Source organism: Prolixibacteraceae bacterium, assembly GCA_019720755.1.
Taxonomy (GTDB): domain Bacteria; phylum Bacteroidota; class Bacteroidia; order Bacteroidales; family Prolixibacteraceae; genus Halosquirtibacter; species Halosquirtibacter laminarini.
Map to the genome: position 1 here is coordinate 576,715 of CP081303.1, position 57,671 is coordinate 634,385.

General features: G+C 35.8%; 47 protein-coding genes, 3 tRNA genes, 1 pseudogene and 1 riboswitch (1 of these 52 running past the window's edge). Of the genes and pseudogenes, 29 read left to right on the top strand and 22 right to left on the bottom strand.

The genetic code is table 11. The features are described 5' to 3' along the window. The 4 genes in view from K4L44_02335 to K4L44_02350 are tightly spaced (at most 43 nt apart) and all read left to right on the top strand, a layout consistent with a single transcriptional unit that may run on beyond the window. Window positions 1-534, top strand: partial view of a GH92 family glycosyl hydrolase gene (locus K4L44_02335; protein QZE14720.1) — the 3' end only. 1,686 nt of this gene lie to the left of the window's left edge; the window shows 534 of its 2,220 coding nt (coding positions 1,687-2,220); its start codon lies off the left edge, out of view; the stop codon is at window positions 532-534. Between the two features lie 43 nt (window positions 535-577). Then, window positions 578-1,705, top strand: a complete 1,128-nt coding sequence (locus tag K4L44_02340; GenBank protein QZE14721.1) for a carbohydrate-binding family 9-like protein — start codon at window positions 578-580, stop codon at window positions 1,703-1,705. A gap of 15 nt (window positions 1,706-1,720) precedes the next feature. Next, window positions 1,721-4,390, top strand: coding sequence for a redoxin domain-containing protein (locus tag K4L44_02345; protein QZE14722.1), 2,670 nt, complete (start codon window positions 1,721-1,723; stop codon window positions 4,388-4,390). Window position 4,391: 1 nt separating this feature from the next. Next, a complete protein-coding gene (locus K4L44_02350) occupies window positions 4,392-5,621 on the top strand; it encodes a hypothetical protein (protein ID QZE14723.1) in 1,230 nt (409 codons plus the stop codon). Between the two features lie 62 nt (window positions 5,622-5,683). On the opposite strand, the gene K4L44_02355 is transcribed toward K4L44_02350, so the two are convergent. Further along, window positions 5,684-6,346, bottom strand: a complete 663-nt coding sequence (locus tag K4L44_02355) for a potassium channel family protein (protein QZE14724.1) — start codon at window positions 6,344-6,346, stop codon at window positions 5,684-5,686. A 108-nt stretch (window positions 6,347-6,454) separates the two neighbouring features. On the opposite strand from K4L44_02355, the gene K4L44_02360 reads away from it, so the two are divergent. The 14 genes from K4L44_02360 to K4L44_02425 all read left to right on the top strand — a co-directional run bounded on the left by K4L44_02360 (window position 6,455) and on the right by K4L44_02425 (window position 26,465). Next, the gene (locus K4L44_02360) at window positions 6,455-7,738 is read left to right on the top strand and encodes a cysteate synthase (protein QZE14725.1); all 1,284 of its coding nucleotides are present in this window, start codon (window positions 6,455-6,457) and stop codon (window positions 7,736-7,738) included. Window positions 7,739-7,908: 170 nt separating this feature from the next. Further along, window positions 7,909-7,982, top strand: a tRNA-Arg gene (locus K4L44_02365). Between the two features lie 24 nt (window positions 7,983-8,006). Beyond that, window positions 8,007-8,080, top strand: a tRNA-Arg gene (locus K4L44_02370). A 24-nt stretch (window positions 8,081-8,104) separates the two neighbouring features. Next, window positions 8,105-8,178, top strand: a tRNA-Arg gene (locus K4L44_02375). Between the two features lie 695 nt (window positions 8,179-8,873). Beyond that, window positions 8,874-10,055: an outer membrane protein assembly factor gene (locus K4L44_02380; protein QZE14726.1), complete on the top strand. Its 1,182-nt coding sequence runs from the start codon at window positions 8,874-8,876 to the stop codon at window positions 10,053-10,055. A 514-nt stretch (window positions 10,056-10,569) separates the two neighbouring features. Next, entirely contained in the window at window positions 10,570-13,695 is a 3,126-nt protein-coding gene (locus K4L44_02385) for a SusC/RagA family TonB-linked outer membrane protein (protein QZE14727.1), read from the top strand. A gap of 7 nt (window positions 13,696-13,702) precedes the next feature. Next, the gene (locus K4L44_02390; GenBank protein QZE14728.1) at window positions 13,703-15,682 is read left to right on the top strand and encodes a SusD/RagB family nutrient-binding outer membrane lipoprotein; all 1,980 of its coding nucleotides are present in this window, start codon (window positions 13,703-13,705) and stop codon (window positions 15,680-15,682) included. Between the two features lie 1,022 nt (window positions 15,683-16,704). Beyond that, window positions 16,705-16,909, top strand: a riboswitch (cobalamin riboswitch). Window positions 16,910-16,976: 67 nt separating this feature from the next. Further along, window positions 16,977-17,684 carry a precorrin-2 C(20)-methyltransferase gene (gene cobI / locus K4L44_02395; protein ID QZE14729.1) on the top strand — a complete coding sequence of 236 codons (708 nt, stop codon included), beginning with the start codon at window positions 16,977-16,979 and terminating at the stop codon, window positions 17,682-17,684. Continuing rightward, a complete protein-coding gene (gene cobJ, locus K4L44_02400) occupies window positions 17,685-19,094 on the top strand; it encodes a precorrin-3B C(17)-methyltransferase (GenBank protein QZE14730.1) in 1,410 nt (469 codons plus the stop codon). Between the two features lie 10 nt (window positions 19,095-19,104). Continuing rightward, window positions 19,105-20,298 carry a precorrin-6y C5,15-methyltransferase (decarboxylating) subunit CbiE gene (cbiE, locus tag K4L44_02405; protein QZE14731.1) on the top strand — a complete coding sequence of 398 codons (1,194 nt, stop codon included), beginning with the start codon at window positions 19,105-19,107 and terminating at the stop codon, window positions 20,296-20,298. 1 nt (window position 20,299) lies between these two features. Next, a complete protein-coding gene (gene cobM, locus K4L44_02410) occupies window positions 20,300-22,108 on the top strand; it encodes a precorrin-4 C(11)-methyltransferase (GenBank protein ID QZE14732.1) in 1,809 nt (602 codons plus the stop codon). Window positions 22,109-22,113: 5 nt separating this feature from the next. Then, window positions 22,114-22,884, top strand: coding sequence for a precorrin-6A/cobalt-precorrin-6A reductase (locus tag K4L44_02415; GenBank protein QZE14733.1), 771 nt, complete (start codon window positions 22,114-22,116; stop codon window positions 22,882-22,884). Further along, window positions 22,865-23,938, top strand: a complete 1,074-nt coding sequence (gene cbiD, locus K4L44_02420; GenBank protein ID QZE14734.1) for a cobalt-precorrin-5B (C(1))-methyltransferase CbiD — start codon at window positions 22,865-22,867, stop codon at window positions 23,936-23,938. The genes K4L44_02415 and cbiD overlap by 20 nt, the downstream gene beginning before the upstream one ends. Before the next feature lie 100 nt (window positions 23,939-24,038). Further along, complete coding sequence (locus tag K4L44_02425) at window positions 24,039-26,465, top strand: SLBB domain-containing protein (protein QZE14735.1); 2,427 nt, start codon at window positions 24,039-24,041, stop codon at window positions 26,463-26,465. Between the two features lie 90 nt (window positions 26,466-26,555). On the opposite strand, the gene K4L44_02430 is transcribed toward K4L44_02425, so the two are convergent. The 5 genes from K4L44_02430 to K4L44_02450 all read right to left on the bottom strand — a co-directional run bounded on the left by K4L44_02430 (window position 26,556) and on the right by K4L44_02450 (window position 31,157). Then, window positions 26,556-27,380, bottom strand: coding sequence for a glycosyltransferase family 2 protein (locus K4L44_02430; GenBank protein ID QZE14736.1), 825 nt, complete (start codon window positions 27,378-27,380; stop codon window positions 26,556-26,558). A 174-nt stretch (window positions 27,381-27,554) separates the two neighbouring features. Then, a complete protein-coding gene (locus K4L44_02435) occupies window positions 27,555-28,628 on the bottom strand; it encodes a mannose-1-phosphate guanylyltransferase (GenBank protein QZE14737.1) in 1,074 nt (357 codons plus the stop codon). Between the two features lie 189 nt (window positions 28,629-28,817). Next, window positions 28,818-30,374, bottom strand: a complete 1,557-nt coding sequence (gene rny / locus K4L44_02440; protein QZE14738.1) for a ribonuclease Y — start codon at window positions 30,372-30,374, stop codon at window positions 28,818-28,820. 167 nt (window positions 30,375-30,541) lie between these two features. Further along, entirely contained in the window at window positions 30,542-30,841 is a 300-nt protein-coding gene (locus tag K4L44_02445) for a cell division protein ZapA (GenBank protein QZE14739.1), read from the bottom strand. Between the two features lie 22 nt (window positions 30,842-30,863). Next, window positions 30,864-31,157 carry a hypothetical protein gene (locus K4L44_02450; protein QZE14740.1) on the bottom strand — a complete coding sequence of 98 codons (294 nt, stop codon included), beginning with the start codon at window positions 31,155-31,157 and terminating at the stop codon, window positions 30,864-30,866. Window positions 31,158-31,285: 128 nt separating this feature from the next. Between K4L44_02450 and K4L44_02455 the strand changes: the two genes are divergently transcribed. The 3 genes from K4L44_02455 to rplS all read left to right on the top strand — a co-directional run bounded on the left by K4L44_02455 (window position 31,286) and on the right by rplS (window position 35,366). Beyond that, window positions 31,286-33,139: a M23 family metallopeptidase gene (locus K4L44_02455; protein ID QZE14741.1), complete on the top strand. Its 1,854-nt coding sequence runs from the start codon at window positions 31,286-31,288 to the stop codon at window positions 33,137-33,139. Between the two features lie 78 nt (window positions 33,140-33,217). Next, window positions 33,218-34,888, top strand: coding sequence for a C69 family dipeptidase (locus K4L44_02460; protein ID QZE14742.1), 1,671 nt, complete (start codon window positions 33,218-33,220; stop codon window positions 34,886-34,888). 127 nt (window positions 34,889-35,015) lie between these two features. Beyond that, window positions 35,016-35,366, top strand: a complete 351-nt coding sequence (gene rplS / locus K4L44_02465) for a 50S ribosomal protein L19 (protein QZE14743.1) — start codon at window positions 35,016-35,018, stop codon at window positions 35,364-35,366. Window positions 35,367-35,425: 59 nt separating this feature from the next. On the opposite strand, the gene K4L44_02470 is transcribed toward rplS, so the two are convergent. Genes K4L44_02470 through K4L44_02515 form a run of 10 tightly spaced genes read right to left on the bottom strand, consistent with a single transcriptional unit; the run spans window position 35,426 to window position 43,648 of the window. Then, window positions 35,426-35,914: an NAD(P)H-dependent oxidoreductase subunit E gene (locus K4L44_02470; GenBank protein QZE14744.1), complete on the bottom strand. Its 489-nt coding sequence runs from the start codon at window positions 35,912-35,914 to the stop codon at window positions 35,426-35,428. A gap of 29 nt (window positions 35,915-35,943) precedes the next feature. Continuing rightward, a complete protein-coding gene (locus K4L44_02475; GenBank protein QZE14745.1) occupies window positions 35,944-37,725 on the bottom strand; it encodes a [FeFe] hydrogenase, group A in 1,782 nt (593 codons plus the stop codon). Further along, window positions 37,722-39,512 (bottom strand): NADH-quinone oxidoreductase subunit NuoF, encoded by a 1,791-nt coding sequence (locus K4L44_02480; GenBank protein QZE14746.1) that lies wholly within the window; start codon window positions 39,510-39,512, stop codon window positions 37,722-37,724. Before K4L44_02480 ends, K4L44_02475 begins: the two co-directional genes overlap by 4 nt. Window positions 39,513-39,523: 11 nt before the next feature. Next, a complete protein-coding gene (locus K4L44_02485) occupies window positions 39,524-39,913 on the bottom strand; it encodes a (2Fe-2S) ferredoxin domain-containing protein (protein ID QZE14747.1) in 390 nt (129 codons plus the stop codon). Between the two features lie 18 nt (window positions 39,914-39,931). Beyond that, the gene (locus K4L44_02490; protein ID QZE14748.1) at window positions 39,932-40,459 is read right to left on the bottom strand and encodes an ATP-binding protein; all 528 of its coding nucleotides are present in this window, start codon (window positions 40,457-40,459) and stop codon (window positions 39,932-39,934) included. Beyond that, window positions 40,456-41,160 (bottom strand): PHP domain-containing protein, encoded by a 705-nt coding sequence (locus K4L44_02495; GenBank protein QZE14749.1) that lies wholly within the window; start codon window positions 41,158-41,160, stop codon window positions 40,456-40,458. Before K4L44_02495 ends, K4L44_02490 begins: the two co-directional genes overlap by 4 nt. Continuing rightward, window positions 41,157-41,504, bottom strand: coding sequence for a hypothetical protein (locus K4L44_02500; GenBank protein ID QZE14750.1), 348 nt, complete (start codon window positions 41,502-41,504; stop codon window positions 41,157-41,159). Before K4L44_02500 ends, K4L44_02495 begins: the two co-directional genes overlap by 4 nt. Then, a complete protein-coding gene (locus tag K4L44_02505) occupies window positions 41,455-42,792 on the bottom strand; it encodes a 4Fe-4S binding protein (protein ID QZE14751.1) in 1,338 nt (445 codons plus the stop codon). Before K4L44_02505 ends, K4L44_02500 begins: the two co-directional genes overlap by 50 nt. 31 nt (window positions 42,793-42,823) lie before the next feature. Beyond that, complete coding sequence (locus K4L44_02510; protein QZE14752.1) at window positions 42,824-43,237, bottom strand: ATP-binding protein; 414 nt, start codon at window positions 43,235-43,237, stop codon at window positions 42,824-42,826. A gap of 12 nt (window positions 43,238-43,249) precedes the next feature. Then, window positions 43,250-43,648, bottom strand: a complete 399-nt coding sequence (locus tag K4L44_02515; GenBank protein QZE14753.1) for a hypothetical protein — start codon at window positions 43,646-43,648, stop codon at window positions 43,250-43,252. Between the two features lie 520 nt (window positions 43,649-44,168). Here K4L44_02515 and K4L44_02520 point away from each other — a divergent pair. The 8 genes from K4L44_02520 (at window position 44,169) to K4L44_02555 (ending at window position 51,441) form a co-directional block, all read left to right on the top strand. Next, window positions 44,169-45,743 carry a peptide chain release factor 3 gene (locus K4L44_02520; GenBank protein ID QZE14754.1) on the top strand — a complete coding sequence of 525 codons (1,575 nt, stop codon included), beginning with the start codon at window positions 44,169-44,171 and terminating at the stop codon, window positions 45,741-45,743. Window positions 45,744-45,843: 100 nt separating this feature from the next. Next, a complete protein-coding gene (locus tag K4L44_02525; protein QZE14755.1) occupies window positions 45,844-47,154 on the top strand; it encodes an MFS transporter in 1,311 nt (436 codons plus the stop codon). A 1,087-nt stretch (window positions 47,155-48,241) separates the two neighbouring features. Beyond that, entirely contained in the window at window positions 48,242-48,613 is a 372-nt protein-coding gene (locus tag K4L44_02530) for a PadR family transcriptional regulator (GenBank protein ID QZE14756.1), read from the top strand. A 13-nt stretch (window positions 48,614-48,626) separates the two neighbouring features. Continuing rightward, window positions 48,627-49,010, top strand: a complete 384-nt coding sequence (locus K4L44_02535) for a hypothetical protein (GenBank protein QZE14757.1) — start codon at window positions 48,627-48,629, stop codon at window positions 49,008-49,010. 261 nt (window positions 49,011-49,271) lie between these two features. Continuing rightward, window positions 49,272-49,709: a hypothetical protein gene (locus K4L44_02540; GenBank protein QZE14758.1), complete on the top strand. Its 438-nt coding sequence runs from the start codon at window positions 49,272-49,274 to the stop codon at window positions 49,707-49,709. Further along, window positions 49,652-50,263, top strand: coding sequence for an IS630 family transposase (locus K4L44_02545; protein QZE15939.1), 612 nt, complete (start codon window positions 49,652-49,654; stop codon window positions 50,261-50,263). Before K4L44_02540 ends, K4L44_02545 begins: the two co-directional genes overlap by 58 nt. Window positions 50,264-50,341: 78 nt before the next feature. After that, a complete protein-coding gene (locus K4L44_02550; GenBank protein ID QZE14759.1) occupies window positions 50,342-50,686 on the top strand; it encodes a DUF2141 domain-containing protein in 345 nt (114 codons plus the stop codon). A gap of 194 nt (window positions 50,687-50,880) precedes the next feature. Next, complete coding sequence (locus K4L44_02555) at window positions 50,881-51,441, top strand: UbiX family flavin prenyltransferase (protein ID QZE14760.1); 561 nt, start codon at window positions 50,881-50,883, stop codon at window positions 51,439-51,441. A gap of 140 nt (window positions 51,442-51,581) precedes the next feature. Here the strand turns inward: K4L44_02555 and K4L44_02560 are convergent, their stop codons facing one another. The 6 genes and pseudogenes from K4L44_02560 to K4L44_02585 all read right to left on the bottom strand — a co-directional run bounded on the left by K4L44_02560 (window position 51,582) and on the right by K4L44_02585 (window position 57,391). Then, complete coding sequence (locus K4L44_02560) at window positions 51,582-52,196, bottom strand: hypothetical protein (protein QZE14761.1); 615 nt, start codon at window positions 52,194-52,196, stop codon at window positions 51,582-51,584. A gap of 255 nt (window positions 52,197-52,451) precedes the next feature. Continuing rightward, window positions 52,452-53,333: pseudogene (locus K4L44_02565) on the bottom strand (transposase). Between the two features lie 109 nt (window positions 53,334-53,442). Then, window positions 53,443-53,625 (bottom strand): hypothetical protein, encoded by a 183-nt coding sequence (locus K4L44_02570; protein ID QZE14762.1) that lies wholly within the window; start codon window positions 53,623-53,625, stop codon window positions 53,443-53,445. 233 nt (window positions 53,626-53,858) lie between these two features. Further along, window positions 53,859-54,398 carry a hypothetical protein gene (locus K4L44_02575; protein ID QZE14763.1) on the bottom strand — a complete coding sequence of 180 codons (540 nt, stop codon included), beginning with the start codon at window positions 54,396-54,398 and terminating at the stop codon, window positions 53,859-53,861. Window positions 54,399-54,827: 429 nt separating this feature from the next. Beyond that, window positions 54,828-55,964: an ISAs1 family transposase gene (locus K4L44_02580; protein QZE14764.1), complete on the bottom strand. Its 1,137-nt coding sequence runs from the start codon at window positions 55,962-55,964 to the stop codon at window positions 54,828-54,830. A 200-nt stretch (window positions 55,965-56,164) separates the two neighbouring features. Beyond that, the gene (locus K4L44_02585) at window positions 56,165-57,391 is read right to left on the bottom strand and encodes an S-adenosylmethionine:tRNA ribosyltransferase-isomerase (GenBank protein ID QZE14765.1); all 1,227 of its coding nucleotides are present in this window, start codon (window positions 57,389-57,391) and stop codon (window positions 56,165-56,167) included. Between the last annotated feature and the right edge of the window lie 280 nt (window positions 57,392-57,671).

The following is a 57,671-nucleotide window of genomic DNA, read 5'->3' on the forward strand; positions in this document are numbered from 1 at the left end:
GAACCATTTGTTTGTAAATTAGATTCCATGTTTTCTTTTTACCCTACAAAAGACGATAAATTGCCTATTTTCTCGACTGGAATGATTGGACAGTATGCTCATGGAAATGAGCCAAGTCATCATGTTGCTTATTTATATAACTATGTTGGAGAGCCTTGGAAGACTCAAGCTCTAACCCGTAGGATTATTGAATCACAATATTTTGATAAACCTGATGGTTATTGTGGTAATGAAGATTGTGGACAGATGTCTGCATGGTTGATGATGAGTGCAATGGGGATATATCCTGTCAATCCTGCAGATGGTAACTACGCAATCACCTCCCCTTGGATGTCTCATTTTGAGATAACTTTACCAAAGGGAAAAAAATTGGTAATTGATGCCCCTGAAGTTAGCGATTCGAATATTTATATTCAAAGCGTAATGTGGAATGGTGTCCTGTTAACTAAACCTTTTATTTCTCATAATAAAATTATGGATGGAGGGGTTTTACACTTTGAGATGGGGCCTGAACCGAATAAAGAGTGGAAATAATATTGAAATTAAGTAAATACACAACTATAAAATAATTGAGCTTATGAAACTAATTAAGCAGACACTATGTGTTGCTTCCTTAGCATTACTCTTTTCTTGTGTCACTAAAGAGGAAGGTTCAAATGAACCGTCTTTGAATGATGTAAAAGAGAGTCACTATGTGCCTGAGAAATATGTTGCTTTAAAAGCAACTTCTTCAATCCGAATTGATGGTGATTTGAAAGATGCTGCATGGGAGAGTGCTCCTTGGACAAACCTTTTTGTGGATATTGAGGGGGATAAACAACCTAAACCGATTTATCCAACCAAAGCTAAAATGCTTTGGGATGACCAATATTTTTACTTTGCATTTGAGTTAGAGGAGTCAGATATTTGGGCAACATTAAAGCATCGAGATGCGGTGATATTCAAAGATAATGATATTGAGATTTTTATTGATCCTGATGGAGATACACATCATTATTATGAATATGAGATGAATGCACTTAATACCCAGTGGGACCTGATGTTGACTAAGCCTTATAGAGATCCAGGAAATTTAGTTCTTGATACATGGACTATTCGCGGGATTAAAAGTGCTGTTAAGGTTTATGGAACCCTTAATAATTCTAAAGACACTGATAAAAAGTGGACTGTAGAGGTTGCTTTGCCATGGAGTGATTTGGAGGAAGCAAATATACATAATGGTATTCCTAAGATTGATGAGATATGGAAAGTGAATTTCTCTAGAGTGAATTGGGATGTCGACAAGAATAAAGATGGTTCGTATTCTAAATCAATTAATCCTCAAACGGAAAAAACTTTCCCTGAACATAATTGGGTTTGGTCTGCACAAGGCGTGATTGCGATGCATCAACCAGAGACATGGGGGTTAGTTCAATTCTCAAATAAAACCTCCGGTTCAGTTGTTTTTAAAGATAATGGAGTCGATCAGGTTAAATGGATGATGAGACAGGTGTACTATCAGCAAAAAAAGTATATCAATAAATTTGGTAAACCTGCTACTAGTGCAAAGTCTTTAGGTCTTGGAACTACTTTTAATGATGACCAATTAGCTAAAATTGAGATTATATCGAATGGTAAGAACCGTTGGGAAGCTTCATATGTTTACTCTAGTGATAAATGTATGGTTATTCAATGGGATGGTAGAGTTTGGCAAGAGAAAAAATAAACGATATAGCTAAATATGAGATATTTAATATTTACACTCCTGATATGTGCAACATTGTGGAGTTGTTCAAATAAAGAGGATGGTTCTTTTATTACTGACAGGAACTATGAATCTAAAGTAGAGACTCAATTTCAATCTAGAATACCAATTTTTGAGAAGAGGGGTGATGCTTTGATGTCAGTGTTTCAATCTGACACAATATCAAATGATGAGAAAGAAGCTTTAAAATTCATTTATGCTTATATGCCATTAAATGATATTGCTGATTATAGTGGAGATTTCTTTTATAAGAATGTTCATTTGGCTTTTGTTATTAGAGATTATTTTCCATGGGGAAAACAGATTTCTGAAGAAAATTTCCGTCATTATGTACTTCCTTTCAGAAATAATAATGAAAACTTAGATAACCATAGAGAGGTTTTTTTTAATGAATTAAAAGATCGTGTTAAGGGAATGAATATGCATGACGCAGCCTTAGAGGTTAACCATTGGTGTCATGAAAAAGTAACGTACCATGTGACTGATGCACGAACCTTTTCACCATTATCATCTGTAAAGAATGCTTATGGTCGTTGTGGAGAGGAATCTGTTTTTGCTGTTGAGGCATACAGAGCTGTAGGTATTCCTGCTCGTCAAGTCTACACTCCAAGATGGGCTCATAGTGATGATAATCATGCATGGGTTGAAGTTTGTATTGAAGGGAAATGGTATTTTACTGGTGCATGTGAGCCTGCACCAGAGTTCAATATGGGGTGGTTTGAAGGTCCTGCAAGCCGTGGTATCTTGATGAATGCTAGAACTTTTGGTTTGATGCAAGATGCTCCTTCTTATGTTTCAAAAGATGGTTTAACTTCGCTGCTTAATGTAACTGAGAATTATGCTGTTGTTGCAGACAATACTATAAAAGTAGTTGATACTGCGGGACAGCCTGTTTCTAATATCAGTGTTGGTATTTCTTTGTACAATTATGCAGAGATTTATCCTATCATGAAGAGAAAGACCGATAAACATGGCGAGTTGCATATAAAGACCGGTTTGGGTGATGTTTTGTTATGGGTATATTCAAATAAAGGATATACATTGAAAAAAATTACAGCTTCAGGCGGTACACATACTGTCGTTTTCGATCCTGAAGTGATGGTTTCTGATCATGTAGATTTTGATATGGTTCCACCTATCGAAAATATCCAACGTGTTTCTGAGGTAACCAAAAAACAAAAGCAAGAGAATAGTCAACGTCTGGCTCAAGAAGATAAGATTCGTGGTGCATATGAAAAAACATTTGCTAGTCATACTGCGAATATACGAGAAGAAGCTAAAGGGTTAGGTGTTGATTCTGATGATCTTAAAAAGATTCTTGTTGCAGCACGTGGAAATGGACATGTAATCTTAAGTTTGCTTCATGAAACGCCTGCCTCAAAACGTGCTAATCTTATGAAGCTATACCATGCTGTCTCTTTCAAAGATCTTCAAGATACACCAAAAGATATTTTTGTTTCTCATATGAGTAATACCTTGGAATTTGATTCTAAGATTTGTCCAGATCAAGACTTTTGGGTTAATTATGTGCTTAATCCTCGTGTAGAGAGAGAATTACTAAGTAACTACAAGTTAGGGCTTCGTGAAAAATTAACTGCTGTTAATTCTCCAAAGAAACTTGTGTTATGGATACGTAAGGAGATGACTCTTGATACGGTTAATAATGTTTTCCGTGTGCCATTATCTCCATTGGGTTCTTTAGAACTAAAGAGAGTAGATAAGAGAAGTAGGGCAATATTTTTTGTTGCGGCTTCTAGATCATTAGGTTTTCCTGCCCGACTAGAGCCTGCCACTAAGCAACCTCAGTATTATAGCGAAGGAAAGTGGAATGATGTGCGCTTTGAGCCAAAAGCTAAATTACCTATGAAGGGTAAAGTGGAACTTGTAAATGACAATCCATCTCAATCTCTTAAATACTATTCACAGTTTACTATTGCGAAATACAATAATGGTGTATACAGAACCCTTGCATTTGATCAAGGAAAGGCGGTAAAGGATTTCCCAGAGGGGGTCTCTTTATCTAAAAAGCCTATAGAAGTATCAGTCCCTGTTGGTAAATATATGGTTACTTCTGGAAATCGATTAAAAGATGGATCGGTATTAACTCGTCTTTCATTTTTTGAGGTTAAGAAGGGGCAAACAACTCGTGTTTCTATCTCTGTACGAAAAGACAGTAAACCACTTCCTATTTTAGGATCTGTTCAGTTGTCTGGAACAATTGATTCTTATCCATCTTCAGATGTTAAAAAAGTTTCTCTACAAAAAGTAGTTAAAGGTAAGGTTTCTGTAATTGCTTGGTTGGATCCAGATAGAGAACCTACAAAACACTTTATGGGAGATGTTAAGATTCTAAAGAAGAAATTCGAAAAAGAAGGTGTTCCTATGATGTTCTTAATCCCTAAGGATAAATTAACTTCATCATTCGAACGCAAACCTTTCCCGATCCCTTCTCATGCAATCTACGGTATTGATAGTGCAATATTAGATAAATTTGAGTCGTCTTTAACTACTAAGTCTAATGGACGTCTTCCAGCTGTGTTTGTTGTAGATAAAAAAGGTAATGTTGTTTATCAGTCTCATGGATATCAAATTGGTGTTGGAGAGCAAGTAATTAAGACGATACAAAAAATTAAAGAGATAAAATAAAATGAGTTATATTAAAGCAAAGACAATCAAAAGAGCCTGCGGGCTCTTGATGGTTGCTTTTATTTGGAGTTCATGTTCAAACTCCACTGAATCATCTAATGTTGTTTCCACTTTACAAGAAGGCATAGCCGCGAAGGATTTATCTAGTTTAACCCCTGTGTTAGATGAATCTTTAAGTGCAGTAGATGTTTCAAAAGCTTCAAAACTTTATATGGATTATATTGATGCAATAGATCGATCTGATTTAAAGGAAGAGTGGGAAGCGAAATCTTATAAATATGATAAGTATACTATGCCTATTAAGGTACGTTACTTTGGGCCAGACAAGAATGATAGAAGCCTTATAATTTCATTGCATGGTGGAGGTTCTACAACCAAAGAAGCCAATGACCAACAGTGGAGAAATCAGATACGTTTGTATAATAATATGAAGAACGCTGTCTATGTTGCACCTCGTGCTGCTGTAGATGCATGGAATATGTGGCACCAATCTCATGTGGATACACTTCTAGAAAAGATAATTCGTAGCTATATTCTTTTTGATGGTGTAGATGTAAATAAAGTTTATATAACAGGTTATTCAGCTGGTGGCGATGGTGTATATCAATTGGCACCACGTTTTGCTGATCGTTTAGCTGCTGCTGACATGAATGCAGGGCATCCCAATGAGGTAACTCCTATTGGGCTTAGAAATCTTCCTTTTGCACTGTTTATGGGTGCTAACGATGCAGCATATCATAGAAACGATATTGCTCGAAATTGGAAGATTGCTTTAGATAGTCTTCGTGCAAAGGACCCAAATGGCTATGAGCATTTAGTTGAGGTTGTACCTGGTAAAGGTCACTGGATGGATCATAAGGATAGCTTGGCATTAGATTGGATGGTGCAGTTTAAAAGAAATATCAATCCCAACAGAGTGGTTTGGGTTCAAGATGATGTAAAACACCATGCTTCTTATTGGTTGTCTACAGATATCAAGCAAAGTAAAGCTGGAAATATTGCAGATGTGGTTAAGAAAGGAAATACTTTTATTGTGAAAGAGAATACTTTTCCTGTTCTTCATATCAACTATACTCCTTCAATGATTGATCCATCAAAACCAATTGTGGTTGAAGTCGATGGAAAAAAGACTGAATATCAAGCAAAGTTTACATTGAGAAATATTGTTAGAACTGCTGATATTAAGCATGATTATTCTTTAATCTATGCAGGATCTATTCAAATAAAATAGAGCTTTGTGGAACACAAAAAAGGGGAATGGTTTTTAAACTATTCCCCTTTTTCGTTGAGTGTCTATTTGCCTGAGGAGGTATATTTCCCAATAATAATTCCAATAATAACGATAGAGTAGAAATTTCCAACCAAAGTAATAAGAATTGTAAACTTCTTTGCATAGACAGTAATTGGAGTAATATCACCATAGCCTACAGTAGTGAGTGTGATAAAACTATAGTATTGTAGGTCTATTATTTTGGTTGACTCATTTAGACCAACAAATGAACCAGGTCTGAGGTATTCAATTGTTGTTGCACCTATTCCCCCAGCGATTCCGATAATTATTAACCCACAGAGTACTGCGGTTAATATTGATGAAGTAACTTTATTTGCTGATTTAATCTGGTGAAACAGTTCTAATGAAAAGGTGACAAAAAAGGCAACATATACCACCTGTTTGATAATGGTTAGTTCCTCTATTGGGCTAAAGGTGTCTACAATTTCCGATATAGTTAGTATTATTAGCAGAGTTGCGTAGATAATATTTTTTCTTTTGTTTCGATGGACCAAATTCCAACCTGCAAACACAATACACAAGAGACCTATTGGTCCAAGGTATGAAACGTATTCAGCATTTTGATTCGGAATTAGTAGATCTCCAAACACTACAATTAATAGTGCATATAGAAGAAGGCGATATCTTGCCTTATATATCAATAGCTTTAATCTTTTTCTGTACATTATATAATTCTATAAACGTTAATTCTTTACATTTAATTATTCTCAATTTATTATATCCTTCCTGTAAAAAGGATTATTTTTGTGCTCTAAATAGAAAAAAAATCTGTAATGGTTGATTTTAAAAAAACTCAATATCAATTAAAATCTCTTTGCTGTGATAAGCATTTTGAGGATCAGGATTGGGTGCTAGATTCTGATTGTAGTTGTGGCCCATCTCTAATCCAAGCTGTTTACAAAGAAAAACAATTAACTATTCATAATAACCATCCTGGGCTCTATAAGTTCTCTGATTGGTTACCAATTCAAAAAACACTTCCAGGTGCGGGTTCTCCTTTTACTTATAAGAGTGAAGCTTTAGCAGCACACTTAGGTCTAACAAACCTTTATATTACTTTTAGTGGTTACTGGCCCGAAAGAGGAGGCGATATGAAGAGTGGGTCTTTTAAGGAGTGTGAGGCTTACTGTGTAAATGCTCGTGGTACAGAGCCTAAACGTAAAACGTTAGTTGTTGCTTCTGCAGGCAATACAGCAAGAGCTTTTGCGAATGTTTGTTCTGAAAATAAAGTACCATTGTTATTGTGTATACCTCAGGATAATATCGATGCTTTATATTTCGATCATGAACTTGATGAATGTGTAAAGGTTGTTGCTGCTGCTTCTGGAGGTGATTATTATGATGCAATCCATATCTCAAATGTTGCTTGCTCAATGCCTGAATATTATGCTGAAGGAGGTGCAAAAAATGTAGCAAGAAGAGATGGTATGGCAACGACGGTTTATTCTGCTGTTACTACAATTGGAGAGATTCCTGAATACTATTTTCAAGCTGTAGGTAGTGGTACTGGTGCTATTGCAGCATGGGAAGCTGTACAACGTTTTAAAGAAGATGGACGTTTTGGTCAAAATGAGATGAAGTTGATGGTTTCACAAAATGAACCATTTATTCCAATAAAGCTTGCTTGGGATGCTGATTCACGTGCTATGTTGCCTCTTGATGATGATGAGGCTCGTAAACAAGTGGAAGAGATTGATGCAAAAGTTCTATCAAATAGAAAACCACCTTATGGACTAATAGGAGGGTTATATGATGCTTTAAAGGCAACTAATGGTGATGTTTTAACTGCATCTAATAATGCTGGAAAAGAAGCGGGTGATTTGTTTGAGAAATTAGAGGGTATCGATATTGAACCTGCATCTGCAATTGCCTTGGCAACTTTAATTGATTTTGTTCCTAATCTAAATAAAGATGCTGTGATCATGTTGAACATTACAGGAGGAGGAAAGATGCGTTTCCAAAAAGATCATAAAATATACTTTAAAAAGCCTGATATGATTGTTCCCGTTGATATTTCTGATGAAGAAATTGTCACAATTTTAGAAAGCTTGAAGTAAAAAATTGAGAGATATAGGAGGAGTAAAGCCTTTTCCTATATTTTTTTTATTTTTTATCTTCTTGAAGATTAAAATTATAGCCGTTAAACCGAAGATATTGCTGTTTTTTTAGTGTTATTTTTTTTGGAACTTCGATCAAAATACATAGATTTGCATCGCATTAAAGAAATGGTCTAGTAGCTCAACTGGATAGAGCATCAGCCTTCTAAGCTGAGGGTTGTGGGTTCGAGTCCCGCCTGGATCACTCTTTTATATGTATTTTAGTTTTGGTCTAGTAGCTCAACTGGATAGAGCATCAGCCTTCTAAGCTGAGGGTTGTGGGTTCGAGTCCCGCCTGGATCACACTAAAGAAAAATTACTAGGATTGGTCTAGTAGCTCAACTGGATAGAGCATCAGCCTTCTAAGCTGAGGGTTGTGGGTTCGAGTCCCGCCTGGATCACCTCTTATTTAAGCCTAAGTCTTCTAGACTTAGGCTTTTTTATTTCGTACCATTTGTGAACTGTATGGTTGTTTCATACAACTATTCTATCTTAATTCTTTTTAGATCGGTCAGTATTTAGTCCACACTGAATGGGCTTTCAATATATTTTAGTGAACGACCTTTTTAACGATATATACGTCCCGAATAACATATTTCTCTCTATTTGATATTCTCCCTAAATTACTATTTCAATCCTTTTCGGCCTTATCCTTCTATAGAAATAACCACTCCGTTATCCATTGTAATCATTCGTATTCTAGTAACGAACTGAAGTATCTTATTCCTTTATTACCCTTGTAGTAGGTTTAGCAACTAGATAACTCCATCTAAGTATTGGCAATTTTCCCTATTAACTTTTGTCTGTTGTATTCTTAGATGTACAAGTATATTATTTTATAAATACACTATATTTCCTTTCCATACAGAGTGGTGTTTTTGAAGTGTGCCCCTTCTCTTTGTGTTCGTAGAATTATTTAGTCTATGATTCGATTAATTATAGATGTTTTTATTTACATGAACTCTATTTATTATTATGTGGTATGTAATTTGCATTCGTTTTGTGGCCTACCTTTCGAGCTCTATTTGCGATACTATTAAACTATTTTCTTTCTCGTATTGTTCTATATTATAAATTATTCAAATACAAGAATCAAATGGCAATTAAACGAGTACTAATATTTATATTACTTCTTACCTTCTCTACTGCTTATGCTCAAAAGAAGAGAACAAAGGAAAGTCGAAGTGATAGTGTTGAAGTGAAAGAAAAGAATCTTAGATTTAGTATTCTTGGAGGTCCAGGTTATACGCCAGACTTCGGTGCATTAATTGGAGGAAGTGCCCTTTTTACATTTAAAATAGATCCAACAGATACTATTAGTAATCGTTCTGTTGTTCCATTTGCATTTGCTTTTCTATTCAATGGAGGTATCAACTTGCTTTTACGACCTCAATTGTATATCAATGAAGATAAAATAAGGATTTTAGGAAGGTATAGTTACATTAATAATATGGATAACTATTATGGTGTGGGTTATGATGTCAATAAGAATATCGTTCGATCTGATTCCACTACATCTTACAGTAGTCAACTTTTCCAATTTAATCCTATTGTCCTTTTTAGATTAAAGAATAGTGATTTCTTTTTAGGCCCTATTTGGGATTTAAGAAAGAATAATATTACTGAGCCTTCTCAAGGAGTTCAGGATGATCCCTATTATATTGAAGACGGAGGAACACCAGAAGGGGTCGACTTCTTGACTTCAGGTTTGGGTTTTAGTTTAAGCTACGATACTAGGGATGTTCCATCTAATGCATATAGTGGTATCTATTTTAACTTCCAATTTATTGAATATGCGAACATATTTGGCAGTGACTTTACCTTTAATGTAACCGACTTTCAGTATAGCCAATACCTTAAGTTGCCCAAATTTGGAGATAGGTCTGCTTTGGCATGGTTAGTTAAGTCAACATATGCTTCTGGAGACGTTCCTTTTACACAATATGCTTCTGTGGGTTCTCCTTTTGATTTAAGAGGTTATTACAAGGGACAGTTTAGAGATAATTCTGCTAGCGCCTTGGTGTGTGAGTATCGTCATATGCTAAATGTTACTCCACATAATTTTGTTACTAAAATGCTACATAAAGTTGGTTTTGCTGCTTGGGGTGGTTTAGGTATGCTTGGTCCATCTCCATGGGATGTTGAAGGATGGCTTCCTAATTATGGTGTTGGTCTTCGAATAGAGGTGCAACCTAGAATGAATTTTAGAATGGATATTGGTCACGATCCTGTTGTTGGGAATACGCTTATTTACTTTAATATGACCGAAGCTTTTTAGTTTTTGTAATGTTAATGGAATTTGTTCTAATTGTATCTATATGGTTAAAGTGTTAAGCTCGTTGTCTTTCATTTTCTTAGAATAGTCATTCTATTTATTTGTTTTTTTTGTCTTGTTCAAATAAAATATAAGTTCGTATATAATATATCTATACAAAGTGTTGGTTGTACTAATGATTGTTAATTATTGTCTTCTTTGGTTGTATAATACTTCTTGTTTGTTAATATACCCTTGGTATGTAGTGTTCTATGAACTTTTTTCTTCAGTAATGTGTTAATATGATGTTTTAGAACATGCTTAGTCTAATCTGCAATTAGATAGTGTGTTATAGAAACTTGTAACCTATTGTATATATCGATTTTCTTCTAGTAGTACCATCGTTGAGATGAAAAACTAAGAATTTGTTAGCATTTCAGATAGGTTTGTCAAGAGCGTTTTATAAAGCGATTTAGACCCCGCTTTTTAGGGCGAGTAGAGAATGAAGTTTTATTATCATATTACTAACAACAAAAAGATGAAGAAGAATCACCAATTCCAATGGTTAAGAAAGTTTTCTCTTGTGTTTGCGTTATTAATGAGTGTAACAACTCTTTTTGCACAAGAAAAAACTCTTACTGGTAATGTAAAGTCTGATCAGGATGGTTTACCTATTCCTGGTGCAACAGTAATGGTTAAAGGTACCTCAATTGGTACAGTTACCGATTTTGATGGTAACTATAAATTGAGAATCCCTGCAGAACATTCTAATGGTACAGTTATCGTTCAATTTATTGGTCTTAAGAGTCAAGAAGTTGCTTATTCAGGTCAAGATGTATTGAATTTTGTTCTTGAAGCAGATACAGAGCAACTAGATGATGTTGTTGTTACCGCTTTGGGTATTAAGAGAGAAAAAAAATCTTTAGGTTATGCTGCTGCTGAAGTAGGAGATGAGGCTTATGCTTCTGCTAAAGATGCGAACGTAATGAGTTCTTTGTCTGGTCGTTTGGCAGGTGTACAAGTTAGTCAAACAGGACAGGGAGCTGGTAGCTCTTCCTCTGTAATTATTCGTGGTAATGCGAATCTAAGTGGAAGTAACCAACCTCTATATGTTGTAGATGGTGTCCCTATTGCAAACAATCAATTTTCGAATGCCGATGATAAAGATAACGGAGGTATTGACTCTGGTAATGGTCTTTCAGGTATTTCAGCGGATGATATTGAAAATATTTCTGTTCTAAAAGGTGCTTCTGCAACTGCACTTTATGGAACACGTGCGATGAACGGGGTTGTTTTGATTACAACAAAGTCAGGAAAAGGATCTAAAGGTACTCAAGTAGAGTTTAACTCAAACTTCACTTTAGATAAGGCTCGTGTTTATAATAACTGGCAAGATGTTTATGGTCAAGGTCGTTACGAGCAAGATGGTTATGGTGTTGCACCTTCTACTATGGATGAAGCCAATGATAATACTTCCATGTGGGGTAACAGTTACGCAAACCAAAGTAAATATGTAGATTATCAGGGACAAAATTCTGATTATCGCTTCTATGACAATGAGAATAATTTTTATGAGAATGGTACTACTTGGACCAATTCTGTCTCTGTAACGAATAACGGAGAGAATTCAAACATTAGATTCTCATATAGTAATACATCTAATGATGGTCTAGTTCCAGAAACAACTTATGAGCGAAATGCGATTAGTTTGAATGGTGGAGCAAAAGCTTTTGATGATAAGTTGGAGTTGAATGCTAAAATGTCTTATGCAAATGAGAAGTCAGATGCTTCTCAAATAGGTAATTCTGCTTTTAACCCTACATCACAATTGATGGGCGTTCCAAATAATGTTTCTTTGAATCAATTACAGAATTATAAAGATCCAGTTACAGGTCGTCCTGTTGGAATTGGTTTAAATAACAATAACCCATATTGGACACTTAATGAGGTGGAGAACAATTACGATAAAGATCGTCTGATCTCGATGGTCTCAGCAAAGTTTAACTTTACTGATGATTTGAGTGCTCAAGTACGTTATGGAAGTGACCTTACTTATTACAATGCAGAAGCTTTGTATCCAATAGGAACTCCTTATTATGAGAATGGTAAGGCAAATATGGAGAAGAATAAAAACATTGAAACGAATATCGATGCTTTGGTTACTTATGACAAAGACTTTACTGAGAAGTTTGGTTTGACAGTAAATTTAGGTACATCTCGTTGGGATAAAGAATACGAACAAATTGGTATTAATTCTGACTCGTTTGCAGATCCAAACCTACAGGTACCGAACAAAGGGCAGAATAACACTGCATATACTGGATATTCTCACCAGAGAATTAACTCTATCTATGCAACAGCTCAATTGCGTTATAATAGCTTCCTTTATTTGGATTTGAGTGCACGTAATGACTACTCATCAACACTTCCAGAAGCAAACAATTCATATTTTTATCCTTCTGTAAGTACATCGTTCGTTGTTTCTGATGCTTTTGAACTACCTGAATTTATATCATTTGCGAAACTACGTGGTTCATGGGCTCAGGTTGGATCGGATACAGATCCTTATAAATTAGCGCTTCAATACGGACTTGATTCTAACTCACATCCAGGTTGGGGTGGTGCAGGAATTCCTTCAGGTTCTATTAATAGTGGTGAAATACCTAATGCGAACTTGAAACCTTCTACAATGACATCTTGGGAAGTTGGTACAGAAGTTAAGTTCTTTTCGAATAGATTAGGTGTTGATTTTACATATTACAACTCTTTGGCAGTAGATCAAATAGTGCCAGTTCAAGTTTCTGATGCATCAGGTTACAATTCTGCTTTAGTAAACTCTGGATCTATACGAAATAAGGGGGTTGAGGTGCAACTATATGCTACTCCAGTTCAAACAAAAGATGTAACATGGAATACAACTTTGAACTTCTCATTTAATAAGAATGAGGTTGTTGAATTGGCTCCTGATGTAGATCAGCTTATTTTGATGAATGGTGGTGGTGTTTCAACTATTGCTTCTCCTGGTTATGAGTATGGAACAATTATCGGTACAACATACCAAAGAAATGAGGATGGTTCAATTTATCTAGACCAAAATGGTCTTCCTGTTGCTTCCTCTGACTACTCAGCTCTTGGTAATGGAGTTCATGACATTATGTTTGGATGGGTAAACTCTGTTACATACAAAGGATTTACATTAAATCTAGTGCTAGATGCGAAGTTTGGTGGTGATGTTTACTCTTCTACTGAAGCTTCTGCATACTCTTCAGGTAAGCATAAAGCTACTTTAGAGCGTAGCGAATATGTTCCTGGTGAAGTTTGGTATCCATCTGAATTGAACGGGAAAGGAACTACTGCAGATCCTCAAGATTTCTACGGTGCAGTTTCAAGTGTAGACGAACAGTTTATCTATGACGCATCTTACATCTCTGTAAAGGAGTTAAGTGTGATGTATAACTTACCATCAAAATGGTTCACGAATATTAATTATATCCGTGGAATTAACTTGGGCGTTTTCGGTAAAAACTTAGGGTACATTTACAAAGCAACTGATAATATTGATCCACAAGCTGCTTACTCTATTAGTAATGGTGGTGGTGGTATTGAGTCTGGAAATATGGCTCTTCCAGCAAGCTTCGGTTTCAATTTAAATATTAAATTCTAACAACAAGATGAAAAGATTAAGTATATATATAATTGCGATGGTTGTTGGATTACTATCATCGTGTACCAATGATTTTGAATCGATCAATAGTAATCCCAACACTTCTAATACAATTGATCCTGGTTATCAGTTTGTCGGAATACAGTTGAGTTATGCTGGTGGTGGAGCTGAAGAGTGGAGAGGTAATTTAATTATGTCAGGACCTCTCTCTGGTGTGATGCAAGATGCTTATACTTCTGGTGAAGGATATTCTACCTCTAACAGTTTTGCGTCTGCAAAGTGGGGATCAATGTATACAGGGGCGATTAAAAATGTCCGTGATATGTTGAATAAAATGGAAGCTGCGAACACTGATGGTTCTTACGATGCAAAAATTGCTGAAGGACGTATTTTCCAAGTGATCTGTTTCCAACGTTTGACTGATATGTATGGGGATATTCCTTATTTCGAAGGAGGTCATGGTTATGATGATCGTGTTTTCTATCCTGTGTACGACAAACAAGAGGATATCTACAAGGATTTCGTGAAGGAGTTAAAAGAAAGTAGAAATATCTTGATGGAGACAGAATCTGTAACATTCGATGCTACGGGGGACATTATTTATGGACATCTTGGAAGTGTAGAGCGTTCACATGCATGGGCTAAATTAGCAAACTCGATGTTATTACGTATTGGTATGCGTGCATCATCAGCTGACGAGCCATGGGCTAGAGGTGTTGTTGAAGAAGCAGTTAGTAACACTGTCGGTTTCATTGAAACGTTAGATGTGAAAAATGATGCAGCAATGATTACTCATTCCTCTGTTGGTGGTCCTTGGGGATCTCATGAGAATGGTTCAGGTTCTGCTATCAATGGTAAGACTGGTGGATTTGCTTACTCTTATCTTGGAGATGAGTATCTTCATAGAGCTCAGCAAATGGAAGATCCTCGCTTATTTTATGTTGGGGCTCAACTTATGCAAAATAAATCAGGAGATTATGTAGCATGGACAGGACAGACATATTTTAACCCATTTGAAGAAGCTGCACGTCCTGGGGAAGCATGGAAGCCTGTTTCTTTTGTAACTGCACGTGGTGCAAACCAGTCAGAAGGTTTTAGAGGTCAATACATCGTGAAAGATGGAGAGAAACAATCAACTGTTTTTGCTTCTTACTTTATTAGCGAGAGTGACTTTGATATTGATCCTTCTACAGGTAAAGCAAAGCTCGATGCGGATTCTATCCAATACCAAATCCTTTGTGGAATGAATCCTGGTTCTATTGGATCTCGCACCGCCCCAACAATTATTTTCGGTGGAGATGAAACATATTTCATTCTTGCTGAAGCGAAAGCTAAGTGGGGTATTGGTGAAGGGGATGCTTTGACTCTTCTAAAGAAAGCAGATCGTTTGGCTCTTGAGAAATATCCTATTACTTTAGATCCTGTAAATGATGGAACACCAGGTAAGTATATGTCATTGTATGCTCAGTCTACTGGTGATACTCGTTCTTATGGTCAACTTACTGAAGATTATTTGGCAAAAATCACAGAAGCTTCAGTCCAAACAATTCAGATTGAGAGATGGAAATCTTTGGTAATTAATGGTTACGAGGCGTTTGCTCTATGGAACAGAACGAACTTAAACTATACTACTAATGGGGATGCTGCCACAACCAATATTCCATATAATGAAGTAGGTGAAACCAGAGGAACAATTGATCTACCAGTTTATGACAAAGAGGACATTACAGTTGCTGGTTTAGAAGCTATTTCTACTCCTACTTCGTATGATCCAAGTGTATTCCCTACAACTGAATTCAAGAGTGTTGAATCTCATGATGGAGGAGATACAGAGGGTAACAGACCACGTCGCCTAGATTATCCTAATAGTGAGCGTACTGTGAATTCAACAAATGTTGAAGCTGCAATTCAAAGACAGCAGAGTGTGTACGGATACAAAGCAGGTCAGTTTATCACTGCAAAAATGTGGATAAGTAAGAAAGACTAAGATCTCAATTTAGTCTTACAAATCTTATCTGTTTTAGATATTAAGGAGATGGTCTTTTCGAAGACTATCTCCTTTTTTATTTTCTTTAGTTTATACTTTCAATTATGCATTGTATCTAAATCCACACCCTACCAAGTTGTATTCATCTAGAATATGCTCTTTTAGTGACTAGTCTGTTGGTGGGTTAATCTTGTGTATATTAATGCTTTATGGTACCTGGTTTTGTAATTTATATAGCAAATGATTTAAATACTTTCTTTATAAGTAGTAAAACTTTCTCTTGATGCTTTTGTACTTATAAGATTTAAAAGTTTAGGATTTAGACAATGCTTTTGACTATGTTACAATTTTCATTATAGATAAGAAACAAGATTTATTTCCCTCATTGGAGAATTTTATATCTTTATGTATCAAATGTCTTCGTTGATCCTATATGGTTCATGTCATTCCTTGTCACTTGAGTTGGAATATTAAAAAAGTCTATCGATTTTCTTGGTATCTTCGACTACATTTTGATAATAGATTTTACATACTTTTCTGGGGCAGTACCTACCAATTTTCAATCCTCCATAGAGTGTTGTATTACCTGCTTTCATTCGTACTTCGTTTACCCTTTGGTTACCCTTCAGTTACTGTTTGGTTACTCTAAGGGTAACCAAACAGTAACCAAAGAGTTATTTATATGTAACCGAAGTACGAATGAATATCGTTTCTATGCAATTTATTTCTATGCGAGGGACAAATATCTCTCTAAAATTTAGGTTGTATGAGTAAGATAATTAGTTGTGATATTGTAATTGCTAGGTTTGGTTGAGCCAGTTTCCTTGAAAGGTTTTTATTAATTGAGGTAAACGTTTGGTTTCTTCTTTTTGTGTTTTATCTGATCTTTGATATAATTCACTTGTATAGCTCTATTTTTTTACCTTTCCTTTTGATCTGCCTAATAAATTTTATCATATTTTATGAAGATTCAGATTCGATGGTATTTTTTTAGTGGGATATATTTATTCTTTTTAAAACAAAATATTACATTTGCCCTTGGTGTTTTTTTGAGGTCACTACTCATGAAATTAAAGGGAATCTAGTGGAAATCTAGAACAGTACCCGCTACTGTAAACTTCATAAGAAATATGATTCATTCCAAGGCCACTGCTCTGTTTGAAATGAGTGGGAAGGCAAATCATATTGAAGTAAGTCAGGAAACCTGCCACACTTAAGTTTATTACTTTTCGGGGTTAAGGAGTAACATAATTGTTATATGGTAGAACCTAGTTCTTCCTTCAAAAAAAGTATCATGCAGAAATTTCAAGTTTATGGAGTGGCTTTAGGTCCCGGAGATCCTGAACTTATCACCTTGAAATCCTTGCGCATTTTGCAAGAGGTTGATAAGATTTATGCTCCAGGAAGTATTAGTCGTAAGGGGGAATGTAAATCACACTCTATCTCTATTATGAAGCAGTTAGATATTGATGTCGATAAGATCGAAGTTTTTCATATCTCCATGCGATTTGACAGAGAAGAGACTGAGAATTTATATCAGTCGGTGTACGAAAAAATACAAAAGGATATTGAAAAAGGGTTATCTATAGCTTTTGTTTCAGAAGGGGACATATCGTTTTATAGTACTTTTGGATATCTGATTCCCAGACTTAAAGCGGATCAAATATCTTATAAGATGCTTCCTGGCGTCCCAGCCTTCATTCAAGCAGGATCTTCTCTTGGTATTCCACTAACGTCTCAAAGCAATAGTTTAAAAGTTTTAGCAGCAGTTTCGTCTGTTACTGAATTGGATGAGGCATTGGAGAATTCGAATACTATAGTGATAATGAAATTTTCTACGATAAAATCAGTATTGATTCCTCATATTATTGACAATTATTCTGATTTAAAGGTGTACTATGTAGAGAAGCTTGGAACTGAAGAAGAGTTTGTAACAGATAATTTAGAAATAATAGATAAGAGAACTAAAACATATTTCTCCATATTGATAATACAAAAATAGATGGCAGGTTTAGGAAAGATTACAGTTGTGGGCTTAGGTCCTGGAGATTTATCCATGATGACACATCAAGCAATAGATGCAATAAAAAATGCAGAGGTTATTGTTGGTTATAAGTACTATTTTCAGTTTGTAAAGTCTATTACAAATGAAAATGTCCTTTGTGTAGACACTGGAATGAAGAAAGAGCGTGAGAGAGCTCGTATTGCTTTTGAGTATGCGCATGATAGAAAGCGTGTTGTGGTAATCTCTTCTGGTGATTCAGGAATTTATGGTATGGCACCATTGATAGAAGAGATGGCTGTTAAAGACCATAATTCTGAAGTGGCGGTTGAAATTGTTCCTGGGATCTCTGCCTTTCAAGCAGCAGCAGCAGTATTAGGTGCTCCTATTGGACACGATCTATGTACTATTTCACTTTCAGATCTTCTTACTCCATGGCCTTTAATTGAAAGAAGAATTGAAGCAGCAGCTATTGGAGATTTTGTTACTTCCATTTATAATCCTAAATCTAAAGGACGATATTGGCAGCTAAAAAGATTTGTGGAGATCTATAAAAAACATCGTTCAGGAAATACTCCTGTTGGTGTTGTTCGACAGGTTGCTAGAGAAGAACAGTCCGTTACTGTTTGTACTTTAGATACCATCGATTTTGACAGCATCGACATGTTCACAATTTTAGTTGTTGGTAATTCTCAAAGCTATAGTGTTGGTAATAAAATCATTACCCCTCGTGGATATTATAATCAAGAAGAAGCCCCTTCTGTAGGTGTGGGACAGTCGATTATGATTAAGAGTTTTAAGCAGATCAAGTCGGAATTGAAAAATCCTGATATCTCTCTAAATCGTATGTGGCCACTACTTCACTTAGTGCATACATCGGCTGATTTCGATATGGAGAATATCTTCTATTGTGATGAGCATGTAATGGAAAATTGGCACAAGTATCTTCATTCAGGATCTGCTGTTGTCATTACGGATGTAACCATGGTAAAATCGGGAATACGCAAAGCGGCTATTGAGCGTTTAGGTGTTCAGGTTAAGTGTTATCTTTCAGATGAGCGTACTGCTGCCTTGGCTAAAGAAAAGGGTATTACTAGAACACAAGCTGGAATTAGGTTGGCTTCTGAAGACCATCCGAATGCCATTTATGCTTTCGGAAATGCACCTACAGCATTAATTGAGCTTACAGAACTTATTCGTAAAGGCAAAGTGTCTCCTACGGGTGTTGTTGCTGCTCCTGTAGGTTTTGTGAATGTAGTGGAATCGAAACATAGAATGAAGAGTTTTGATGGCGTAGATAAGTGTGTTGTTGAAGGTCGAAAAGGAGGTTCATCATTAGCCGCTACGATATTAAATGCTGCACTTAGCTATGATGATGCTGTTCAGATGTTACCTGGTCGAGACTTATAAATTATAGAATATGAGATTTATACTAATTGGAATTTCTGATACCTCTAATTATCATCCAGAAAAAGAGGTGACATCTTTAATATCAAAAAGTTTTCACTTTTCAGGAGGAAAGAGACATTATGAGAGGGTGAAACATCTATTGCCAGAGGAACATCAATGGCATGGGATAACAATTCCTTTAGAACCAGTTTTAATGGGGTATGAATCGCTAGATTCTATTGTAGTATTTGTTTCCGGAGATCCATTCTTTTATGGATTTGGAGCAACTCTTAAACGTAGATTCCCGAATGCTTCTTTTCAGAATTTTCCTTTTTTTAATAGTCTTCAGATGCATTCACATGTCATCAATTTACCTTATGAAGAGATGATGTGTGTGAGTTGCACTGGAAGGCCATGGGATAGATTGAATAGAGCACTCTTAGAAGATCAAGAATTAATAGGAGTATTGACGGATCGAAAGAAGCGACCTGAGGTTATTGCAAAGCATTTGCTAGATGCAGGATATGATAATTATGAAATATCTGTCGGCGAAAACTTAGGTGGCACTAGTCAACGGGTTGTTTCTATGTCATTGGAGGAGTGTAGTCAACAGACTTTTGCTCCTCTTAATAATATAATCTTAAAGCAGAAGCAATCGCGTGATTTTACCATAGGTGTTTCCAACGACCAATTTACCTATTTGGACGGACGTCCCAATATGATGACCAAGCCCGTTTATCGTCTACATACGATCTCGTTAATGGAGCTTCATTGTAGAAATGTTTTCTGGGATATTGGTTTTTGTACTGGTTCTGTTTCTATTGAAGCCCAACGTTTGTACCCTAAACTGAAGTGTATCTCATTTGAGAAAAGGGAGGAGTCTAGAAGTATCATTGAGGAGAATATCAAAAAATTTGGAGTTCCAGGAATCTCTTACACAATAGGCGATTTTTTGTCGTTAGATCATAGTCAATATGCAAAACCAGATGCGGTTTTTATTGGTGGTCATGGGGGGAAACTCTCTGAAATACTATCTATTGTCGACAGCTATCTGCCTGCCAATGGTGTAATTGCCACCAATGCGGTCAAAGAAGAAAGTGCAAGAATTTTTATAGATAAATTGCTAGAACTAGGATATATTGAGCAGGCTAATTCGAAGATCAAATTAGATGACTTTAATCCAGTGAATGTAATTGTAATGAGGAAAAGTAATAAACTAAAATAATATGAGAATTGCGATAGTCTCTTCTTCAAGCCAAGGTTCAACCACAGGGAATATCTTGGCAAAAGAGTACACTAATTTCGATCTTTTTACTAGTTCTATTCATGGAATTGGCCAAAAAATTGATAAACTATCTAGCTGGTATGACGACAATCGTACCAAGTATGATGGATTTATATTTGTAGGATCTTTAGGCATTTGTGTACGAACCATTGCTCCTTTTTTAGAAAACAAACGCGTGGATCCAGCGGTGGTCAATGTGGATGTATTAGGAAATATTGTGACACCAGTCGTTTCAGGCCATATTGGTGGAGCAAATATCTTAGCAAAGGATGTGGCAAAGGTGTTGGGCGGTTTTGCTGCTATTTCTACAGTAAGCGACACGATTGACCTTTGGGCTTTAGATACAATAGATCGTCAGTTTGATTACACTAGTGTTGTTTATGGCTCTTCGCTAAATGATATTATTGCCCTTTTTGTCAATAAGAGAAGAGGAGCATTACTTCTTGAGATTAAAGATGAAGGGGCTATATATCTTGATAGAACAGCTCCGGATCATTTAGATGTATTCTATAAGAAAGAAGATCTAGATGATTCTAAATATGATTTTATCCTACAAGTTACTCCTTTTAGACATCAATGGAATTGTCCATCTTTACAATGGGTTCCTAAAGTTCTGCATATAGGTATGGGGTGTCATAAAACCATTTCGCCTAAAGGTTTATCTCATGTCTTAGAAGAGGCGTTGGCTCAAAGGGGAATCTATAAAGAGGCATTGGCCAGTTTAAATAGTGCTGACATCCGAGCAGAAGAGCCTGCTTTACTAGAGCTTTCTAAGAAACTTGATATTCCATTTAACACTTATAACTCTGATCAGTTAAATCGTGTTGATATACCGAATCCTTCAGATATCGTTTATAAACATACTGGTTTTAAGGGGGTAAGTGAAAGTTCTGTGTTGTTCTCAGAGAGTCCTAGGGTACTGTTAGTTCCTAAGACAAAGATGAAATTTGAAGAGATGGACTTCACTTTCGCAGTGTCCATGGAAACTTCTTTCTTACGAAGTGGTCATGTTGAGATTGTAGGAGCAGGTCCTGGGGATCCAGAACTAGTCTCAGTTAGAGGTAAAAACTTTTTGAAAGAAGCCGATCTAATTCTTTATGCAGGTTCCCTTGTTCCTAAAGAGTTGACTGAATATGCAAAACCGGGTGCTACAGTTCGTAGTTCTGCTTCTATGAACCTAGAAGAACAAGTGGCCTTGATGACTGAATTCTATAATAAAGGTCTTTTGGTTGTTCGGCTTCATACGGGAGATCCTTGTATTTATGGTGCGATACAGGAGCAGATGGCTCAAATGGAGAAGAATAATATGTCCTGTCATATCACTCCAGGAATCTCATCTTTTCAAGCTGCTGCAGCACAATTAAAATCACAGTTTACCATTCCAGAGAAGACTCAAACGATTATTCTCACAAGAGGAGAGGGGAGAACAAAGATGCCAGATGGGGAAAAGCTTCATCAACTTGCTAGATCCCAGAGTACCATGTGTATCTATTTAAGTGCTACTTTAGTTGATTCTGTTCAAGAACAACTCTTAGAACATTATTCTCCAGATACACCTGTCGCTGTTTGTCACAAACTTACATGGAAAGATGAAAAGATATTTAGAGGGGCTCTAAGTGAATTAGCATCTTTGGTGAAAGATAACAATCTAACACTTACAACTTTAATTGTTGTTGGTGAAGCAATTGGAAATAGAAAGGGGCTCTCTCGATTGTATGCCCATGAATTTAAACATCTTTATAGGACATAGGCATTATGATATGGGTATTTGGCGGAACAACTGAAGGGAAGAAGTGTATTGCTATCTTGGATCAGAGAAATATTCCTTATATATATTCTACCAAAACAAAGGTGATAGTCTCTTTAGGGAAGAATGGATCCTACTCTTATGGCGCTTTAGATTCTGCTGAAATGCAAAATGTTTTTGTGAAAAGAGGTGTGACTGCAGTGATTGATGCAGCACACCCTTTTGCTCAAATACTTCATGAGAATGTATTTCAAGTATGTGAAGATCTTCAAGTCCCATTGGTTCGTTTTGAGAGACACTTCTCTCAAGAGAAGTCTTCCACGGTACATTATGAAGAGAATCTAGATAAAATCATAAGCAACTTAGAAGAGGAGAGTTTTAAGAGCATCTTTGTTATGACTGGAGTACAAAATATACCTGCTTATTTTGATAGAGGTATATCAGGAGAATTACACTTCAGGATCATTGACTGTGCCAGGTCTCGAAGACTAGCACAAGAATATGGGGTTGATGAAGATCATCTTCATTTTTTCCCAGCAACAATGAATGTGGATGAGCAACTACATCTTATGTCCTCATTAGGTATCGATTCAATGGTCACGAAAGAGAGTGGTGCTAGTGGTTTTTTTCATGATAAAGTTGAAGTATCTGAAAGACTTCAGATCCCTCTGTATGTTTGGAAAAGACCAAAACTTCCAACTTATATCTATACTGTATTTAGCTCTGATGAATTAGACGAAATACTAAATAATTTAATTGATGAAGAAGAATCAGCTTAGAAGTGGATATAGTACAGGAACTTGTGTGATGCTTTCTGTAAGAGCTTGTGTCGCTATGTTATTTGAAAATATACGCCCAGCCACTGTTTCTGTTCAGATACCAATAGGTGAAACTGTTGAAAAAGATGTCTATAATCTGTCTTGTTCTGAATCGTTTGCATCTGCAAGTGTCACAAAAGATGGCGGGGATGATCCAGATGATACTCATGGATTAGAGATCGGTTGTCGTGTTCGATTAACTTCCAATGAAGGAGTTTCTTTCATAAAAGGAGAGGGTGTGGGTGTCGTGACACTCCCCGGACTGGCTTTGCCTCAAGGGGAACCTGCCATAAATCCTGCTCCTCGTGAAATGATCACAAAAATGCTCTATAAAATTGCGTATAAGTATAACTATTCTGGAGGATTTGAAATACAACCTTTTGTGCCTGAAGGAGAACAGGTTGCTAAAAAGACTTTTAATCCAAGAGTGGGTATTATAGGAGGAATTTCAATTTTAGGAACGACAGGGGTCGTAAAACCATACTCTTCCGATGCGTTTGTGGCCTCTATAAGACAAGGAGTTGAGGTGTTATTGCATAATGGAGGCCATCATGTAGTCCTTAATTCCGGTGGTCGGAGTGAAAAGTATGTGAAAGGGCGTTTCTCCGATCTTTCACATTTGTCATTTATTCAATATGGTAATTTTATCGGAGAGACATTAAAGATTATCGATAAGAAAAAAATAGAGAAGGTAACTATCTGTATCATGCTTGGAAAAGCAGTGAAACTAGCACAAGGACACTTAGATACTCACAGTCATAAAGTTCAATTCTCGTCAGAGTGGTTATCTAATTTAGCAAAAGAGTTAGGCTATCCTTCCAATGTATGTGATAAAATAGTCGCTTTTAAACTTGCTGGACAACTACCTCTTTTGGTGCCGATGAAGAGAGATGAACCAATATATCAGGCTATATTACAAGAGTGTAAATCGGTTTGCGAAACTTTATTGAATGAAATACCTCTAGAGGTTATTCTTGTTTCCAAGGAGGGTGTGCTTATTGATTTATTAAAATAGTGTTTATGATTACAATATGTGGACCATTTCTTACGTTATTTTATTCATGAGATAGAAAATTATTATAATCTCATTACTTATCAATAACGTAAATCATCGTATGAAAACAAAAATACTGCTCCTGTTTGCTATAATATTTTTTGGACTTAAATTAGCGGTCGCTCAAAGTGTGAATATCGCAACAGTTGACGTAAATACGTTAAGTGAAGATCAATTGCTGAAGATTAAGAATGAGATTGATAGCCGAGGGGTTACTATCGATCAAGCCATGATTCTTGCTAAACAGAAAGGTGCTTCGGATTTTCAAATTTCTATGTTAAAGAAAAGATTGAATACTTTGTCTTTTAACTCTTCAAAGAACACATCTGAACAACAGTCTACTGAAGAAAAAACTGTTGATGACACAAATCTTGTTGAACAGAATGATTCACCAATACGAATACAAGATAAACAAAATATTGACCCTAGGTTAAAGAGGATTTTTGGTGCTTCTCTTTTTTATAATGACGCCATCTCATTCTCTCCTTCGAGTATTATTAATGTTACTGATGATTATTTAATCTCTATAGGTGATGAGGTTTCAATACAAGTTTGGGGAGATGCACAGGCAACTTACCAATTGCCAGTGAATCAGTCTGGAGCAATTCAATTACCAAATTTAGGACCTATATATATAAATGGGAAGACAAGTCGTGAAGCTTTTCATAAGATAGATAAAATGCTTACCAAGATCTACGCTGGTATGAGCGGTCCTAATCCTACTATATTTACTGAAATATCATTATCCTCACAACATAAAATTAATGTTCTAGTGATGGGGGATGTTCAGGTTCCTGGTTCATATAAATTGCCTGCAAATTCCACTGCTTTTAATGCTATATTCTCTTGCGGAGGTCCTAATATTAATGGATCTTTTCGTGATATTAGGGTAATACGAAATAATATGATTATTGCACATCTAGATCTATATGACTTCTTTATTAAGGGCATCAGAGGAGAAGATCCTCAATTGAGAGATAATGATGTTATCTATATCCCTAATTTTAAAAATAGGGTTGAGCTTAGAGGTGCTTTCCGCCGAAATATGATGTATGAATTATTGAAGGGAGAAACCCTACAAAATGCTATAGATTATAGTGGTGGCTTTGCTAATAATTCGTATAATTCTAGAGTTAAAATACTTCGAAATAGTGATGGACTTAAAGAAATTTCTGTCGTAAAGTCTGAAGATTTCGATAAATTTAAGCTCTACGATGGAGATATTGTTTCTAGTGATTCTGTGCTAAACAAGTTTAAAAACAAAGTTATCATTAAAGGAGCCGTATTTCGCCCAGGATCATATGAGTTAAAGGATGGCATGCTTTTATCTGGGTTACTTCAGACTGCTTCAGGTCTTAGAGAAGATGCATATTTAGAACGTGGATTTATCACGAGACGTGATGAAAATATGCAGTTTGCGAATCTCTCCTTTTCATTAAAAGATATTTTAAATAATAAAGATGATGTTGTTCTTAGAGCCGATGATGTTATTTCCATTCGATCTATTTATGACATGTCTGAAATAAAGAAAGTAAGTGTGTTTGGGGAATTAAATGCCCCTGGGGATTTCCCTTTTGTTGATGATATGACATTGGAAGATTTAATCGTTAAAGCAGGTGGTTTTTCTAACGATGCCGATGCCTCTTTTGTTGAGGTAACAAGGAACCTTTCTCAATCAGAAGCACAGACTCTTTCTGATACTATTTCTCATTATTTTAGCTTCGCTTTAGATAGAGATCTTAGTCTGTCTGAAGATGCAAAGAAGTTTCATCTTAAGCCTTTTGATATTATCTATATAAGAAGGGCTCCTGGTAGACGTAAATCAGGTTCAGTAAAATTAAATGGTGAGATTCTTTATGCTGGAGATTACGGTATAATCTCAAAGCAGGATCATGTGTCTGATATAATAAATAGGGCTGGAGGTTTGACTCCTGATGCATTTACTGAAGGAGCAATGTTGATCAGAAAACGGGATAAAAAGAATGCGACAGGCTCTAATATGAAAAAACTATTTGATAACGAGGATCTTATTCTAGAGTTAGAGGATTCTGATACAGAAATAGTAGGTATAGATCTTGATAAGATCATGAAAGATCCTCATGGTAATTTTGATATTTTAGTGAGAGCAGGGGATAAAATACATATCCCTAAACGTACTGAAACAGTTCGTGTTTCGGGTAATATTATGAACCCAATTGCTTCTATCTATAAGAAGGGACAAAAACTGAAGAGTTATATTAATAAATCTGGAGGTTTTGGCCCCCATTCTAAGAAGTCTAAAGTGTATGTTGTATATGCTAATGGAACGACTGCGGTAACAAAGAACTATCTTTTCTTTAAGAATTATCCTAAGATAGAACCTGGCAGTGAGATTGTCGTTCCTAGAAAAACTGTAAAACAGGACCAAACAACCAAATGGGTTAGCATTGGCTCTTCTGTAACCTCTTTGGCTGTTGCAGTAGCAACATTAGTGAATCTTACAAAATAAAAATAGGTCAGGGAATTATATTCCCTGACCTATTTTTATTCATTGAATCACTTCTAATACTTCAACAAAACTTCGTAAAGAGAGATAGAATTATTGGTCTTGTAAATAGTTTGATTTTACGATTTTATTGATGACTCTTCTCTGTTCATCCCTCATCCATCCCCATTTGTTAAAGTACTTTATTGCACTAATACTATGTGTGATCATCAGTCTAAACTTCCTATATGAGCCTCTTCCGGCATTGTGTATTACCTCTACTTTGGGATAAAAGACTGTTTTTGCTTTAGTATGTATTCTTCTTGTTAAGTCTACATCTTCCATATATAAGAAGAATCTTGGATCAAATAATCCTGTTTGTTGTAATACTTTATTACGTAAAAACATAAAGCAACCTGAAAGATTGGGGATATTCATGATTTTATCGTAATCTGCATTCTTGAGGTAATACTCTTGTTTTCTCCTATTTCGAACTTTTTTATGGAAAAACCTTCTCGTAATAAGGTCTTGTGGTGTAGGAATCAGTTTACATAGATATTGAATCGTACCATCGACATTCATTATCTTAGGCATGATCTGCCCTACATTTTGATTCTGATCCATGTAGGTAGCCATCTCATCAATAATAGCATAGTCAAATTTTATATCGGTATTTAAAACGATATGATATTTACTACCATTATTAATAGCAAGTTTGATGGCTTTATTGTGTGCTGATCCATAGCCAACATTTTTGTTGTTGTAGATATATGTGATACAATCTTGAATAATATCTTTTGATAAATCTGTTTTTTGTTGGGAGTTATCAATTATATAAAGATGTTTTGCTCTTTCTGCTTTTAGAAATGTTTTAATTATATAGACAACCTCCGAAATAGGTGTATTGAATAAGACTATGGATGCGGTTGTGTCTTTCATTTAGTTTTAAATACAGATATTATAAATGCAATTTTGTTTTCAATATAACATAAACGAATAAAGAGAAAAATTAGTCTATCATATGGGTAATAATTGATAGTATTAAGGCTTAATAGATCATTTTTGAATAAAAAAAGAGAAGCTTGATTCAATGTCTAGCTTCTCTTAATATCTTTAGTCCTGGTTTGGAGTAAGAACTTTTTCTCTAAACTCTTTTATCCTCTGTTCTTCTTCTTTTTTGCATACCATTATTACTCCATTAGCTTCCACTACGATAAAGTCATTAAGCCCCTGAAGAACTACAGACCTCTCATCGGGTACTGTTACAATAGTATTGTTGCATTCAAAAAGATGAACACCACTACCTACGACACTATTTCCTTGATTATCTCTTTGGCGTTTCTCCCAGAGACTTCCCCAAGTACCTAGATCACTCCATCCAAATTTAGAGGATAGTACATAGATATTGTCAGCATGCTCTAATATACCATAATCGATAGAGATATTTTGACATTGTGGATATATTCGATCAATATATTCTTGTTCCGAAGGAGTATCGTAAACCTCTTTCCCACGAGTGAATAGTTTTGCAACTTCAGGAAGAGATTTTTCAATCGCTTCTATAACACTGGACGCACTCCATACAAAAATACCTGAGTTCCATAGATAGCCTCCTGATTCTAGGTATCTTTTGGCTGTGTGAATATCTGGTTTCTCTTTGAATTCAGAGACTTTGTCAATCTCATTGGTACTTATCTTAGGATTTGTTGACTTTATATATCCATATCCGGTCTCTGGTCTATGTGGATCAATACCTAATGTTAATAGTACATTTTGATATTTTGTAAAATCTAGTGCTTTCTCTACAGTTTTACGAAAACCTGACTCATCAGTGATTAAGTGATCAGAAGGAGCTACAATAATATTAGCATCCGGACATCTATTTTGAATCTTATAACTAGCATAAGCGATACAAGGCGCGGTATTTCTCATACATGGTTCAAGAAGAATTTGACTATCCTCAAGAAAAGGAAGTTGTTCTTGAACAATGTCCTTATAGTATCTACTTGTTACGACAAAAATATTTCTCTTAGGAATAATATCTTCAATTCGTGCAACTGTTTGTTGTATCATTGTTTTACCTGTTCCTAAAATATCTAGAAACTGTTTTGGTGTTTCAGAAGTACTCATTGGCCAGAATCTACTTCCAATTCCACCTGCCATTATAACCAAAAAATTATTATCCATAGATTTGATATTTCGTTAAAGTAGACAAATGTATTTCTATGTCATCAAAATACTTATCATTAGCTCTTATTAAGTAGTGTTAATCTTAGTGTAGAGCTATTGTGTAAAGTAATCTAAAATTTTAATTAAAAATAAAAAAGCAAGCGAAAAAGATCGCTTGCTTTAATTATTTTGATTAGGAAACTAGGTCTATTTAGCGTAGTTTATCGCTCTAGTCTCTCTAATAACTGTAATCTTAACTTGTCCTGGATAAGTCATCTCATCTTGGATCTTCTTAGCAATATCGTATGATAGCTTTTCTGAATCTTCATCAGTAATCTTTTCACTACCAACAATTACTCTAAGCTCTCTACCAGCTTGAATTGCATATGTCTTTAATACTCCTGGATATGAAAGAGCCATCTGCTCAAGATCTTTTAGTCTCTTGATATAAGCCTCTACTGCTTCACGCCTAGCTCCAGGTCTTGCTCCAGAAATAGCATCACAAGCCTGAACGATAGGAGCAATTAAAGTTTGCATCTCTACTTCATCATGGTGTGCACCAATGGCATTACAAACATCAGCTTTCTCTTTATACTTCTCTGCAAGTTTCATTCCCAAGATAGCATGAGGTAATTCTGGCTCTTCATCAGGTACTTTACCTATATCATGAAGTAATCCAGCTCGTTTCGCTTTCTTCGGATTAAGACCAAGCTCAGATGCCATGATTGCACAAAGATTGGCTGTTTCACGAGAGTGTTGTAATAGGTTTTGACCATAAGAAGAACGGTACTTCATTTTACCTATCAAACGGATTAGCTCAGGATGCATTCCGTGTATACCCAAGTCAATGGTAGTACGTTTTCCTGTTTCAATGATCTCTTCTTCAATTTGTTGTTTTACCTTATTTACAACCTCTTCGATTCTTGCTGGGTGAATACGTCCGTCAGTAACTAATTGGTGTAGAGCCAAACGTGCAATTTCACGACGAACAGGATCAAATGCTGAAAGAACGATTGCTTCTGGAGTATCATCTACAATGATTTCAACACCAGTGGATGCTTCTAAGGCACGAATATTTCTACCTTCGCGACCAATAATACGTCCTTTGATTTCATCATTTTCGATATGGAATATCGTTACAGAGTTTTCGATGGCTGTTTCAGTGGCAACACGTTGAATTGCCTTAATAACAACTTTCTTTGCTTCTCTGTTTGCATTCATCTTTGCATCATCCATGATTTCCTGAATGTAAGACATTGCTTCTGTCTTTGCTTCATTCTTCATCGATTCAACAAGTTGTGCCTTCGCCTCATCCGCAGAAAGGGCAGATATATCTTCTAACTTTTCTACTTGCTTTCTGTGAGTTTTTTCAAGCTCTTCTTGTTGTTGTTCAACAACGTCTAACTGTCGAGAAAGATTTTCACGAATTGCATCGTTTTTCTTTTTCTCATTTTCAAATTCACGAACTTTACGATTTAAATCATCTTTGCGTTGATTGATTGTAGACTCTTTTTGTTTTTGTCTATTCTCAGTGGCTGCAATTTTTTGATTTTTCTCATTAACTAACTTATCGTGTTCAGACTTAAGCTGAATAAAACGTTCTTTTGCTTGAAGAATCTTTTTGTCTTTTAAGACTTTTGCTTGATTCTCAGCATCTTTTATTAGAGTTTCACGTCTTTTTTTAAGAGCAGAATCCCATAGGTAATATGAAATTCCGGCACCAGTCAACGCTCCTCCAAAACCTATGATAATTTCAACAATCATATTTTTTTTCTGCTGTTTATACTAGTTTGTACTTGTGCGACTAAGCTACGACATCTAAATGAACAATTCAACAGTGGTATTAAACTAAAAAACACCGTTCATATCATGTTAGGGAATAAATAAACTTAGATTGCACATTAAATATAATAAATATTGACAAAAAAGAGCTACTCTTTGTTTTGATTTTCATCAAAAAAAGATTCTAAATGATCGTTTAGATCCTCAATTTTTTCGACAAATGGAGAGATATCTTTATGGTCTTTTAATGTAAGCATATCCACAACGAATTGGAGAGCAGTCATCGCAAGAGAATCAAACTCATCTTTACCAAATCGTTGCCTATATTGAAGTACTTTTTCATTAATAAGCTTCGTGGCCAAACGAATTCTTTCTTCTTCGGCACGATCAATCTTGAGAGGGAATCTTCTCTCGGCTATATTTACACTAATAGATAATTTATCTTCCATCTGTTCGAATATTTCTCCAGAATTATTTGCTAAGCATTGCAATACATTGATCAATCTCCTTTATGAGTTGATTGATCTTCTTCTTCGTCATTTTGCTTCCCTGATCAGCACCTATTAATGCATCTGCCATTAATGCATTTTGGAGATCATCCGATAATGACAAATTCTGTCCCTGAAGATCATTAATTTGATCACGCAGCATTTGATTTGACCTCTCTAGTTCACCATACTTTTCTTGTAATGTTGAATACATAGAAGTTAGTCGGAGAACCTTATTTTCAAAATCATGTAAAAGCCTAGACTCTTTTTCTGTCATCGTTATTCAATTTGTTTCACAAAATTAACATTTTCATTAAATAGAAAAAATTAAAAAATCCTTCATTTCGATTTCAAATCGTTTTTTAAAGTTATTAATTTAGATGATTCAAAAAAAAATAATAATTGATGATTCGTAATTCATTTTGGTGTGCTTTTGTTTTTCTTTTATTAGGACTAAAAAGTTATGGTCAATTCTCGCATTTTGTGCAACCTGTAAAAATTCCTATTCGAGTTGCTGGCTCGTTTGGTGAACTCAGGTCTAACCATTTTCATTCTGGTATTGATATAAAAACAAACGGGAAAACAGGATTGCCTGTTCATGTAGTAGAAACAGGATATATTTCTAGAATTAAAGTCTCTCCTTGGGGGTTTGGATATGCTCTTTATGTAAATCACCCTAATGGATATACGACGGTTTATGGTCACTTAAGTCGCTTTGCCCCACGTATCGATAAGTGGGTAAAGGCCCAACAATATAAAAGAGAGACCTTCGCTGTTGATTTGACTCCTTCCAAAAATCTTTTTCGCCTGAAAAGAGATGAACTTATTGCTTATAGTGGCAATAGTGGAAGTTCTGGTGGCCCTCATCTACACTATGAAGTGAGAAAAACATCGAATCAAGAACCAATGAATCCAGCCACTCGTGGTCTTAAGATTAAAGATACGAGAAAGCCTTTGATGCATCGACTTTATGTTTATCCAATGACTCCGAATTGTATCATTAATGGACAGAACAATATTATAAGTTTTCCCTTAGTCCCTTCTTCTAAGGGGTATGCTATTAAAGGGAATAAAAAAATATATGTAGATGGAAAGGTTGGTTTTGGTATAGAGGTCGTCGATTATGTGTCGGGTAGCTGGTCGAAATGTGGGATCAATCATGCTTATTTAACAAATGAATCAGCATCTAATGATACTCTTTTTGCTTTTGATATTGATAAATTTCATTTTTATGAGACAAGATATATTAATGCACATATTGACTATCCAAGAAGGTGGAAGACTGGACGTCAGGTACATCGAATGTATAAACTACCGGGAAATAGATTGTCAATCTATCGCAAGCCGCATTATAACTCTATCTTGGCTTTTGATAAATCATCAACAGAAGTAATTTTAAAATTAGGAGTCAGTGATAGTTGGAAGAATAGTTCGACTCTTTCTTTCAGAGTCGGATTCAAAGATTATAAGGATGTGTCTTTTAAAAATACCGACTCTTATATGAGTAAAATTGACCCACGCCATATGGATGGTGAGATTCTTCTTTCTTCATTAGATGAGAAGGGAGGGACATCGTTGAATATCGATATGATGGATTCGAAACCCGAAGAGAAAAGTATTAGTGAGAGGTTAATGTATAATTCTGCACACTACTTTCATGACCAGTGGTTTACTTTCAAAATTGATAGCCGCACCTTATATCAAAACACAAATTTTATCGGAAAAGTGGAGAGTAGTCCTGCATCAAAATGGTCTCCAATCTATTCATTTTATCCTGAAGATATTGCTTTACATCGAAATGCAGAAATCTCCTTTCGTATTGGGGAGCTTCCTGATAGTCTTCTTTCGAAGGCCTACGTTGGACACTATTCAAAAGATGGGAAGAGAACTTATTATGCTGGAGGTATTTTTCAAGATGGTTGGGTGAAGTTTAAAACACGAAGTTTGGGGCGTTTTACTATCAATATAGATACCATTTCCCCCCGCTTAAGATCGTTGACTTTAACCAAAAAATCACAAAAATTATATTCAGGAAAGAGAATACGATTTGTTGTGAAAGATCTGGAGACAGGAATTTCTCACTATCGTGGTGAAATAGATGGAAAATACGCACTGTTTACTTACGATGCTAAAAATTCTCTTTTTGAATATAAGATTGATCCATCTCGCCTGACCAAAGGGGTTAAACATAGATTACATTTTCTTGTAAAGGATAATTGTAATAATATCACAGAATTTAATGGGACATTTGTTTTTTGACAGGGTATAAGTCCTATTTTTTACGTTATTTTGATAACCCATAAACAAACAACATTAATTACATAAAATAAAAGAACCATGTTTAAAAAAGTATCTTGCTTATGTTTAGCATTACTGGTTTTCGCTTCTGTACAAGTGGATGCCTGTACTAACTTTTTGATCACCAAAGGGGCATCAAAAGATGGATCTACGATGATCACTTATGCTGCTGATTCTCATTCTCTTTATGGTGAACTTTACTTCTGGCCTGCTGCAGATCATGCACCTGGTGATATGAGAGATGTATACGATTGGGATTCTGGAAAATATCTTGGACAAATTCCTGAAATTGCTCACACTTATCAGGTGGTAGGAAATATGAATGAGCACCAATTGGTTATCGGAGAAACTACCTATGGTGGACGTTCAGAACTACATAGTCAGTCTGGAGCAATCATCGATTACGGTAGTCTTATCTATATCACTTTACAACGAGCGAAGACTGCTAGAGAAGCAATCAAGACGATGGCTAGTCTAATGAATACTTATGGGTATTATAGCTCTGGTGAGTCTTTCTCAATTGGGGATGGCAACGAAGCATGGATTATGGAAGTGATTGGAAAAGGTGAAGGTGAAAAAGGAGCTGTTTGGGTGGCACGTAGAGTCCCTGATGGATATGTTTCCGGACATGCGAATCAAGCACGAATCACTACATTCCCATTGAATGATCCTGATAACTGTATATACTCTGACGATGTGATCTCTTTTGCTAGAGAGAAGGGCTTTTTTAATGGGAAAAACAAAGACTTTAGTTTTTCTGATGTATATGCCCCTGTCGATTTTGGCGCTGCTCGTTTCTGTGATGCACGTGTATGGTCGGCATTCAATCGTATTGCTCCAAACATGAAAAAATATGAGCAATATGCTCTTGGAAAAGTAAAATACGACAAGAATGGTGTTGCAACCAATCGTTTCCCTCTATGGGTAAAACCAACAGAGAAGTTGTCTGCAAAGGATGTGATGGATCTAATGAGAGATCATTACGAAGGAACAGCCCTAGATATGACTCAAGATGTTGGTGCAGGACCTCACAAACTACCTTATAGATGGAGAGGATTGACATGGAAAGTAGATTCAGTTGAGTATTGTAATGAACGTGCAACATCTACTCAGCAGACTGCATTCTCTTTCGTTGGTCAGTCTCGTGCTGATATGCCTGCTGCAATTGGTGGTGTCCTTTGGTTTGGTATGGATGATACTTATTCTACATGTTATACACCAATTTACTGTAATATTGAGAAAGTACCTGAGTGTTTTAAAATAGGCAATGGAGATCTATTAACTTGGTCATCTACTTCTGCTTTCTGGGTATTTAATAGTGTGACAAATTTCGTATATTCTAAGTATGACGAAATGATTGTAGATCTACAGAAGGTACAAAACAAGATCGAGTTAGAGTCTGTAGCTTTGGCTCCAGCAGTTGAAGCAGCAGCAACCCAGCTATGGAATTCTGGAAATAAAGAGTTAGCTAAAAAATATCTATCTGATTACTCTATTACACGTGCTGAGAATATGACTTCAGAATGGAGAGACTTGGGTCATTACTTGATGATTAAATATTTGGATGGTAATGTAAAGAAAGAGAAAAATGGCAAATTCTTAAGAACAAAAGATGGCATGCCAGCTTCTCCAAATCATCCAGGTTATCCGGATGCTTATTACCGTCGTGTCGTGAAAGAGACAGGAGATCACTTTAAAGTGATTAAGTAATTAAAAAAAAGCTTATCTTATTTGCATTGTATTCAGAAAAACATTTGTAAATTTGCGAGCTGAAGTAGTGTAATCTCTGGCAGATGAACTGTGAATATTGCACTATAACACATTAAAAATTACTGTAATGGATTTAATGAAAGTTGCGTTAGACGCATTCAAAGAAGAAGGAAAAGAGCTTCCAGAATTTGGAGCAGGTGACACTGTAACTGTGAACTACCGTATCGTGGAGGGTAACAAGGAGCGTATTCAGAAGTTCCGTGGTGTTGTTATCCAAATGAAAGGTCAATCAGGACAAGAGATGTTTACTGTTCGTAAAATGTCTGGTAATGTTGGTGTGGAGCGTATCTTCCCAATCAATTCTCCTTTCATCGATGAAATCGAGGTGAATCGTCGTGGAAAAGTACGTCGTGCACGTATCTACTACTTCCGTAAACTTACTGGAAAGAAAGCGAAGATCAAAGAGAGAAAATTCTAATTGGATCTCTTTCAAGCATAAAAAGGGCAACTTATTGGGTTGCCCTTTTTTTATTCTTTTTAGTTAATACCTTTCTGATATTCAGAAATAATATCTTTCACCTGTTTGACAGATACTCTTCCATAGACTTTATCTCCAACCATTACTATAGGAGCGAGTCCACAGGCACCAACACACCTTAAACAACTCAAAGAAAAATCACCATCTTTGGTTGTTTCTCCGACATCAATGCGGAGTTGGCGTTTAAATTCATCTACCAACTTCTCTGCACCTCTCACATAACATGCTGTTCCCATACAGATAGATATTGGGTGTTTTCCGTGAGGTGTCATAGAGAAAAATGAGTAGAAGCTTACCACTCCATATACTTTCGCAACAGACATATTAAGTTTTTGTGCGATAATTTCTTGCACTTCTGCTGGTAGGTATCCTAATTTTTGTTGACATCGATGAAGGACGTTGATCAACTCGTCTTCTTTATATTGAAAGTCAGAACATGCTTCTTCAATAGTCTCTATTGTAAAAGAGGACAACTTTATTGTTTTCATATGCTTAATTTTTTTAACGGCATTACTTATTATAGCTCACTATCATCAATGGTTACTTGTGACGATCTGTCAAAGTATAATGTATGAAGAAGTTTCTCTGCTTTTTCACTCAAAGGATGACCTAGATACTCTTCATATACTTTAATAACCGAAGGGTTTTCATGTGATTTACGTATCTTCATCCTTTGGTCCTCACTATAGATTGCTTTTTGTCGTTCTAAGAGAATAGAGGTTTTGTTATGATGAAATGGCTGTCCACCTCCACCGATACATCCTCCTGGACATGACATAATCTCGATTGCATGATACTCACTCTTCCCAGCTCTTATCTCTTCAAGGAGTTTACGAGCGTGACCAAGTCCATGGGCAATACCTATTTTAACTGGAAGTCCATCAAAATCTACTGTAGCACTACGTATTGCTTCCATACCACGAAGAGCATGGAAATCAATCTGGTCTAGTTTTTTGCCTGTGTGGTGCTCGTATGCAGTTCTTGTTGCTGCTTCAATAACTCCTCCTGTTGTACCAAAAATCAGACCCGCACCTGTTGATTCTCCAAGAGGTTGGTCAAATTCACTAGACGCTAGCTCTTTAAAATCAATATTGGATATCTTAATGAGTCGGGCAAGTTCCCTTGTTGTAATAGAGAAGTTGACATCGGGATCCCCGTTTACCTTGAACTCATCTCTTTCACACTCAAATTTCTTTGCAACACAAGGCATAATAGAGACTACAATAAGTTTTTCTCTAGGAACACCAATCTTCTCTGCAAAATAACTCTTTGCAATAGATCCAAACATCTGTTGAGGAGACCTTGAAGTAGATGGAATTTCTTTCATATCAGGAAAGTTATGCTCAATAAATCGAACCCAAGCAGGACAACAAGAGGTGAGAATAGGAAGTTTCACTGTTTTGTCTCCCTCTAAATGTCGAGTCAATCTCTCAAGTAGCTCAGCAGACTCTTCCATAATAGTCATATCTGCAGCAAAGTCGGTGTCGAAGACATAATCAAATCCTAGATCTTTTAGAGCTGTAACCATCTGTCCTGTAACACTAGTTCCTACAGGATATCCAAAAGACTCTCCTAATGCTGCTCTTACCGCAGGGGCTGTTTGGGCTATGACTGTATATTCTGGATTGGCAAGCGCTTTTATTACCTCTTTTGAATAATCCATCTCCGACAATGCCCCTGTTGGACAAACTGCAACACACTGTCCACAGAAAGTACAGGTCGAATCGTTTAGATCCATATGGAATGCAGGGCTAACAACTGCCTCAAAACCACGTTCTACTGCAGAGAGAGCATGAACTGTTTGGAAATCACTACACATCGTAATGCAGCGGCGGCAAAGAATACACTTATCCATATCTCGAATAATTGCTTTTGAAAAATCTTCACGATACATCGATTTTTCTCCTTCGAAGTGAATTTCTCTGATTCCGAGATCTTGTGCCATAGTTTGTAGTTCACACTGTCCTGACTTTGCACAGGTGAGACATTCATATGGGTGATCCGAGATAATGAGTTCCAGTATATTTCTTCTAGCATGGATAACCCGTATGGTGTTTGTTTTTATCTCCATCCCCTCCGTACAATTTGTGGCGCAAGCAGGAGCAAGGTTTCTCTTTCCTTTGACTTCTACAGAACAAATTCGACATCCTCCAGGTCGGTTTTCAATGTGAATATCGTCCATCTTCATGTGACATAAAGCGGGAATATGAACCCCAACTTGTTTTGCAGCCTCAAGGATCGTAGTACCTTTTGGCACCGAAACTTTTTTGTTATCTATCGTTAAATGAATATTTTTCATGATTGGTGAAGGATTGCGTTAAACTTACATTTCTCATAGCAGATACCACACTTAATACAGATATCTTGATGAATGAGGTGAGGCTTTTTCTTCTCTCCAGAGATAGCACCCACAGGACAATTTCTCATACATGCCGTGCATCCTACACACATCTTTGCATCGATAGTATAATGGAGAAGATCTTTACACTGTCCAGCCTCGCATTGTTTGTCTTTTACATGGGCTAAATACTCATGTTTAAAGTTCTTATATGTGGAGAGAATAGGGTTGGGGGATGTTTGTCCTAAACCACAAAGAGAGGTATCCTTAATTGTATGGGAAAGATCGATTAGTTTTTCGAGATCTTCCATCGTTGCCTCCCCTTTGGTCATTTTGTTTAGTAGCTCCCAAAGTCTTTTATTTCCTATTCTACAAGGAGCACATTTACCACATGATTCATCAAGAGTAAACTCTAGATAGAACTTTGAAATCGCTACCATACAGTCATCCTCATCCATTACGATCATTCCTCCTGATCCCATCATCGAACCTTCGGCTACAAGGTGTTCATAATCAATAGGCATGTCGAGAGATTTATCAGTCAAACATCCACCAGATGGGCCACCAGTTTGCACTGCTTTAAACTTCTTGCCTCCTTTGATACCTCCACCAATATCAAATATTACTTCACGTAATGTAGTACCCATTGGCACCTCTATCAAACCTACATTATTGATCTTTCCTGCAAGAGCAAATACCTTTGTTCCTTTAGAGTTTTCTGTTCCAATGCTATTAAACCATTCTGCTCCTTTTAGAATAATAGGGCATATATTTGCAAATGTCTCCACGTTATTCACATTCGTAGGGCAGTCAAAATATCCTTTTTCAGCAGGGAAAGGAGGTTTAATGACAGGTTCTCCTCTTCTTCCTTCCATTGAATTAATCAGAGCCGTCTCTTCACCACAAACAAAAGCACCTGCACCATATTTTAATTCAATATCAAATTCGAAATCACTGCCTAAAATGCCTTTTCCGAGGAGTCCATATTTTTTAGATTGTTCTAATGCAACCAGCAATCGGCCGATTGCTAGAGGATATTCTGCACGAATATATATTAAGCCTTTGTTTGCCCCAACGCAGTAACCACATATTGCCATTGCTTCAATAACCGAGTGAGGGTCTCCTTCAAGAATTGAACGATCCATAAATGCACCTGGGTCTCCTTCGTCTGCATTACAGACAACATACTTTTGTGGAGCATCCACTTTGCTAGTGATTTCCCATTTCATTCCTGTTGGGAATCCAGCCCCTCCACGTCCTCGAAGCCCAGAGCTCTTAATAATTTCAATCACCTCTTCAGGAGAGAAAATCGAAAGAACACGACCTAGTGCTTGGTATCCATCGCGAGCAATATATTCATCAATATTCTCTGGGTCAACGATACCACAATTACGAAGTGCAATACGAAGTTGTTTTTTGTAGAAATTCATATGGACACTATCCGAGATCTTTTTCTTGGTCTTTGGATCTTCGTAAAGAAGTCTTTCTACTTTTCTTCCTTTGATAATATGCTCCTCAATGATATCACGTGCGTCTTCGGGAGTTACTTGTGTATAGAAGGTTTGATCTGGAATGATTTTAACAATAGGACCTTTCTCACAGAAGCCGAAACAACCTGTTGTCGTTACTTGTACCGATTCTTTAAGATGTTTATCTTTGATCAGGCTCTCAAGCTCTTCTTTGACCTCTTTTGCTTGTGAGGCTCTACATCCAGTACCACCACAAACCAATATATGTGTATGTATCATTTCTATTTGGTTTAGATTGTTTTATAATTCTGTGGAACAACCCCATCAACTAGTTTTCCGTTGATCACATACTCTTGGATAATCTTGGCTGCACGTTCTCTGTTCACCTCGCCAAAGACAATTGGTTCTTGATTCGGAAGCGTTACTTCTACAGTAGGCTCTGCATAACAAGCTCCCATACAACCTGTTGTGGTGATTAACACCTTAATATCTTGCGCTTCTACTTCATCAATAAGTGCTTCGAATGTCTCTTTTGCTCCAGAGGCGATGCCACAAGTTCCCATAGCCACTCGTATTCTAGCTACAAGATCATTGCCTTCAGTGATCGTGCGTACTTGTATTTTCTCCTTCAGTTTATTTCGAAGCTTCACAAGATCTTCTAGGTTTTTTACTTTGGTCATAGTAATCTGTTTTTGTGATTAAAATCCATTAATATCGATCTCCACAAATGCCTCTTTAATAAAGCTATGGAGATCTGAATATTTAATATTAACTCTCTCTTCATTGGTGAGAAAGGAAGTGTCTATAAGGGCATTATTTTTCTGTCTGTAACAGAAGCTGAATTGAATTGTTGGATGTGCTATGATGGCTTGTGTCAGTACTTTTATAATATCTCCTGTTGGTGGGCAGTCGATATTTTTCTTCACATAAGAGAATACGATCTCAGTCCCTTTATTGGGGGTAGAATGGATATGGAATGTACCAGCACTTTGTAGTACGCTTTGTTTCGTTAGAGAAAGCCCTAGGCCTATCTGTTTCTTTGGTTTGGTTGTATAGAGTGGGTCCAGTGCATTATTTAACTCCTCTTTTGACATTCCTATCCCATCATCTATAATGCAGAAGCTTTTTCTTGTATTATCTTCATCATAGATAAATGTAATTTGATTCGCTTTTGCGCGAATGCTATTTTCTATCAAATCAATGATATGTAGGGCTATCTCCTTCATAAGATCTCTATATCTCGATGTTTGAAACAGTTTTTTAGGTTCTCAAAGTTTAATTGCTCCATATAATAGCATGTCCGATTGGCCTTCAGCGATTCCAAACGATGGGCATCGCTATTATGAATCCAAGGAAGTTCTCTCTCAATTGTTGGCTTGAACTTGGCAAATTCAACAGCATCTAGATTGAGGTCCTGGGGAACAAAACCAAATGTAGATCTAAGGCTGTAAGCTTCACGATCGACGTGTGCTGCTATTAATAATCCGTCTATTTGGTGAATAAACTCAGACACCTCGTATATGTTTCTATTGAGTGAAGTGAGTAAAAGATCGCTCTCTTCGTATAAAATATTATTATTCTCATCTACAACTACTTGGTCTCCAAAATAACATGGATTGTTTGGGACCTTCATACGATATGTCTCTAAGTATTTTTGTAATGTCATAGACTCCTTTTTGCCTTTTACTATGGCAAGCACATGAATCTCTTCTTTGGTACATATTTCAGCACCTAGAAACACTTTCACTCCATACTTATGTCCTAAACGTTCTATGACTTTAGCTTGAAGTGTATCATTATGATCCGTGATCGCAATAAAGTCCCAATGGAGTCGCTTTGCTTTTTCCAAAATGTTGACAGGAGTCATCTCTAGTTCTGCACATGGAGAAAGGGTTGTATGAATATGTAGGTCCCCTGTGAATTTCATGATGAAGAGGATAGCTGTTGATAGATATTGCCGACCAATTCATAGGTTGATTTCGGGGTCGAATAAATAGGCATCTCTTGTATGTTTGCTTCTTTAAGCAAGTTTTCCGGGATCTCTATATCATATGGAATAATAATAGCCGAAAACTCTTTTAGTAATGCTACGGCTAATACATTTCGATGCGCTTGGATGGTAACAAATGCCATTCCTATACCTCCATTTGCCATGGCATGACTCATTAAGTCGGTAACCATAAGGCCACAGACATCTGGGTCATGATGAAAACGTTCATGATCATTTCTTAGGGTCAGTTGATTCGTCTCTGCGATTGTGGATAATTTCATTTTGTGCTCCTTTTTTAGTACAGTCAAGTTGTAAAATTTTGTCTCCCCAAATTTTCTCTATCTGTTGCATGGTGGTATCGATCCCTACATTTTTGTTTTTCATCCATTTGAGATCCAACAACACACATTGTGATAGACGTGCGATTCCTTTCGAAATATCTTTGGCTAAAGCCAAGCAGCTTGGCGCACCACACACTCCACAGTCTATACCAGGCAACAAACACATGAGTTTACGTGTTCTTTCCGTTCTGATTAATGCCTCTTTAAAATTCTCCTTTGGTGGTATAAAAATATCTGGCTTCTCATTCCAGTATGTGGAAATTTGGTGAAGACGATCTGTCGTCTTAGTATCAAACTTATCGGTCAATTTATTTTGGTATCCAGACTCTCTTTTTTTGATTATAGAGGAGTATTCAGACATATATGAGCCGTTATAACATCCATCTTTACAGCCTTGAAGATGATAGTCTCTGGTGTAGTCATGAGGTTTGATCTCATTCTTATGAATCCATCCAAGCACATTATCAATTCCAGATATCTGGACAAACTCTTTGTGCAATGGAGAGTATACCTCGGATGTCTCGACACTCCATGATTGAGGCTTATTGTCCCACAACTCTTTTTGAACCTGATTCACCAATTCATAGGTTGGAACCGCCTTGTCTGCATCAAATATTCTGTCATGTTGCGAGTGAGAAATATCATTCTCAGACATACAGTGCGTAGTAATCGTAATAGAGGTTTTTGACTTGCTTTTTTTACCAAAGAATAGGTGGATATATCCAGTGATAATCTCCGCAATAGTAGGAACCAAACGAATGTTATTCTCTTCTCCTACCTTGCCTTTACGAATTAAGTTCTTAATGACATTACACCTTGTCGATATATTCTTATTATCGGTTTCGCTATTATGCATCTGTCCCCATAGGTATCCTAGTCTTTTAAAGTCTCTACAATCTACCACATGGTGATACCCCAATTTTCGTAATGCACTTTGTACCTCTTTATGTTTTTGTGTTGGAAAATGACCAAAGAACCCTTTTTGAACAATTAGATAGCGAACTTTTCCATTGGTCTCAAGCAATGCTTTGGGAGAAACTAATGAGATGGCATGGTATGCACAATCATCTAGGCATCTGCCACATAAGATACATTTGTTATGATCTATAATGGCATACCCATTTCGTATGCGTATGGCCTCTACAGGACAATGTCGCATACAATGGGTGCAACCATGGCAACGTTTTGCGGATACTGTTACGTATTTAAGGAGTGCTTTTGTTTCCAATTTTTTACCATTGCATATCTTTGATTTTATCTTACGGAATATTGTAGATCAATGTCACAACAGTCCCTTCATTCAGCTTGGTATCTATAGTCATACCGTCGCTATTTCGCTTCATATTTGGAAGTCCCATACCTGCACCAAACCCCATCTCTCTTACCTTCTCTGATGCAGTAGAGAATCCCTCTTTCATTGCCTGATCAATAGAGGCAATACCTGGTCCTTGATCCTTAAAGATTGTAGTGATTTTTTCTGATGTGATCTCTACAGAGATCTTCCCTTGGTATGCATGGGCAATAATATTAACCTCTGCCTCATAGTTGGCTATGGACATCTTTCGAATAAAAGAGGGAGGAAGGTGAAGCTTCTGCATGATCTTTTTTATCTCAATAGAGACAAAGCCTGCATGTGTAAAATCTCCCCCATTTACTTCAAATTGATATTTCATATCTTCTTATCGTTAATATATTGCCTTCAGCCCTCGCTTATAGAGCATGCCACAAACTTTGAACATCGTATGTTCAGATCTAATTATATTTATATCTAACTCCTTTGCGATGTCAATCAAAGTGTGATCAATCACTTTATTTCGAACAAAAATGACACAATGGATCTCCGCAATATGTGCGGTTCGAATTGTCTGAGTCGTTATCAATCCTGTAATAAGAACGGTTTGAGGTATATCTGTTGTAAGTAGATCACTCATTAGATCACTGCAAAAACCATATCGAAACACCTCTTTTTTGTTTGTATTATGAAGAATCGTGCCAATAGAATCTGCCAAGGAATGGAGATTCAGGGGAGGCACTTCTTTCGAAATGGATTGTTCTATTTTATGTCTCTCTTTTTGATATTCCATCTCAATAATTTATGTTTGTAGGATAGTATTCTAAATAAGATCTTATTCGTTATGTTATTTACAAATAGTTTGATTGTTTCCTAATGTATTAAATGTAAGTATATTCCGTGTTGTTTGCTATGATGAATGTCATCTGCCTTTCGCTACAATGTTATTTTTATTTAGAATAAGTAACATTCATTCACTAATAGATTTTTATGTGTTCATATGTTTGCTATCGAGGCCCAGCTTTCCTTTAGCCTCTTTTTTAGAAGAGTGATTTTAACGTATGGATAAAAAGTCTGATGTGTGAGTATAAGACGATGCTTTTGCGATGAGGTGTCTTTTTAATGTTCAGTGTATAACGGAGTGATGATTTTTGGTTAATTAATACGATACTTTCGAATGATAAATAGTAAAAAGTGTATTTTTTAATGGTTTGAGCGTAAAAAAGTTAATTTCTTAACACCCCAATCTCGATATTAATTTTATTCGAGGGATCTATTTTGTACTTTTGTGCCCAAAATAAGTATCGTACGTAATGGGTTTACAAGAAGAGATAAATAGGAGACGGACATTTGCCATTGTCAGTCACCCCGATGCCGGAAAAACCACGTTGACAGAGAAATTACTACTTTTTGGTGGTGCTATCCGTGTCGCAGGAGCCGTTAAGAATAATAAAATTAAGCAGGGAGCTGCTTCCGATTTCATGGAGATTGAGCGTCAGAGGGGTATCTCTGTTGCCACTTCCGTAATGGGATTTGAGTACGAAGGATATAAAGTGAATATTCTGGATACTCCAGGTCACCAGGATTTCCAAGAGGATACTTTCCGTACTTTGACTGCTGTAGATAGTGTTATTATTGTGATTGATGCAGCCAAAGGGGTGGAGCCTCAAACGGAGAGACTGATGAAAGTTTGTCGTATGAGAAAGACTCCTGTAATGGTCTATATCAATAAGATGGACCGTCCTACTGGCGATATGTTTGATCTATTAGATGAAATTGAAGATCAATTGAAGATTAAAACACGTCCTTTGAGTTGGCCAATTAACTCTGGTTCTGATTTTAAAGGGGTATATAATATCTATGATTCTAGTCTTCGTCTTTTCGATCCTAGTATTACAGAGATCGAAGATGCGGTGGAGATCGATGATTTGAGTACTAGCAAACTGGATGAATTAATAGGAAATGATGCGGATACGCTTCGTGAAGAGGTGGAACTTATTGAAGGGGTATTCCCTGAGTTCGATCACGATGCCTATCTCGATGGAGATGTTGCTCCTGTTTTCTTTGGTAGTGCACTATATAATTTCGGAGTACAAGAGCTTTTGGACTCTTTTGTTCGTATTGCTCCTTCTCCAACAAAGAAAGATGCTGAAGAGCGTGTGGTAATGGCCAATGAATCGAAATTCACGGGTTTCATATTTAAAATTCATGCCAATATCGACCCGAATCATCGTAGCCGTATTGCCTTTGTGAAGATCTGTAGTGGTAAGTTCGAAAGAAATAAGAACTATCGCCACATGCGTCTTGCAAAGAACTTTAAGTTCTCTTCTCCTACAGCCTTTATGGCATCCAAGAAGGAGACTATTGAAGAAGCTTATCCAGGCGATATTGTTGGTATCCCAGATACAGGTAATTTTGTAATTGGTGATACGCTGACTGAAGGTGAGAACCTTCATTATAAAGGAATGCCATCCTTCTCTCCTGAGATGTTTCGTTATATTGAGAATGCCGATCCGATGAAAGCAAAACAGCTTGCTAAGGGGGTGGATCAGTTGATGGAAGAGGGGGTTGCCCAGCTTTTTACAAACCAATTTAATGGTCGTAAGATCATCGGTTGTGTTGGTCAACTTCAGTTCGAAGTCATTGAGTATCGTCTACAACATGAATATGGTGCGAAGTGTCGCTTTGAATCACTACCAATGTACAAAGCTTGTTGGATCGAAGCCGATGATCCTGCTGTAATTGCTGATTTCAAGAAGCGTAAATATCAAAAGATGGCTGTAGACAAACAGGGAAGAGATGTTTTTATGGCAGACTCAAATTTCCTTCTACAGATGGCTCAGACCGATTTTAAAGATATTCGATTCCATTTTACATCTGAGTTCTAATTTTACTCTTTTAGTAATACAATATCATATGACTACCCATGAAGATGACAACATCTTGTGGGTAGTTTTGTTTAAGACTTGACAAACACTCTTTTTCTCTATGCTTTCAATCAAAAATATTCGTTTTACTGACCCTCGAAAATGGCCTTTTTTTTATGGTTGGGTCATCATGGTGATGACTACTTTAGGGCTATTTGTTAGTATTCCTGGACAGACGATGGCAGTATCTGCTTTTACTGACTCTTTAATCGATGCGCTTAACATCTCTAGAAATCAGTTGAGCACGACTTATATGATTGGAACCATTACTTCTGCGTTCTTATTAAAACGTGCTGGACTATGGTATGATAGGTATGGTGCCAAGGTTGTTATGTTCTTGGCTACATTGACCATGTCGTTTGCAATGTTGGGGATGGCAAACCTAGTCCCTCTCTCCAATGTGTTTGCAGAAAACCTTTTTCATCTTTTTAGTGCAAAAACATGGAGCATGATCTTGTTAAGCCTTTTCTTCTTCTTGGCTAGGCTTAATGGACAAGGTATTATGAGTATGGTGGCACGTAATATGCTCATGAAATGGTTTTTTAGAAAGAGAGGGTTTGCTAATGGTATAAGTAGTATGGTTGCCAATGCATTGTTTGCGATGGCCACTGTAATATTAGCTTATTTCGTCTCTAAGTACCAGTGGGATGTAACATATTGTATTCTAGCAGTGATCTTATTTGTCGCCTCTATTCTGTTTTTAGGCACTTATGAGGACAATCCTGAAAGTTTTGGTCTTCTACCTGATGGAAAAAAATATGAGACACAAAGTGTGAAGAAAGAAAAATCAACGGGTAGAGATTTCACCTACAATCAAGCAATACGTACCCGTGCTTTTTGGTCTGTTACTCTGATAACAGCCTTCTTTGGTTGTTTTGTGACAGGATTTACTTTTCATATATTCTCCATCTTTAGGGATGCGAATATACCATGGGAGAGAGGCCAAGATGTTTTTATCTATTCTGCAATTCTTTCTACTCTTCTCTCCTTTGGTGGCAGTGTAATCAGTGATCACATTAAAACGAAGTATCTTGTTTTGTTGGCAGCCGTAGGGGGATTAATGTGTGGGATCGGATTGGCCTTTGTATCCAATCCTATGTTTTTTATTATATTAATTGTTGGATATGGTACCATTGGAGGACTATTTGGCGTATTACTCACAGTGGCACATCCTGGTTATTTTGGTAAAAAGCATTTAGGAGCAATTACAGGAAGGAATATGTCACTGATTATTTTTGGTAGTGCTGTCTCTCCTCTACTATTTAGCCTATCCAAAACTTATTTCGATTCCTATCTGCCAGTTTCACTGATCTTTGCCTCGCTTGCACTTCTTATATTCTTATTTACATTGACTGTGAAAGAGCCTCAATAATTTATTAAACTCTAGTGTTATTTCCTTCGATGAAGGGAAACGACACAGTATACGCTTCATAACCACTCCGTCCCATCTTTGTGGAATTATTTCAATGGAAGATGGAGGGAGGGTACTTTCGCAACGTGAGATTCGATTTATATCTAAGAAGGATCCCTTTTGGTCAGGAAGTAACTGGTACAAGCTACTTGAAAGTCCTTATAGAGCGTTTTCGTCTCCTGCTTAAGAGAGATGCATGCCAATTGTAATGCTACAACAGCTCCCTATTTAAGGCAGAAGATATTTTGATCTCTCTCTGCGACTCCTACATTTCAACAGCAATTAATGTGGACAGCGGAAGTCGTTCTCCATACTTTTATTTACTATTATCATTTATTTACACACTTTTCTAGACAGTGTCGCCGACAGACTCGAATAATATTTTGGAATGGGATTGAATCGAATTTCATACCTGTTTGATAGTATTTTTGTTCATGGTTTACTAATGGTTTACACATGCTTCATCCACCAAATCGATGGAGAATCGATGGACAAACCATGGACAAACCATGGACAAACCATGGACAAAGTACCTAGGAATCCCCTATGAAGTAGTATGGTGATCGAGTTTAGAAACATTTTCCAAATCTTGTTGACGTGTTCTTTACCACTGAAATAAAAGAGTTGCTCCTATTGGTTTAGATATTATTCTGCGATGTTTAAGAATAAAAAACGCTTATTACTTGAAAGAAAAAAGGCTATAAGTCTATCATGTAGGTCGTTTGTTTCATGGAATAAAAGCATTTCTGAATAAAATTTACCATTCTTTCAAATTGATAGAAGAATTAATTTTTACTTTAAAATGATCCTTGATGATTTATTTGTTTGTGGGGTGGTAGTTTTTGTAATGTGCATATTTTGAGGGTTTTGTATTGTGTTTCTTTTCGGTTTGCTTCTAATCGATTCAACATCTATTTATGGGTATTGTTCTACTTGTTTAATACAAGTGGTGATGTTTTTACGAGATTGCTTGTTTTTATAATTCACAATTGCCATCTTTCTATTATACAAGTTGAATAGTATTAGTTGAATTTTATCTGAAATAATAATGGAAGAAGATAAAGAAACGACACAGTTGTTAGAGGCTTGGGAAGAGACGTATAAGAAGGGACAGTTAACTTTATGGATATTTCTCGCCTTGAAAGATGGAGCTAAATATGTCGATGAGATCCGAGATTTTGTAGTTCGTATCACTGAGGGAACCATGCGTTGTGAAGAGCAGAGTCTTTATAGAACATTGAGAAAGTATCGTCATATTGACGTAGTTGATTTTGAAACAAGAAAAGGAAATAAAGGGCCTGACCGAAAGTATTATTTTTTAACCAAAACAGGACAAGTGTTATTGTCTAGATTTTTGAAGAGGAATATATACCTATTTTTAAATGAAGATATTAAAACATTGATAACGAAGGAGGCATAATCTATATTTTGCAGTGACTATTGCTTTTGCATCGATACTATTTGATTACACGTTTTATCGAGATATTACCTGGGAAAGTCGTTTTCTTACCGTTTTTACCCCTTTTGTGTATGCCGCAATCTGTTTTACTTCTGGATGGTTTTTCGGTTTTAGAAGTCGTAGAGACATCCCTATTTGGGATCTAGGATTAAGATCTCATGCCATTACCTTTATTGTTTGTAACCTGACACACGAACTGATGTTGGGTACGATATTAGGGCTCCCAAAAAGTTTTCTTGTAATACAACACAAGACCTTATTAAGTTGGAGTATCATATTGACCATACATATCATCTTGTATTTTGTTTTTCGTGGTCATAGTATCAAAGGACTCAAACGCAATGAGATTTTTGATTAATATTGCATAAACCATATGTGAATCGTCGGGGAGGAGTATTGCTTGTTCCCGATTGTATATGTTACTTTTTAGAAACAAAGAGAAGATTTATTTTGTCTCTTTGTTACCCGAATTTGCAATTGTCTTGATCTAATAAAGATTGAAGAGAAAGTGAATTTTTGGGAAATATCTGATCTAACAATGAAAAATAGAGCTAAGTAAGTCCACATAATTACAGATAGTTTTTTTTCATGATTAAAATAGATGTTGTTTCTTTGAGACATGCGATATATAAAGTTAACACAGGATGCAGTTCTAAAACTAACTGCTCTATATGAACATTCAGACAACAAGGTGGAAAGAATGCGTTCACATTGCCTATTACTGTCCAATAGTCACTATTCTATGGTTGATATTTCAAGGATAATGGGAATATCTGTCATTACAGTATCACGTCTATTTGACAAGTGGTTAGAATATAATTTTGATGCACTTAGGATTAAACAAGGAAGAGGAGCAAAGTGTAAATTAGCTGGATTCGATGATATAATCAAAGATTTAGTAAAAACAAATAATCGTAATCTATCTTATATACTTCATCATTTGAAAGAACATTATAATCTTACCATTTCAAAAGAGACTTTAATACGTTTTTTAAAAAGATCGGGTATGTATGGAAACGAGTCCGGCGATCACTCAAGACAAAACGGAATGATATAGACTTCCAACTAAAGCAACATCAACTAACAGAATTACGTAAGTGTGAGGATTCAGGATACTTAGATTTATATTTCGTTGATGAAAGTCACTTTAGTCTAACTCCTTATGTTCCATATGCATGGCAGGACAAGAAGAGTCAAATATTACTTCCGTCATCAAGAAGTAAAGCTCTTAATGTTATAGGAGCAATGAATCGTAAAAATGAGATATTTTATGAAGTACATGAAACAACAATTAATAGTGATATTTTGATCTCATTTATAGATAAGTTATGTAATCAGATAACAAAGAAAACAATACTAGTCCTTGATAATGCGCCTATTCATAGATCCAAAAAATTTAAAGCAAAAATAGAAGAATGGAATGCTTTAGATCTTTATATCTATTTTATTCCTCCATATTCTCCAGAACTTAATATCATAGAAATACTTTGGAAACACATCAAATACTTTTGGCTTGAGTTTAAAGCATATGAAAGCTACAATTCTCTGAAAAAATGTCTATTGGAAACACTAGGAGCATTTGGTTTAGAACATACCATTAATTTTGCATGAGTACTTATAACAAAAAGATTTGTTCTTTTCGTGTGTATGATGTTGTGTGTATGCGTTTCTTTTGGTAAGACTTTAACTTTGAAAGTGACTGGATTTAAACAGTATTTAGAAAAATTATATATTACGTTTTATAACGATTCAGAAACCTTTATGAAGAAGAAAGTAGCAAGTTATGCCGTCGCAGTAGATGGTGCCACTGTTACGCTTGAGATTTCGTCGGATGACCTGCCTTTAGGTACTTATGCTATATGTATGTTTCATGATGAAAATGGCAATAAAAAGTTAGATAGTGGACTCTTTGGTATCCCTACCGAGAGCTATGGTTTTAGTAATAATGCAAAAGGATTTGCAGGACCTCCTAGCTATAAACAGTGTAAGTTCCAATTTAAAGACAATCAAACTATAGAGATCAAATTAGATTGAGACGAGCAAATTTTGTCTAAATTCAGTGTCTTTATCCAACCAAAGTAGGGATAGTTTTGTTGATTTATAAATATCTTGCAAGACTTAAGTATCCCTGATTGTAATAGCTGTAAATTTTATTTCATGTCATAATCTTATCTTTAGTGGAATAGCATAGCAAGTAATTTATGAGGGACATTAAAACGATGAATTGTATGAAAATAGTGGTTGCAATAACTGGTGCTACCGGAGCACCTTTAGCATATAAAGTATTGAGCCTGTTGAAAGAGCAAAGAGTGGAGGTACATCTTATTATTTCAGATTGGGCAGAGAAGACAATATCCATCGAAAGTGATAAAAGTGTGGCAGATTTCAAAGCCCTTTCGGATGTGGTTTATACCTATGATAATATGGCCGCATCTATTTCGAGTGGTTCTTTTCTAGTGGATGCGATGATAATTGTTCCATGCAGTATGAAAACACTTGCATCCATCAGTCATGGTTTGGCAGATAATCTAATTTCACGAGCTGCCGATGTGATGATCAAAGAGGGAAGAGACCTTGTATTGTCTGTCAGAGAGACTCCTTTGAGTGCCATTCATCTTCGGAATATGTTGAGTTTGGCAGAGTTAGGCGTAAAGATCTGTCCTCCAATGCCCGCTTTCTACAACCAGCCACAGAATATCGACGATATTCTGACCCATAGTGCAGTGAAGATTTTAGATCTTTTAAAGATATACTCGCCAAAAGCGAAAAGGTGGGGAACTAGATCTTGATTATGATAATAAATTTGGACATATTCTGTAGTCTAAATCGTTGAGAGAATACTTTGATTTCAATTGTATCACCTGTAAATTAAGATATTAAAAATAAGGATTGTTCGAACAGCTTTCTTGTTTTTATTGATTATGGAAAATTATTGTTTTGTCAAAAAAATATCTTTGTCTCTTGCAATCTTTTTGTGCTCTTGATTCAATATCTCTATCAGTTTTTTATTTTCAGGATTTTTATGAACTGCTTTATACGCATGTATAAAGCGAGGATAGTTGCGATAAATGATTTCAATTTCGGTAGTCCCTGATATCATCCATAATAGTGATCCAACGATGAGTCCTAGAACTGATTTTCTTAAAATATTTGACTTGATATACTTTCTTTGTCTAACCATAAGTGTGATTTCATATATGATTACACCACAAAGTATGACTATCCCAGAATCTAAAATACGATCATAAGTTGCTAAAAGAATATGTTCTCGAAGTAACATAATAATATGTTTTCCACATCCGATATATGTACAGAAAAGACCAAAGCCGACTATTAATGACTTTGTTTTAATTCTTGATTTATACGATTGATCTTTGTTAAATGTATCTATAGCCTTAAATTGGTATAGACTCCAAATTAGATAGAAAACACCAAGCAATATTAAGGTTGTACCTATAATAATATCATTATTCTTAATAAGTGATAATCGAAGAGTAATAGATATACCATATGATACCCATAAAAGCTTTTCAATTTTTTTCATTTTAGTTGTAAATTAAGTTTAATGCTAATATAATAGTAAGGGTTAAATTATATATACAAAACTGCTTCTTTTTGTTAAATGTGTTTTATGGATAACATTATGATTACATTGGGGTTGTTTTATTACAGAAAACTATTTTTGCCTAAGTACTATTTTTATAAGATCATTCTCATGATTATATTTGAGCATAAAATAAGAGTAAATGATATTTGAGATAATAGTAAGAAACAGGGATCAATCCATATATTAGGTGGACTAAGCATATATTTTAGTCAAACGATATAAGAAAAACGGTGTATCTGTTATTCCTCTTTGTGTATCTGTAAAAGCTTTTATTTTTGCATTAAATGATTCAGCAGAAGCATTAGTACTTCTATTATCAAAGAAATTTAATATTTCAGGATAGTGACTATTAATTGTATTTGAGACCTTGTTATAAGTTATTAATTCTGAGATTTCAACTTCATTAAAGCCCCCTAGCAAGTTTTGTATATGCAACACCTTTCTCTTGTGTTTGAGAAAATATCATTCTTAATTTATGAGTTAGATTATATGCTTTCTTAATATCTGGATACAATGAAAAAAGTACCTTAGCTCTTAGAGTTTGATTTTCTCCCCATTTGTCTTTAGACTTGAATAACAAGTAACGATTTCTTGCAAAAGAATGTTTAAGGGTATCTCCATTAGAAAGTAGTTCTGGTGTGTACTTTCCTCCTTTTTCTTTGACAAATTTTATCGCATTGTTTTCTTCATAGATGGCATCCTATCGGTATTTTATCCGAATCTCTTGCAATGCATCATAGGCTAGTTTCTGCACATGAAAATGATCGATAACTTTACTTGCTTTGGGGAAACAGCTTTGAACTATCTTCCCCATAGCACCAGTCATATCTAAAGTAATCTCTGTTACACACTCTCTTTCTTCTAATGGGATTTTATTAAGTATCTCAATAATAGACTTTGACTCTGTATCTTCAACAATTGCAACGATGCTTCCTTTTTCACCTCTTTATTTGTAAGAATTGTATACAACTCTCCATTTGAAAGACTCGTTTCATCTAGGTTTAAGTATTCACCTATATTCCCAGGAAATGAAAGCCACTTGTCTGCATGTTCTTTTTGTTCCCAACTACGAAATGTAAGCGGTAACTTTGTATGTACACTTTTTTGTAATTAAGGATGTACAAAATAATCCCCCGTCTTTATGTGACCAAACAATTAAAGATGAGGGAAGAAAACAAAAACGTTAAAACCCTTTAGAGCTTAGTTTTGCATGAATATATTCCTCTGGATTGTCATTCTTTTCATCTAGGTATATATCAGCTTTTGAGGAACCACTTTCGATATTAATTACATCAAATTTTTTAAATATCTCCTTGGGTAATATTAGCTCAATGAGTATCGATAGTTGGGCATCTGGTGTATTCATAATGACGCCAAAATTGTAAATAATTTTATTTTATCAATTTGACGAGTCTATATTAAAAAATGCCTGATACCAAAAGAGCCTATTCCCTGTATTTTCTATGAACAAGTCCTAATCTTACCTTGCAATGATAAAGAGAGTGCTTTTTTATTGTTTCAGAAAGTATAGTCTCTTCAGTATCCTTTGATTGTGGTAATTATAATGATACTTACATTTAAGTTATATATTCAACTTTTTCAATATACGAAACATAAAAGAGCTGTAAGTGTAATACAAAATGTAGTTGTTCCTGCACATACCCATTTTAGTCTTCGTTTTCTACATTCTTTTTGGTATCCGTTTATGTAGGATTGTTTTCTGAGATTGTCTTTTTGCTTTGTGGCTTGTAATAATTCTAAATTAAACAATGGCTTTGGATTATATTTAATGATTCCTGTGTATGCAATTAAAGGAGCAACTGGAGCATAAGGAGATGCAATGATAAATGCAGTCAAAGGAGTGAAATATCCTAATAAAAATGGACCAAGCTTTTTATTCTGGTATTTCTTTGCCCCTTGCATACCTTCAAAGAATAGGTTGCAGTAACGTTCAACTTTTAAAGAATCTATTGTTTGTTTGCTTTGGATATAATAATTTGGGATTTTTATCTTGATGTCTTTATATCTTACTTTTGTTATTTTAGTCTTATTTTTTAGTATCTCAAAACTATTAGACTTTGTATTTTGTTGTGCAAAGACACTACTGCAAAGCAGTGTAAAAAAAATTACTAATTTCATGTTTTTTTATAAAAATATTGTTAATAACCGACAAATGCAAACATATGTTAATTATTGTTTAATAGATCTTGTTCATGAATTGTTGAAATAATAAAAGGTCGATTAGTCAAATTATATTTGGATTTGCAAAAACAGATATAAATACTCATGCAAAATTAATGGTATGTTCTAAACCAAATGCTCCTAGTGTTTCCAATAGACATTTTTTCAGAGAATTGTAGCTTTCATATGCTTTGAACTCAAGCCAAAAGTATTTGATGTGTTTCCAAAGTATTTCTATGATATTAAGTTTTGGGTAACTACTCAGCTTCATTTATAGTTTAGCCTCCATTCGCTAAAGAATGGAGGTTCAGAAAATATATAATGTGTAAATTATTTTATTGCCAACCAGGGAAATTGCATTTATAACTTGTTGGATATTAGATAGAATTAACAAGTCTGTGAACGAGCGATAAGCTTTTCTCTATATTCATCGACATATATGGCTCTATTTTTCTTCCATTTCAATGTTTTTTTGTTCTCCGTATCCAACTTTAAGATGTTAAGAGCCATTTTACAAAGCATATTCATATTTTCAGCTGCATGATCTTTTTTTCGCTGCTGTTTATCTTCATTGAAGCTTACATCGAGTGTCCAATGAAGATTATTTTCGATTGCCCAATGTGAACGTATAAGTTTATTAAACCTCTCAGCTGTTGTATCTAAAGAGGATATGTAATACCTCACATCACTTCGTTCTTTATTTGTTGAAGATTCTAATGTCTGGGTTGTTATTCTAATTAAACTATGGATACCTCTCCATTTGGTCAACACAGGAGCATCTTCAAAGTCATTTATTACATCACAAATACGAGTTTCAATTCTTCCATGACCAAAGTCTTCTGTTATATTAGAATCACAAACAATATCTGTATTAAACTGAATATCAAGCTCCTCTTTAGTTTTCTTCTGATTGCCTTTTACTTGTAGAATATAGTCACCTTCTTTTTCTAGTATTTTATTTGCAATTTCAGTTTGACAGCCCATTGCATCTGTTGTAACAACCATGCCTTTGATAGTAATAAGATCTAACAATTCTGGAATGGCTGTTATTTCATTACTCTTTTTATTGGTGGTAACCTGTCCTAAACATAAACCATTATCTGAGGCAAAGGCAGAGACAACATGAATTGCATTCTTCTTTGCATTAGCAGATCCCTTAATGGTCTTTCCATCAATACCTATTACTTGATTAGATGTAAGCTTTGTTAAGCTTGAAGACCACTTGATAAAACACTCGTTAAAGAGAGAAGAATCTAAATGTCTAAATACTCGACCAATGGTATCGTGTGATGGAATCCCTGATGCGTACGGATAAAATTTTCTGAGCCAATCGATTTTAAGCTCTCCAAATTGTGCAATATCTTCATTGGTTTTAAAACCACTTAATATAGCTGACAATGAAAGAAATAGAACTTCTATAAGTGGGTACATAAAATTGCCTTTTTGTATTCTTCGAGGATCTTCTAATGGAAGGAAATAAAGAGCAAACTTATTATCATAATTATTTACTATTGCTTCACTCATGTTTTTTTTAGAAAGGGACATCTCCCTTGAATAATAATACAGAATGTGAAAGGCAGAATATGCCATAACTAATGTAGCAAAGATAACAATATTTATTAATTACTTAAATGTAATTTCCCTGTAAAAAAGAAGCTATTTTCATGATTGAATGAATAGCTCCTTTTTATGTTTTATTTATATATGTAATATACAAATGCCAACTACTTTAAGTATAGGTTGCTGTCTCCATAACTTAAGAAACGATAGTCATTATCAAGTGCATGTTGATATATTTCTCTCCAAGTTTCACCTAAGAAGGCAGAGATCAACAGTAACAGCGTACTCTGAGGTTGGTGGAAGTTGGTGAACATTCCTCTGACAATACGATATTCATAGCCTGGGGCAATGATAATCTGCGTACTAGAACGTATCTCTTCTATATCATTCAAATCCATCCAAGCAATTAACGCATCCATCGCTTGTTCGACAGTAATGGCTTGCTTATCTCCATAAGCTTCCCATTGGGTAACATGCAAATCTTCTAATGGTGTATTTTGGTCATGATATACCTTCATCCCCATCCAATAAAGAGATTCTAATGTACGAATCGATGTGGTGCCTACGGCAATGACAGCGTGTGCATGTTTTTTTAGATTCTCTAAAAATTCTCTTTTCACCTCAATTTTTTCAGTATGCATCTCATGCCCGCCAATGGTATCACTCTTCACTGGTTGGAAAGTTCCAGCACCCACATGAAGCGTCACTTCGTCTGTATCAATTCCTGCGTCGTGGAGTTGTTCAATGACCTCCTTTGTAAAGTGAAGTCCTGCAGTAGGAGCAGCCACAGATCCTTTTATTTTAGAATAGACTGTTTGATATGTTTTCAAATCACTCTCTTCTGTATCTCTATGAAGATATGGAGGAATAGGAATGTTACCCGAAGCTTCAAGAACTTGAGAGAAGGTATACTCTTTATCCCAAGAGAAATGTATCTCTCTTGCATTGCCAACAACATCTCCTTTGGACGCCTTCAGTTGAATCGTTTCACCATCAGCCATCTCTACAGGCAGAGTCAATTCTCCCTCTTTCCATTTCTTGGCATTACCTACAATACACTTCCATGAACAGGCAGATGTTTGTCCAAAAGATTGTAAGTAGTCTACAGGATTAAGAGGCTCAAGACAAAAGATCTCAATCTTTGCACCCGTTGATTTATGAAAAAATAGTCTCGCACGAATTACTCGAGTATTATTGAAGACCAACAAGCTCCCTTTTGGAACAAGTTGTGCGACTTCCATAAACTTTCGATCCTCTATCTTGTCTTGATAATAAAACATCAACTTTGAATCGCTTCTATTTTCCAATGGATACTTCGCGATTCTCTCATCAGGAAGCGGATAGTTATACTGATCCATTGATATTTCCTGAACACCTATATCTTTTGTCATGATTTTCTGCTATCACTTAATTATTTCTTGGGTACAAAAATAGAAAAGAAAGATGTAAAATCAGTCAATTAATTCAATGGACTGTTTTAGAAGCAATCCAAGTAGATTGTAAATAGAGTGTAAAGCGTCATACTTCAATTAATAAAGAATCATTTCGACAAACACTATTTTGTTTTTTTATTGTATTTAACATTATTTTACACATTGTATTACAAATAACAAATGCGTTCGTCGATGCTTGAGGTCTGAGAACTGAAAGATATTGCAAAGAGGTTCTCTT

Coding starts and splice junctions, on each gene's coding strand:
- K4L44_02500 (QZE14750.1), bottom strand. CDS start 41,504: ATGAAATTATCCACAATCGCAGAGACGAATCAACTGACCCTAAGAAAT.
- K4L44_02570 (QZE14762.1), bottom strand. CDS start 53,625: ATGAATACACCAGATGCCCAACTATCGATACTCATTGAGCTAATATTA.
- K4L44_02460 (QZE14742.1), top strand. CDS start 33,218: ATGTTTAAAAAAGTATCTTGCTTATGTTTAGCATTACTGGTTTTCGCT.
- K4L44_02560 (QZE14761.1), bottom strand. CDS start 52,196: ATGAAAAAAATTGAAAAGCTTTTATGGGTATCATATGGTATATCTATT.
- K4L44_02490 (QZE14748.1), bottom strand. CDS start 40,459: ATGAAGGAGATAGCCCTACATATCATTGATTTGATAGAAAATAGCATT.
- K4L44_02510 (QZE14752.1), bottom strand. CDS start 43,237: ATGAAATATCAATTTGAAGTAAATGGGGGAGATTTTACACATGCAGGC.
- K4L44_02355 (QZE14724.1), bottom strand. CDS start 6,346: ATGTACAGAAAAAGATTAAAGCTATTGATATATAAGGCAAGATATCGC.
- K4L44_02435 (QZE14737.1), bottom strand. CDS start 28,628: ATGGATAATAATTTTTTGGTTATAATGGCAGGTGGAATTGGAAGTAGA.
- cbiE (QZE14731.1), top strand. CDS start 19,105: ATGAGATTTATACTAATTGGAATTTCTGATACCTCTAATTATCATCCA.
- rny (QZE14738.1), bottom strand. CDS start 30,374: ATGATTGTTGAAATTATCATAGGTTTTGGAGGAGCGTTGACTGGTGCC.
- K4L44_02485 (QZE14747.1), bottom strand. CDS start 39,913: ATGACCAAAGTAAAAAACCTAGAAGATCTTGTGAAGCTTCGAAATAAA.
- K4L44_02430 (QZE14736.1), bottom strand. CDS start 27,380: ATGAAAGACACAACCGCATCCATAGTCTTATTCAATACACCTATTTCG.
- K4L44_02495 (QZE14749.1), bottom strand. CDS start 41,160: ATGAAATTCACAGGGGACCTACATATTCATACAACCCTTTCTCCATGT.
- cobJ (QZE14730.1), top strand. CDS start 17,685: ATGGCAGGTTTAGGAAAGATTACAGTTGTGGGCTTAGGTCCTGGAGAT.
- K4L44_02345 (QZE14722.1), top strand. CDS start 1,721: ATGAGATATTTAATATTTACACTCCTGATATGTGCAACATTGTGGAGT.
- K4L44_02580 (QZE14764.1), bottom strand. CDS start 55,964: ATGAGTGAAGCAATAGTAAATAATTATGATAATAAGTTTGCTCTTTAT.
- K4L44_02455 (QZE14741.1), top strand. CDS start 31,286: ATGATTCGTAATTCATTTTGGTGTGCTTTTGTTTTTCTTTTATTAGGA.
- K4L44_02585 (QZE14765.1), bottom strand. CDS start 57,391: ATGACAAAAGATATAGGTGTTCAGGAAATATCAATGGATCAGTATAAC.
- K4L44_02415 (QZE14733.1), top strand. CDS start 22,114: ATGATATGGGTATTTGGCGGAACAACTGAAGGGAAGAAGTGTATTGCT.
- K4L44_02380 (QZE14726.1), top strand. CDS start 8,874: ATGGCAATTAAACGAGTACTAATATTTATATTACTTCTTACCTTCTCT.
- K4L44_02445 (QZE14739.1), bottom strand. CDS start 30,841: ATGGAAGATAAATTATCTATTAGTGTAAATATAGCCGAGAGAAGATTC.
- K4L44_02555 (QZE14760.1), top strand. CDS start 50,881: ATGAAAATAGTGGTTGCAATAACTGGTGCTACCGGAGCACCTTTAGCA.
- cbiD (QZE14734.1), top strand. CDS start 22,865: ATGAAGAAGAATCAGCTTAGAAGTGGATATAGTACAGGAACTTGTGTG.
- K4L44_02515 (QZE14753.1), bottom strand. CDS start 43,648: ATGGAATATCAAAAAGAGAGACATAAAATAGAACAATCCATTTCGAAA.
- K4L44_02575 (QZE14763.1), bottom strand. CDS start 54,398: ATGAAATTAGTAATTTTTTTTACACTGCTTTGCAGTAGTGTCTTTGCA.
- K4L44_02350 (QZE14723.1), top strand. CDS start 4,392: ATGAGTTATATTAAAGCAAAGACAATCAAAAGAGCCTGCGGGCTCTTG.
- K4L44_02530 (QZE14756.1), top strand. CDS start 48,242: ATGGAAGAAGATAAAGAAACGACACAGTTGTTAGAGGCTTGGGAAGAG.
- K4L44_02540 (QZE14758.1), top strand. CDS start 49,272: ATGCGATATATAAAGTTAACACAGGATGCAGTTCTAAAACTAACTGCT.
- K4L44_02480 (QZE14746.1), bottom strand. CDS start 39,512: ATGATACATACACATATATTGGTTTGTGGTGGTACTGGATGTAGAGCC.
- K4L44_02390 (QZE14728.1), top strand. CDS start 13,703: ATGAAAAGATTAAGTATATATATAATTGCGATGGTTGTTGGATTACTA.
- K4L44_02340 (QZE14721.1), top strand. CDS start 578: ATGAAACTAATTAAGCAGACACTATGTGTTGCTTCCTTAGCATTACTC.
- cobI (QZE14729.1), top strand. CDS start 16,977: ATGCAGAAATTTCAAGTTTATGGAGTGGCTTTAGGTCCCGGAGATCCT.
- K4L44_02450 (QZE14740.1), bottom strand. CDS start 31,157: ATGACAGAAAAAGAGTCTAGGCTTTTACATGATTTTGAAAATAAGGTT.
- K4L44_02470 (QZE14744.1), bottom strand. CDS start 35,914: ATGAAAACAATAAAGTTGTCCTCTTTTACAATAGAGACTATTGAAGAA.
- K4L44_02385 (QZE14727.1), top strand. CDS start 10,570: ATGAAGAAGAATCACCAATTCCAATGGTTAAGAAAGTTTTCTCTTGTG.
- rplS (QZE14743.1), top strand. CDS start 35,016: ATGGATTTAATGAAAGTTGCGTTAGACGCATTCAAAGAAGAAGGAAAA.
- K4L44_02425 (QZE14735.1), top strand. CDS start 24,039: ATGAAAACAAAAATACTGCTCCTGTTTGCTATAATATTTTTTGGACTT.
- K4L44_02525 (QZE14755.1), top strand. CDS start 45,844: ATGCTTTCAATCAAAAATATTCGTTTTACTGACCCTCGAAAATGGCCT.
- cobM (QZE14732.1), top strand. CDS start 20,300: ATGAGAATTGCGATAGTCTCTTCTTCAAGCCAAGGTTCAACCACAGGG.
- K4L44_02475 (QZE14745.1), bottom strand. CDS start 37,725: ATGAAAAATATTCATTTAACGATAGATAACAAAAAAGTTTCGGTGCCA.
- K4L44_02360 (QZE14725.1), top strand. CDS start 6,455: ATGGTTGATTTTAAAAAAACTCAATATCAATTAAAATCTCTTTGCTGT.
- K4L44_02520 (QZE14754.1), top strand. CDS start 44,169: ATGGGTTTACAAGAAGAGATAAATAGGAGACGGACATTTGCCATTGTC.